General features: G+C 66.3%; 46 protein-coding genes and 1 tRNA gene. 22 read left to right on the forward strand and 25 right to left on the reverse strand.

All coding sequences use genetic code 11. The features are described from left to right. The coding region (locus tag AAF184_11255; GenBank protein ID MEO0422907.1) for an efflux RND transporter permease subunit at positions 1–438 on the forward strand (438 nt) is incomplete at its 5' end. A 67-nt stretch (positions 439–505) separates the two neighbouring features. Continuing rightward, positions 506–1,558: an ABC transporter substrate-binding protein gene (locus AAF184_11260; protein MEO0422908.1), complete on the forward strand. Its 1,053-nt coding sequence runs from the start codon at positions 506–508 to the stop codon at positions 1,556–1,558. A gap of 12 nt (positions 1,559–1,570) precedes the next feature. On the opposite strand, the gene AAF184_11265 is transcribed toward AAF184_11260, so the two are convergent. The 4 genes from AAF184_11265 to AAF184_11280 all read right to left on the reverse strand — a co-directional run bounded on the left by AAF184_11265 (position 1,571) and on the right by AAF184_11280 (position 7,098). Continuing rightward, on the reverse strand, positions 1,571–2,668 hold the full coding sequence (locus AAF184_11265) for a hypothetical protein (GenBank protein MEO0422909.1): 1,098 nt from the start codon (positions 2,666–2,668) through the stop codon (positions 1,571–1,573). A 10-nt stretch (positions 2,669–2,678) separates the two neighbouring features. Further along, positions 2,679–3,650 (reverse strand): helix-turn-helix domain-containing protein, encoded by a 972-nt coding sequence (locus AAF184_11270; GenBank protein ID MEO0422910.1) that lies wholly within the window; start codon positions 3,648–3,650, stop codon positions 2,679–2,681. Positions 3,651–3,786: 136 nt separating this feature from the next. Next, on the reverse strand, positions 3,787–6,141 hold the full coding sequence (locus tag AAF184_11275; protein MEO0422911.1) for a hypothetical protein: 2,355 nt from the start codon (positions 6,139–6,141) through the stop codon (positions 3,787–3,789). 108 nt (positions 6,142–6,249) lie between these two features. After that, the gene (locus AAF184_11280; protein MEO0422912.1) at positions 6,250–7,098 is read right to left on the reverse strand and encodes a hypothetical protein; all 849 of its coding nucleotides are present in this window, start codon (positions 7,096–7,098) and stop codon (positions 6,250–6,252) included. A 170-nt stretch (positions 7,099–7,268) separates the two neighbouring features. On the opposite strand from AAF184_11280, the gene AAF184_11285 reads away from it, so the two are divergent. Next, a complete protein-coding gene (locus tag AAF184_11285) occupies positions 7,269–8,702 on the forward strand; it encodes a tetratricopeptide repeat protein (GenBank protein MEO0422913.1) in 1,434 nt (477 codons plus the stop codon). A 3-nt stretch (positions 8,703–8,705) separates the two neighbouring features. Here AAF184_11285 and AAF184_11290 read toward each other — a convergent pair whose 3' ends face one another. Together AAF184_11290 and AAF184_11295 are read right to left on the reverse strand one after the other, a co-directional pair. Then, positions 8,706–10,133, reverse strand: a complete 1,428-nt coding sequence (locus tag AAF184_11290) for a sigma-54 dependent transcriptional regulator (protein ID MEO0422914.1) — start codon at positions 10,131–10,133, stop codon at positions 8,706–8,708. Next, positions 10,130–11,692 carry an ATP-binding protein gene (locus tag AAF184_11295; GenBank protein ID MEO0422915.1) on the reverse strand — a complete coding sequence of 521 codons (1,563 nt, stop codon included), beginning with the start codon at positions 11,690–11,692 and terminating at the stop codon, positions 10,130–10,132. The genes AAF184_11290 and AAF184_11295 overlap by 4 nt, the downstream gene beginning before the upstream one ends. Positions 11,693–11,881: 189 nt before the next feature. Here AAF184_11295 and AAF184_11300 point away from each other — a divergent pair, with 189 nt between their 5' ends. Further along, the gene (locus tag AAF184_11300) at positions 11,882–13,105 is read left to right on the forward strand and encodes an NAD-dependent epimerase/dehydratase family protein (protein ID MEO0422916.1); all 1,224 of its coding nucleotides are present in this window, start codon (positions 11,882–11,884) and stop codon (positions 13,103–13,105) included. Between the two features lie 68 nt (positions 13,106–13,173). Here the strand turns inward: AAF184_11300 and AAF184_11305 are convergent, their stop codons facing one another. Continuing rightward, positions 13,174–13,413 (reverse strand): EF-hand domain-containing protein, encoded by a 240-nt coding sequence (locus AAF184_11305; GenBank protein MEO0422917.1) that lies wholly within the window; start codon positions 13,411–13,413, stop codon positions 13,174–13,176. Positions 13,414–13,633: 220 nt separating this feature from the next. Here AAF184_11305 and AAF184_11310 point away from each other — a divergent pair, with 220 nt between their 5' ends. From AAF184_11310 to AAF184_11335, 6 genes are all read left to right on the forward strand, one after another. Continuing rightward, complete coding sequence (locus tag AAF184_11310) at positions 13,634–14,089, forward strand: GntR family transcriptional regulator (GenBank protein ID MEO0422918.1); 456 nt, start codon at positions 13,634–13,636, stop codon at positions 14,087–14,089. Beyond that, a complete protein-coding gene (locus AAF184_11315; protein MEO0422919.1) occupies positions 14,086–14,955 on the forward strand; it encodes an ABC transporter ATP-binding protein in 870 nt (289 codons plus the stop codon). The genes AAF184_11310 and AAF184_11315 overlap by 4 nt, the downstream gene beginning before the upstream one ends. Further along, a complete protein-coding gene (locus tag AAF184_11320) occupies positions 14,952–15,899 on the forward strand; it encodes a hypothetical protein (protein ID MEO0422920.1) in 948 nt (315 codons plus the stop codon). The genes AAF184_11315 and AAF184_11320 overlap by 4 nt, the downstream gene beginning before the upstream one ends. Before the next feature lie 109 nt (positions 15,900–16,008). After that, positions 16,009–16,365 carry a phage holin family protein gene (locus tag AAF184_11325; protein MEO0422921.1) on the forward strand — a complete coding sequence of 119 codons (357 nt, stop codon included), beginning with the start codon at positions 16,009–16,011 and terminating at the stop codon, positions 16,363–16,365. A gap of 45 nt (positions 16,366–16,410) precedes the next feature. Then, a complete protein-coding gene (locus AAF184_11330) occupies positions 16,411–18,252 on the forward strand; it encodes an ABC transporter ATP-binding protein (protein ID MEO0422922.1) in 1,842 nt (613 codons plus the stop codon). A gap of 94 nt (positions 18,253–18,346) precedes the next feature. After that, the gene (locus tag AAF184_11335) at positions 18,347–19,711 is read left to right on the forward strand and encodes a redoxin family protein (protein ID MEO0422923.1); all 1,365 of its coding nucleotides are present in this window, start codon (positions 18,347–18,349) and stop codon (positions 19,709–19,711) included. Here the strand turns inward: AAF184_11335 and AAF184_11340 are convergent. Continuing rightward, positions 19,665–20,126, reverse strand: a complete 462-nt coding sequence (locus AAF184_11340; protein MEO0422924.1) for an NUDIX domain-containing protein — start codon at positions 20,124–20,126, stop codon at positions 19,665–19,667. The genes AAF184_11335 and AAF184_11340 overlap by 47 nt on opposite strands. A 217-nt stretch (positions 20,127–20,343) precedes the next feature. On the opposite strand from AAF184_11340, the gene AAF184_11345 reads away from it, so the two are divergent. The 3 genes from AAF184_11345 (at position 20,344) to AAF184_11355 (ending at position 23,321) form a co-directional block, all read left to right on the forward strand. Further along, positions 20,344–22,074, forward strand: coding sequence for an AMP-binding protein (locus AAF184_11345; protein ID MEO0422925.1), 1,731 nt, complete (start codon positions 20,344–20,346; stop codon positions 22,072–22,074). 68 nt (positions 22,075–22,142) lie between these two features. Further along, positions 22,143–22,865, forward strand: coding sequence for a hypothetical protein (locus AAF184_11350; GenBank protein ID MEO0422926.1), 723 nt, complete (start codon positions 22,143–22,145; stop codon positions 22,863–22,865). Between the two features lie 24 nt (positions 22,866–22,889). Beyond that, positions 22,890–23,321, forward strand: a complete 432-nt coding sequence (locus AAF184_11355) for a DUF1294 domain-containing protein (protein MEO0422927.1) — start codon at positions 22,890–22,892, stop codon at positions 23,319–23,321. Here the strand turns inward: AAF184_11355 and mutM are convergent. After that, on the reverse strand, positions 23,318–24,136 hold the full coding sequence (gene mutM / locus AAF184_11360; protein ID MEO0422928.1) for a bifunctional DNA-formamidopyrimidine glycosylase/DNA-(apurinic or apyrimidinic site) lyase: 819 nt from the start codon (positions 24,134–24,136) through the stop codon (positions 23,318–23,320). The two genes, AAF184_11355 and mutM, sit on opposite strands and share 4 nt — an antisense overlap. 298 nt (positions 24,137–24,434) lie before the next feature. Between mutM and AAF184_11365 the strand changes: the two genes are divergently transcribed. Continuing rightward, the gene (locus tag AAF184_11365; GenBank protein MEO0422929.1) at positions 24,435–25,619 is read left to right on the forward strand and encodes a fatty acid desaturase; all 1,185 of its coding nucleotides are present in this window, start codon (positions 24,435–24,437) and stop codon (positions 25,617–25,619) included. Positions 25,620–25,750: 131 nt separating this feature from the next. On the opposite strand, the gene rpmG is transcribed toward AAF184_11365, so the two are convergent. From rpmG to AAF184_11390, 5 genes are all read right to left on the reverse strand, one after another. Continuing rightward, positions 25,751–25,918: a 50S ribosomal protein L33 gene (gene rpmG / locus AAF184_11370; protein ID MEO0422930.1), complete on the reverse strand. Its 168-nt coding sequence runs from the start codon at positions 25,916–25,918 to the stop codon at positions 25,751–25,753. A 14-nt stretch (positions 25,919–25,932) separates the two neighbouring features. Further along, positions 25,933–26,169 (reverse strand): 50S ribosomal protein L28, encoded by a 237-nt coding sequence (rpmB, locus tag AAF184_11375; protein ID MEO0422931.1) that lies wholly within the window; start codon positions 26,167–26,169, stop codon positions 25,933–25,935. A 146-nt stretch (positions 26,170–26,315) separates the two neighbouring features. Then, positions 26,316–27,239, reverse strand: coding sequence for a DUF4097 family beta strand repeat-containing protein (locus AAF184_11380; protein ID MEO0422932.1), 924 nt, complete (start codon positions 27,237–27,239; stop codon positions 26,316–26,318). After that, positions 27,236–27,832, reverse strand: coding sequence for a hypothetical protein (locus AAF184_11385; GenBank protein MEO0422933.1), 597 nt, complete (start codon positions 27,830–27,832; stop codon positions 27,236–27,238). Before AAF184_11385 ends, AAF184_11380 begins: the two co-directional genes overlap by 4 nt. 14 nt (positions 27,833–27,846) lie before the next feature. Further along, positions 27,847–28,443 (reverse strand): sigma-70 family RNA polymerase sigma factor, encoded by a 597-nt coding sequence (locus tag AAF184_11390; GenBank protein MEO0422934.1) that lies wholly within the window; start codon positions 28,441–28,443, stop codon positions 27,847–27,849. Between the two features lie 295 nt (positions 28,444–28,738). On the opposite strand from AAF184_11390, the gene AAF184_11395 reads away from it, so the two are divergent. Next, positions 28,739–29,263, forward strand: a complete 525-nt coding sequence (locus AAF184_11395; protein MEO0422935.1) for a hypothetical protein — start codon at positions 28,739–28,741, stop codon at positions 29,261–29,263. A gap of 38 nt (positions 29,264–29,301) precedes the next feature. Here the strand turns inward: AAF184_11395 and radC are convergent, their stop codons facing one another. After that, entirely contained in the window at positions 29,302–29,970 is a 669-nt protein-coding gene (gene radC, locus AAF184_11400) for a DNA repair protein RadC (protein MEO0422936.1), read from the reverse strand. A 131-nt stretch (positions 29,971–30,101) separates the two neighbouring features. Between radC and coaBC the strand changes: the two genes are divergently transcribed. Together coaBC and dut are read left to right on the forward strand one after the other, a co-directional pair. Next, complete coding sequence (coaBC, locus tag AAF184_11405; protein MEO0422937.1) at positions 30,102–31,337, forward strand: bifunctional phosphopantothenoylcysteine decarboxylase/phosphopantothenate--cysteine ligase CoaBC; 1,236 nt, start codon at positions 30,102–30,104, stop codon at positions 31,335–31,337. A 4-nt stretch (positions 31,338–31,341) separates the two neighbouring features. Continuing rightward, a complete protein-coding gene (gene dut, locus AAF184_11410; protein MEO0422938.1) occupies positions 31,342–31,806 on the forward strand; it encodes a dUTP diphosphatase in 465 nt (154 codons plus the stop codon). Between the two features lie 21 nt (positions 31,807–31,827). On the opposite strand, the gene AAF184_11415 is transcribed toward dut, so the two are convergent. Together AAF184_11415 and pyrE are read right to left on the reverse strand one after the other, a co-directional pair. After that, positions 31,828–32,484: a DUF4124 domain-containing protein gene (locus AAF184_11415; GenBank protein MEO0422939.1), complete on the reverse strand. Its 657-nt coding sequence runs from the start codon at positions 32,482–32,484 to the stop codon at positions 31,828–31,830. A gap of 144 nt (positions 32,485–32,628) precedes the next feature. After that, the gene (pyrE, locus tag AAF184_11420) at positions 32,629–33,282 is read right to left on the reverse strand and encodes an orotate phosphoribosyltransferase (GenBank protein MEO0422940.1); all 654 of its coding nucleotides are present in this window, start codon (positions 33,280–33,282) and stop codon (positions 32,629–32,631) included. Positions 33,283–33,370: 88 nt separating this feature from the next. On the opposite strand from pyrE, the gene AAF184_11425 reads away from it, so the two are divergent. Beyond that, positions 33,371–34,165, forward strand: a complete 795-nt coding sequence (locus AAF184_11425) for an exodeoxyribonuclease III (protein MEO0422941.1) — start codon at positions 33,371–33,373, stop codon at positions 34,163–34,165. On the opposite strand, the gene AAF184_11430 is transcribed toward AAF184_11425, so the two are convergent. Beyond that, the gene (locus AAF184_11430; protein ID MEO0422942.1) at positions 34,153–35,706 is read right to left on the reverse strand and encodes an MFS transporter; all 1,554 of its coding nucleotides are present in this window, start codon (positions 35,704–35,706) and stop codon (positions 34,153–34,155) included. The genes AAF184_11425 and AAF184_11430 overlap by 13 nt on opposite strands. 38 nt (positions 35,707–35,744) lie before the next feature. Here AAF184_11430 and AAF184_11435 point away from each other — a divergent pair, with 38 nt between their 5' ends. Further along, entirely contained in the window at positions 35,745–36,113 is a 369-nt protein-coding gene (locus tag AAF184_11435) for a Rieske 2Fe-2S domain-containing protein (protein ID MEO0422943.1), read from the forward strand. Positions 36,114–36,129: 16 nt separating this feature from the next. Here AAF184_11435 and AAF184_11440 read toward each other — a convergent pair whose 3' ends face one another. After that, a complete protein-coding gene (locus AAF184_11440) occupies positions 36,130–36,429 on the reverse strand; it encodes a DUF6763 family protein (GenBank protein MEO0422944.1) in 300 nt (99 codons plus the stop codon). Between the two features lie 124 nt (positions 36,430–36,553). Here AAF184_11440 and AAF184_11445 point away from each other — a divergent pair, with 124 nt between their 5' ends. Beyond that, a complete protein-coding gene (locus AAF184_11445) occupies positions 36,554–37,312 on the forward strand; it encodes a MarC family protein (protein ID MEO0422945.1) in 759 nt (252 codons plus the stop codon). Here AAF184_11445 and trmB read toward each other — a convergent pair. The 6 genes from trmB to AAF184_11475 all read right to left on the reverse strand — a co-directional run bounded on the left by trmB (position 37,309) and on the right by AAF184_11475 (position 42,515). Beyond that, positions 37,309–37,965 (reverse strand): tRNA (guanosine(46)-N7)-methyltransferase TrmB, encoded by a 657-nt coding sequence (gene trmB, locus AAF184_11450; protein MEO0422946.1) that lies wholly within the window; start codon positions 37,963–37,965, stop codon positions 37,309–37,311. The genes AAF184_11445 and trmB overlap by 4 nt on opposite strands. A 69-nt stretch (positions 37,966–38,034) precedes the next feature. Then, the gene (locus AAF184_11455; GenBank protein ID MEO0422947.1) at positions 38,035–38,850 is read right to left on the reverse strand and encodes a thiazole synthase; all 816 of its coding nucleotides are present in this window, start codon (positions 38,848–38,850) and stop codon (positions 38,035–38,037) included. 17 nt (positions 38,851–38,867) lie between these two features. Continuing rightward, complete coding sequence (gene thiS, locus AAF184_11460; protein ID MEO0422948.1) at positions 38,868–39,095, reverse strand: sulfur carrier protein ThiS; 228 nt, start codon at positions 39,093–39,095, stop codon at positions 38,868–38,870. 42 nt (positions 39,096–39,137) lie between these two features. After that, on the reverse strand, positions 39,138–39,323 hold the full coding sequence (locus tag AAF184_11465) for an Arc family DNA binding domain-containing protein (GenBank protein ID MEO0422949.1): 186 nt from the start codon (positions 39,321–39,323) through the stop codon (positions 39,138–39,140). Between the two features lie 88 nt (positions 39,324–39,411). Further along, a complete protein-coding gene (locus AAF184_11470; protein ID MEO0422950.1) occupies positions 39,412–40,356 on the reverse strand; it encodes an SPFH domain-containing protein in 945 nt (314 codons plus the stop codon). 305 nt (positions 40,357–40,661) lie between these two features. After that, on the reverse strand, positions 40,662–42,515 hold the full coding sequence (locus AAF184_11475) for a DUF885 family protein (protein ID MEO0422951.1): 1,854 nt from the start codon (positions 42,513–42,515) through the stop codon (positions 40,662–40,664). Positions 42,516–42,631: 116 nt separating this feature from the next. On the opposite strand from AAF184_11475, the gene AAF184_11480 reads away from it, so the two are divergent. After that, positions 42,632–42,705, forward strand: a tRNA-Gly gene (locus AAF184_11480). A 50-nt stretch (positions 42,706–42,755) separates the two neighbouring features. Further along, positions 42,756–42,946 (forward strand): ATP-binding cassette domain-containing protein (locus tag AAF184_11485; protein ID MEO0422952.1); only part of this gene is annotated, 191 nt, incomplete at its 3' end.

Genomic DNA, 42,946 nt, shown 5'->3' on the forward strand with positions numbered 1-42,946 from the left:
ACGGCCCTGGTCCTCGCCAATGTGCCCTTCTCCCTGGTGGGTGGCGTGGCGGCGGTGCTGCTCGATGGGAGCGTGCTCACCGTAGGCTCGATGGTGGGTTTTGTGACGCTCTTCGGCATTACCGTGCGCAATTCGATCATGCTCCTCTCCCACTACCGCCACCTCGTGACCGAGGAGGGCGCCGAGTGGTCCCTGGAGACCGCGGTGCGGGGCGCGCAGGAACGATTGCCGTCGATCCTGGTCACTGCTCTGGTGACGGGCCTCGCGATGCTGCCCATCGCCATTGGCAGTGATAACCCCGGGCGCGAGATAATGGGGCCCATGGCGGTGGTGATCATCGGCGGCTTGGTGTCGTCCACCTTGCTGAACCTGATCGTGCTGCCGGCCCTGGCCTTCCGCTACGGTGGCCTGGCGCGCTGGACAGCCGCTCGGGCGTGAGCCGCTGAGACGTAAGCGCCGGGCGGATACGTTCTTCTTCTTAACCTCGATCCGACGAGGAGGATCTATGGCGACCACGGCGTTTGCCCGCCTGATCACCGCGCTCTTCGCGTGGATCGCCGCCATCGGCCTCAGCGGCGCGGCGGCATGGGCGCAAGAGCCGGAAGCCGCACCGAGCGACGAGTTGCCCGTCGTGCGCGTGGGGCTGCTGCGCTTCGGCACGGTGAACTGGGAACTCGACACCTTGCGCCACCACGGCTTCGGGGAAGCCCGCGGCGTGCGCGTCGACACGGTGCCCCTGGCTTCCAAGAGCGCCCTGACCCTCGCTCTGCAGGCGGGTGAGATCGACCTGATGGTCGGGGATTGGCTGTGGGTGGTAGGTGAGCGCCAGCGCGGTGGAGAGTACTCCTTCGTCCCCTACTCCACGGCGGTCGGTAGCCTCATCGTGCGCGAAGGTGCCGGCATCGAACGCCTGCGCGATCTGCGCGGACAGCGCGTGGGCATCTCGGGCGGTCCCAACGACAAGAACTGGATTCTCCTGCGCGCCTACGCGCGGCGCGCCCTGCGCGAGGACCTGCGGGGGGTCACCGATCAGATGTTCGCGCCACCGCCGCTGCTCAACGACCTACTCGAGCGCGGCCAGATCGACCTGGCGATCACCAACTGGAACTACGCGGTGCGACTGCAGTCGCGCGGGTTCCGCGCGTTGGTGCGCGTGCAGGACGTGTTGCCGGAGCTCGGGATCGCCGAGCCGATCCCCCTCCTTGGGTGGGTGTTCCGCGAGGAGTGGGCGAGCGCGCACGCGGAAGACCTGAAGGCCTTCATCGAGGCAAGCTACGCGGCCAAGCGCTTGCTGGCCTCGTCCGACGAGGAATGGACGCGCCTACAGCCCAAGTTAGGCTTGGGTATCGTCGAAGCTCAGCTCGACGAGCTGCGCGAGGGGTACCGCGCAGGGATCCCCCGGCGCTTCGGCGAAGCGGAGCGGGCCGCCGTCGGGCGGGCGCTCGCGGTGCTCGTTGATGAGGCTGGCGCCCGCGCGCTCGGGCTCGAGTCTGACACGCTGCCGGAGGGCACCTTCTGGCAGGGCTTCGCCCTCGGCGAGGATACGGGTTCGCCGTAGCCGGTAAGGCCGCTAGGCGTCCGGCTCCAGGTAAGGGGCCGCCGCGTCGCTCATCGCGCGAAAGTCGTGCCCGACACCGTCTACCACCGTGAGGCGCCAACGCAAGGGCACCTGCTCGCGTTCGGCCAGGGCCTGCGCCATGCGAAAGAAGAACTGGCCTCGACTCAGGCGGTGTCGGCCTTGCTGATCGACCAGGGGCGAATGGAGTAGGGTGCCGCCGGCACCGTCGTGGTTGTCCTCGGCGCCGAGCAAGACGATGAGCTCTTTACTGAAGGAATCGAATAGTGTTGCCGGGGTCAGGCCGGTGCCGTCGAGGCCCACGGGAAGTGCCTGGTCGAAGCTCGGGAGCGTGTAGAACCCGGCATTGGCCGCGATCACGCGGCGAGCCTGCGATTGAGGTCGGCAGAGCACGAAGCGATGGGCGATCTGTGCGCCGGCGGAGTGTCCGAACACGTCGTAGTGGGTGGCGCTTGCCCCCGTGGCCTGCTTCAAGTGCTCGAAGATGCGGTCGAAGTCGGCGAACAGCCAGCGCGCCGGGTCGGGATTGCCGGCAAAGGCGATGTCCCCATCGTCGGCGATGTCGAGTACCTCGCCGCGACCCTCTCGCCGCGGTTGTACATCGGGAAACGAGAGGTCCTTGATCAGGCCACCCATGTGGTACTCGGCGAAACCGTAGGTCTCGGCGGGGTACTCCAGGGCGGCGACCAGCTTGCCGCTGCTGCGCGCCATCGCGAGCCACACGTTGCGGTACTCGGCCGCATCCCGCCCACTGCCCGGCACCACCAGCAGTACTGGCGCATCCGCAGTGAAGCCGGGCGGTAGGTAGTAGTGGACCGTGATCGCGGCGCTCTCCTGGCCAGCGCCGCCCGGCAGGCGAAAGTGTCCCGCGCCCTGAGGTAATGCGGTCGGGGCCATGCCGAGGCGCTGCTCATGAATGGGCCTGAGCGTCATGTCGCATTCCGGGCATTGACCGGGGGCACTGAACTCGATCCCATCTGCCGCGCAGCCGCAGGGCGGGCACTCGAAGGACTCCTGCGCCACGCGGCGCGTGCCGCACGCGGCCACGCCCGCCAGGGCGAGGCTGGCGGCGAGTAGCTCTCGACGATTCATTCGGGGCTCCTTAGCCTGACGCGGACGTTCGCTTGAAGCGCGCGGCATGTTGGTGGGGGGTGCAGCCGAAGTGGCTGCGGAAGGCCTTGCGCAGGCCGTCTTCGCTGGCGAAGGCGGTCGCTCGCAGCACCTCGCTCATGGCGACGCCCTGTTCGAGCAACATGCGCGCGCGATCCAGGCGCAGGCGTTTCACGAACTGCGCCGGCGGGGTGCCGAAGGTGTCCTGGAAGCGTCGGGTGAACTGGCGCTCGCTGAGTCCAGCGCGTTCGGCGAGGCGACTCACCGGCAGCTCGATGTGCAGGTGCGTGGCCGCCCATGCGCACACCTCTCCGAGGCGATCGGTGGCGGCGAGCTGCATGCGCAGGGGATCGGAGTATTGGGCCTGGCTGCCCGGTCGGCGCAGGTACACCACCAGCTCCCGGGCGCTCGCGGCAGCGGCGTCGCGGCCGACGTCGGATTCGATCAGCTCCAGGGTGAGGTCGATTCCGGCCGTGACGCCGCCCGAGGAGCACATGCGGCCGTCGATCAGGAACAGGGAGTTCGCATCCACCTCGATGGCGGGGTAGCGCTTTTGCAGCGCCTGCGCGTGGGCCCAGTGGGTTGCCACGCGCCGCCCGTCGAGCAAACCGGCCTCAGCCAAGGCGTAGGCGCCCGTGCACACGGAGGCGATGCGCTCGAACCGGTGCTCGTGACGTCCCAGCCAGCGGGCGAGGGCGAGCAAGGTGCGAGGCTCGCGTATCCCCACGCCGCCCGGCACGAGCAGCGTGTGCGCCTGCGGTGCTTCGGGCAGGTCACGGTCCGCCCAGAGCTTGAGGCCGGACTCGCAGACCAGGGGGTTCTCCCCGATGCCCCAGCTGGTAAGGGCGTAGGAGGGTGAGCCGTCGGCGCGGAAGGCGGCGGCGAAGGCTTCCCAGGGGCCGGCCACGTCGACGGCGTTGACCCCTGGGTAGAGCAAGGTGGCGATGGTGATGGGTGCTGACATGAGGCCAGCATAGGGCGGATGCGGATGGCGGAAACGACGTTTTTCAGTCTATTTAGGACATTTACGTCTGAGGCGAGCCCGACGGCTGCCGCAGGCTGACTCGAGCATCCACGCCCAAGTCAGCTCTCGGATATCTTCAAGGTTCTTTCTTGCGCAGCGAAGTTGGTGGGCTCTTTCGTATGATGGACGGCCTGCGGCGTTTCTCGAGCGGCGGACGTTCGCTGCGCCACGGGGCGCTGAGCTGCAGCGCGTGCGCCGGAATCTCTACGGTCACGTTGGCGCCCGCGATGCCGCTGGGCAGGTGTTCGTGCCCTGCTTTCACGGTGAAACCGAATGGACGCGCTAGCGTGAGCTCGGCAGTGCCATCTGCAGTGAGATTAGTTACCACAGTCGTTAGGTTCGTCGTCTCGCGGAACGGAAGCGTATAAACGCCAAGCTTTCCGAAATCGAGTGCGAGTTCGCCCTGCATTGCCACCTGCGGTGCCGCCCACACGCTATCGGCGCTGCTCGATGCCTCGAAATCCACGTCGGTCATCAGGGCGGCTTCGAACGTCTTGAACGTCGCCACGGCGCGGACACCCGGGCGTAGGCGATCACCGGCCAACGTCACCTCAAACGGTGGTGGGTCGACGAGCCAGAGCATTTCCAGCACAGCCCGAGGCATGGTCATCTGCCAGCGCCTACCCAGGCACTGCGCCATGGCCTCCGTGAGCTCCTCGAGCGCCTGGCCGGGTGCGGCCTCCGCCGGTGCGTCGATCGTGCGGTGTTGAAGCCCGGCGCTGGTGCGAATGAGCGTACGCAGGGGATAAGGTGCAGCGAAGAACTCATCGAGCGCTGCCTGACCTGGCGTTCGCGGAAACTGAATCTGCACGGTGCCATTCGGGGTCGGGGTGCCGGTCGCGGGCGTCCCGTCGGGCCAGTCCAGGCCGTACATCCGCGCGACCGCGATGGGTAGATCGCTGGGCGGATCGCCGAGGATGGCCGGGGGGCTACACATCTCCCCCTGTCCTTCGATGGTGAAACTGCCGCCATAACCGGTGTGCAGGTTGCTGCAGCTGCCCTGGACGCCGAACAGAAGGGCACCGTCACCAACCTCGAGCGGTTTTCGCGGCACGCCGGGATTCACCGGTGTGTTGGCGAACGCCGGCTTAGGCTCAATCGTGATCTTGCCAGACAGCGTCATGCTCTCGCCGCCCAGGGACCCGGCGCGAGCCCCTTCCAGCGAGATCCTACCGTGAGATGGGCCGTCGAAATCGACGGCGCGCGACAGATCAAAACGTTCTGGGCACAGGAGATCACCCGAAGGCTTTGCAACGCAGAATGACTGGCAGTCTGGATCAAGCGCATCGCAGCTGTCGCCCACGCCCTGACTGAGCGCGTCGGCGAGCGCTCCAAGCACGGCCTCGCTCACCGCGGCAAAGGCAGGTCCGTTCCCAAGACCGGCCTGTACCGAGCAGATTTCAAGATCAGCCTGCGAGGCCTGCGCTGCGATGGAAACGTCATGCAGCAACCAATCGTCTGTGGCCTGATCGTCACGAAAGACGTCAACGATGTTGATCACATCGACGTCGATATCGTTCGGGCAGACAGTTGCGCCTGCGGGTACCTGACCGCTCAGGTGAATATCGAGATACTCATCCGGCGGGTAGATGCGCAATTCTGCGACCGGACCGGCCGTCAGGCGAAATCCTGGTATCGCATCGCATCCGGGGTCATCGTTGTCGTTCTGCTCACACCACACGCCGTCGCCGTCGAAATCCCGCTCGCAGCCGGCCCGCCTGGGGTTCGCTACACAGCCAAGTTCGCGGGCCATTTCTTCCCGGACATGCCGTTCTATGACGTCCTTCCCGAACCGAATCGACCAATCCTCACTAGAGAGCAAATTGCCTCGGTTCGGCAGCGTCAGGCCCGGGCCGCCGTTTTCAGCGTAAGGGCCATCGATCTCGAGCCGGATGAACAGCCCGAAACCGACCACGCCTATTGCCCATCGACTGAATCTCGCCCCTTCCGGCAGGAACCGTTCGATCAGTTCCATCGGAAGGTCGTAGCACGGGATGTCGCCGAGTGCGCTGACAAGCGCAGGTGGGAGCTGGTCAGGCGCGATGCTCTTAAAGCTGCCGTATTCGACAGCATCCAGCGAGGCGCACAGGCTAGGCCTGGTATCGCCCTCGATCCGCCAGTTGTACTTCAACTCCACCGGCCAGGTGTCATAGAACGATGGGGCGGGGCTGAGGATATCGCTCGCGTCGCAATCGCGTGTCAGGCAGTCCGGTGGGCGCATGAAGAACTCCGCAGGGACCGACGTGCCGTTCCAGTCGGTGATGCCGGGTCGCCGCGGAATGTCGATGCGATCCAACACGACCGGTGGGCTGTCCGGTTCGAATACGAACTCTTCAAGCGAGCAGATTTCCTGAACGTAGAAGTAGTCCCACAACAACTTCTCCAGAACTTCTGAATCGATGTGAATATCCACAATGCCGGTCTGGGCCATCGTGGACGTGGGCGTCCAGCAACCTACGAGGATTGAGAGAGCGCCAAGGACTATCGGGCGCCAGCACAGTGCATTTGCCATAGTGAACTCCATTGCCAGGTTCCTCCCTCAGGTTCCCGCGGCGGCTAACCGCTCCGCCGTCCGTGCGTCCTCGCTGCGGTGCGCGCGGTGCGGGCACCACCAGCCGATCGCCCCGGCAGCAAGGCCCAGGCCTAAGCCCATCGCTACTACCTGGCCGACCGGCAGCGCCGCGAACGCGTCCGCCAGGCGATCCCAGAGCGCCGTGGGCCCGAACCAGGCGTAGCCGACGTACATCAGCACCGAGCACCCGATGGCCAGGAGAAAGGGATCCGCCGGCTTACGTCGCTTGATATCGATAACCAGCAGCACGAGCAGCGCGAGGGTGGTCAGGCCCATCGCCGCATCGAGCGCCATGCCAAACTTGGCGAGTTCTTCAGGGGCTCTTATGGCGAAACCAGGCACGAAGTTGGCCAGCAGTCGCGCCAGCGATGGGCCGACAAGGGGGGTCAACGTCGCCAGCATGTAGCGCGCGTGGCGTTCCGGGTCGCGCCGGTGGCGTAGGGCCAGCCCGTAAAACAGGGCGAAGGCTAAGGTGGCTACCCAGTCGGCGACGGCGAGGTCGTGGCCGAACAGAAGATTGAACGGCGAGTTCTCTCGCAGCAGAGTGACCTGCGTGACCAGCAGTCCGCCAGCCACCATGAGGGGGGCGAGCAGCACACTGGCTCGACCGAGCCAGGCGTGGAGGCGCCAATGACGATGATGGATGGACGCGCTTTGGCAAATCAGCAGCACGATCCAGGCGGTGGCCGTGATGCCGTGTAGATGGTGCGCCGCAGGCGCGTCGTCGAGCACCAGAAAGTAGGTCGGTGCGAAGGCGGCCAGGGTAATCACGAGGAAGGCGAGCACGAAGTAATGGGCATGGCGAAAGGGCAGCACGTTGGCACCTCGATGAGCGATGTTCGAGGCAAATGCTTTGGTTTTACGGTGGCGCTCAGCAATGCCGGCGGGCGGTCATGGGCGCATCTGGCCGCGCTTGGCCGTGCCTGGCCGCATCGGATCGCGGAGGCTGGGGTGCCTGAGGCGGTTGGCGTTCGCGAGGTTGCGCGATGACCGATGGCGATTCAGGTATCGCCTCGCCCCGTCTCGTGGGGTGGAAGCGCATCGCGTCCCACCTACGCTGCAGCGAGCGGACGGCGCGTCGCTGGGAGGCGCAGGAGGGGCTGCCGGTTTACCGTCACGTGCACGAGACCAAGAGCACCGTCTTTGCCTTGCCCGGCGAGCTGGACGCATGGCTCGCGGAGCGCGCGGCGGATGGCCCGGCGCTGGGCGCGACCGAGGCCGCTGCCGAGGAACCAGCGCCGCTGGCGATGCCATCACGGCCGGGCGCGAACCGGCTGACGGTGCTGGTGGCGAGCATCCTCGTGGTGGCCCTGGGCGTGATCATCGCGCTGCGTTACGTACCTGAGCGCCAGCCGCTGCCCGCGCCGGGCGTCACCCTCTCCACCGACCCGGTGGCCAACGGGCTCTACCATCGCGGTCGGGCCATGTGGGAGCAACGCGGCGCTGAGGCCAGCGAACGGGCGATCAAGATGCTGGGCGCCGCCGTGGAGCGCGATGAGGAGTTCGCCGCTGCCTGGTCGGCGCTGGCCATGGCCTGGGCGACCTACGCCACCTATGTGGTCGAAGCGGACAACGGCCGCGCCTTGGACGAGGCTATCGTCGCCGCCAGCCGCGCTCTCGAGCTGGACCCCTCACTCGCCGAAGCCCGTTCCATGATGGCCTTCTTCGCCCAGCGCAAGGGCGATTGGGCCGAGTCCCAGCGGATCTACGAGCAGGCCCTGGCGCTCGATCCGGACAACGGCAATCTGATCCTGTGGTACGCGAGTCACTTTCGCGAACTCGGCATGTTCGAGCGCGCGAACGAGCTCACCGCTCAGGCGCGCGCGCTCATGCCGACCTCGCCGGCGGTGCTCACGGAGATCGCCATGAACCACCTTCAGGCCCACGAGACGCAGCGCGGCGCCGAGCTGCTCGACGTCATCCGCGAAGACCTCGGCATCGAGACGCCGATCCTCTGGTTCGGCACGGGCATGGTGGAGAGACGGCGCGGCGACCCCCAGTCCCTGAGCGCCTGGGCACAGCGATCCCCGTTCCCGGGGACGGCGCCATTGCTCATGGAGTTCGTCGCTGTCGAGTTGGATGATGGTGACGCTGTCGACGCGCTCGCGACGAACATCGAGGCTGCGTACCAGAACGGTCGATTGCCGGGTTTCGGGGCGGTCCACCTGCTTATCGAGATCGATCGGCCGGAGCGAGCGCTCTCGGTGGCCGAGTGGGAGGCAGAGGACGGCGAGTTCATCAACTCCGCCGTCTTCTACGATCTGCAAAAGCCCGCCCTGCGCCTATCGGATCGATTCACCGCCGTGGCTGATCGCCTCGGCATGGTTGCCTATTGGAAAGAGGTCGGTGCGCCGGACTTCTGCCGCAGTCAGCCGGACACGCCGGTGTGCCTGGTCATCGCCGGCGACGCTCGCCCCTAGGGGCTAGGTGCCACTCAGGCCGTGCTGCTTGAGGCGGTAGCGAAGGGTCTCCCGCGTCACGCCGAGTTCCCGGGCGGCCTGGGAGACATTGCCGTCGGTGCGGGCGAGAGCTTCTTCGATCAGAAGTCGCTCAGCTTGCGCTAGCGTGAGCCCGCGAAGGGCGTCCATGCCCGTGGGCGGCTTGCCGCCGTTGCCACTTTGCAGTCCCGCGTCCGCAGCCACCAGCGCAGGGGTAAGTAGTTCGCCGCCACCCATCAGCACGGCGCGCTCCATCACATGGCTGAGCTCGCGAACATTGCCCGGCCAGTGGTAAGTCTTCAGCGTGCTCGCCGCCTCGGGGCTGATCGCGGGGGTTGGGAGGCCGAAGCGTCTAGCGGTCGTCGCGACGAAGTGTTCCGCTAGCTTGAGCACGTCGTCGGGGCGCTCGCGCAGGGACGGCGACTCGAGGGTCAGCACCTTCAGGCGATAGTAGAGATCGGCGCGGAAGCGTCCGGCCTCGATCTCCTGCTCCAGTTCGCGGTTGGTGGCGGCGATGAACCAGGCGTCGACGTTCACCTCGCTCGAACTGCCCACCCGCCGCACGCGCCGCCGTTCCAACACCGCGAGGAGCTTCGATTGGGTCTCCATCGGCAGCTCGCCGATCTCGTCCAGGAAGACGGTGCCTCGCTCGGCGGCTTCGATCAGGCCGGTGCGCTCTTCGGTGGCGCCGGTGAACGCGCCCTTGCGGTGGCCGAAGAGTTCGCTCTCGACGAGGTCCGCGGGAAGCGCCGTGCAGTCCACGTGCACGAAGGGTTGCTGCGCCCGTTCACTGCGCTCGTGCAGGGCGCGGGCGAGCAGGCCCTTGCCGGTGCCGGTCTCGCCGAGCACGAGCACGTTCGGTGGCATAGGGGCGGCGCCGAGGCGGGCGATGCGCGTCACCTGCTCGCGCAGGGCGGCGGCGGCCGGCGTGTCGCCGAGGTAGTCGGCGGCCACCTCGCCACCGGCCTGGCCTCGCTCGCGCGAGCGCGATGCGGCCAACTGTCGGCGCACTTCGCGTTGGGACAGGACGCGTTGGATGTTGAGGGTGAGTTCGTCGAGGTCCACGGGCTTGCGCAGGTAGTCGTCTGCGCCGGCCTTCATCGCGGCCACGGCGTCTTCCAAACCGCCGAAGGCGGTCATGACGATCACCGCGGGATTGCCGGCCCCGAGGGGGTCCTGCGCATCGCTGAGCTGCTCCAGCAGGTCCATGCCCGAGCCGTCCGGCAGGCGCATGTCGAGGAGCACGAGATCGATGGCGTCCTCCTTGGCGGTGGTCTGCAGGGTGTCTCGGGCCGATCCGATGTCCCCGGCGACCACCACCTTGTAGCCCGTTCGCTCCAGGTGGCGGCGCACGGCGGAGGCGAGGAGGGTCTCGTCCTCGACCAGTAGCAGGTGGGGTGAGCCCTGACTCAAGGCGAGGGTTCCTCCACGTTAGTGATTTCCCTCGGTAGCTCGACCAGCGCCCGCGTGCCACCCTCTTCGCGTTGGCTGAAGGCGAGGCGTCCGCCGTGGCCGCGGATCACCTTGTAGGCGAAGGGGATGCCGAGCCCCGTGCCGCGACGCTTGGTGGTGGGGCCGGGGCGCAGCTGCTCCGGCTCGGTCTGGGGGGTGAACCCCGGCCCGCTGTCGAGTACCGCCAGCTGGGCGTCATCGCCTGCCAGGCGCGTATCGATCCTTACGGTGGCGCCACGGGGTGATGCTTCGATGGCGTTGTTGATCAAGCCGTGCAGCGCCTGTTCCATGAGATCGACATCGACCGTCAGCGACCCCTGCGCGTCCGCGTGGCTTACCTCGAGGGCGACCCCCTTCTCCGCGGCGCGCGCTTCGCAGGGCGCCATGGCGCCGTGGGTGAGTTGGGGCAGGGTACAGGCGACGGGGTGTGGACGCAGGGGATGCAGGTAGCTCAGGAGTGAGTTCACCCAGCGCCCGAGGCGATCGACGGTGGCGATCACCTCATCGCGCACCTCATGCCACTCCTCGGTGTCGCTCACATCCACCACCTGCACGGCGGCGCGAATGCTCGCGAGGGGGTTGCGAATGTTGTGTGCAACAACGGGCACGAGGGCGCCAAGGGCCGCCTGGCGTTCCTGGGTGACGAGGGCGTCGCGGCTCGCGATGAGCTCCTGCGCCATGTCGTTGAGGGTGAGGCTCAGCTCACGCAGCTCGCGCACGGCGTCGTCGGCATCGATCTGGGTGTCGAGTTCGCCCTCGCGCATGGTGGCGGCGCCCTGGCGGATCGCTTCCATGGGGCCAACGAAGTGTCGGCGGAAGCGTCGCCGTGTCCACAGCAGTAGTCCTAAGCCGATGGCGATAGGAATCGAGATCAGCATCGGGGCCAGACGATTGAAACGGGCCAGGCGCTGCTCGAGCTGTTGGCGCTCCTCGATGATGGCCGCGTTGAGGGCGAGAAACGCGGTTTCAAAGTCACCGAGGATCCAGCGTTGGTAGGCGGGGTCCAGTTCTTCCGTGCGCGCCTGCTCGGTGACGTCGGAGGCGTCGGCGAACACCCGGTTCATGGCCGTCTGCATGCGAGCGTACGCCTCGCGCATGTCCGTGATGGCCTCGCGTTCGGGCGCTTCGGTGGCGTTCTGTTCCAGGCCGTTGAAGGAGAAGTCGATGCCGTAGAGCAGGCGCCAATACTTGTCGAGGGCGTCGGGGTCTTGCTGCAGCTGGGCGCGGGTGACCTCCTTCACGCCCCGATACACATCACCGCGCAGGGACTGTGCCCCGGAGAGCAAGGTGTTGATGCGTACGGCTTCGGAGGAGGCTCCGTGCCAGAAGCTGGCCCACAGGCCACCGATGCCAGCGGTGATCACCAGCAGGGCGAGGAACCCGCCCTCGAGCGTGTTGACCAGGGCGCGCAGGGAGCGAGCGCTCGGCTCACCCGGGCGCGGGGCCGGCGATCTCGAGGACGCGGGAGCGTGTGCGGCCGGGCTTGCCTTCGCGGGCTCACCGGCGGAGCTGGATACCATCTCGGCGCCTGCCTAGGTGCATGACCTTGTCTGCGTTGGACTATACTGCCGCCTTTCTAATATTCGCGACTCTTGACCCCACCCACACCGGCGTCATCCCTTGAGGGGGCCGGGGCAGGGCAGGGGCGTACAGGTCACGTCGCCGGGGGCATGGGCGGCGTTGAACACCAAGACTAATGGGGCGTTCGCATGAGAGTAATCGTTCTGGGTGGGGATGGCTTTTGCGGCTGGCCGACGGCCTTGTATCTGTCCGACCAGGGGCACGAGGTCTGCATCGTCGACAACCTCTCCCGACGCAACATCGACAACGAGCTCGAGGTGCAGTCGCTGACGCCGATCCAACCGATCGGCAAGCGCATCGACACCTGGCGCGAGCTCACGGGTCGCGAGATCCAGTTCGCCAACATCGACATCGCGCACAACTTCCAGCGTCTGCGGAACCTGATCGAAGAGTTCCGGCCGGAGGCGATCGTGCATTTCGCCGAGCAGCGCGCGGCGCCCTACTCCATGAAGGGCGAGGTGCAGAAGCGCTACACGGTGAGCAACAACCTGAACGCCACCCACAACGTGCTGTGCGCCATCGTCGAGGCGCAGCAGGACATCCACCTGGTGCACCTCGGCACCATGGGTGTGTACGGCTACAGCACCACCGGCATGGTGATCCCCGAGGGGTACCTCGAGGTGCAGGTGCAGGCGGAGAACGGCGAGCTGGTCTCCCAGGAGATCCTGTACCCGCCGCAGCCGGGCAGCATCTACCACCTGACCAAGACCCAGGATCAGCTGTTCTTCTGGTACTACGCGCGCAACGACGGCGTGCGCATCACGGACCTGCACCAGGGCATCGTGTGGGGCACGCAGACGGAGCAGACCAGCCGCGACGAGCGCCTGATCAACCGCTTCGACTACGACGGCGATTACGGCACCGTGCTGAACCGCTTCCTGATGCAGGCGGCGATCGGCTACCCGCTCACCGTGCACGGCACGGGCGGGCAGACCCGCGCCTTCATCCACATTCGCGACACCGTGCGCTGCATCGAGATCGCGCTCGAGAATCCGCCGGCGAAGGGCGACCGCGTGCAGATCTTCAACCAGATGACCGAGACCCACCGGGTGCGGGATCTGGCGGAGAAGATCTCCTCGCTTACCGGGGTGAAGGTGGATTACCTGCCGAACCCGCGCAAGGAGAAGCCCGAGAACGACCTGCGGGTGGCGAACGACTGCTTTCTGGATCGGGGCCTGAAGCCCACCACCCTGGATGAGGGGCTGATGGACGAGGTGCGGGACATCGCCCTGAAGTACGCGGACCGTTGCGACCGCTCCAAGATCCCCTGCACGTCCACCTGGGTGCGCCAGGACGACGAGGGCGCAGAGGCTGGCGATAAGGCCGCGCCAGCCCAGGCGGCGGCCCGCTAGCTCAGTAGACCGGGCGGGGCTGGAGGTCTTCCAGCGCCGCCGCTCGGCGGGCGCGAGTCAGCGCCCGCTCAGTACTCCCACCACACCTGCTTCCACCAGGTGATGAACTCCTCGTAGTCGATACAGCCGTCGCTGTTGGTATCGATCATGGAGAAGGCCTCGGCTGCCTGCTGCACGGACGACTCCGGGCTAAGCACCTGTAGTAACTTGGAAAACTCCGAGAAATCGACGGTGCCATCACCGTCCGTGTCGGTGAATTCGAAGTTGTCGCGGATGGTTTTCAGCTCGTCTTCCGGAATCGGTCGCATGGTGTGCCGGGCTCCTGCTCGGTCGTGGGGCTCAGGTCGAAAGGCCCCGCAGTTTACCCGTGTTTTCACGATCTCGGTCGCGCTTTGGCCACTTGACCCTTGCGTCTGCGAGCTTAGGTGTTATAGTTGGGTACAACACTAGTTCACTAAGCCGGTTGGGCGGGGTTGGCCCGCGACCGGTACGGGAGGCCGCCCGAGGCCGCAACGTAAGAGACTGACGATGGAACCGAAATGGAACGATACGCAGCCGATCTATCGGCAGCTACGTGACCGGGTCGTCGCGATGATCCTGGAGGATGTCGTGGGCGACGGTGACGCGCTGCCGTCGGTGCGCCATGTGGCGGCCGAGTACCAGCTCAACCCCCTGACCGTGATGAAGGGCTACCAAGCGCTGGTGGATGAGGATCTGGTGGAGAAGAAGAGAGGACGTGGCATGTACGTGAAGTCCGGGGCCAAAGCGCTGCTCCTGAGTGATGAGCGCAACCGGTTCATCCAGGAGACCTGGCCGAGCGTGGCGATGACGATTCGCCGCCTGGGGCTGTCGTTAGAGGAATTGCTTGCGGCCCCCGTGCCCGAGGAGCAGGACGAAGGCGCCCTGAGCCCCGGCGGTGCCGCCAACGACGCGGGCGACGCCAAGCCGGCCAAAGACAAGGACGACGGAGACGACAAGCCATGACCACCCCCCTGATCACCGCCCGCGGCCTGCGCAAGCGCTTCGGTCGTCAGGAAGTGCTGCACGGGCTGGACTTCGACATCGAGGAAGGGCAGATCGTGGGCCTCATCGGCCCCAACGGCGCCGGCAAGACCACCGTGTTGAAGGCGATCCTGGGCCTGCAGCCCTGCGACGGCGAGCTCAGCGTGCTCGGCCTCAACCCCTACACTCAGCGCTCGCAGCTCATGCAGGAAGTCTGCTTCATCGCGGACGTGGCGACCCTCCCGGGCTGGCTGCGCGTGCAGGATCTGCTGGCGATGATGCCTGGCCTGCACCCGCGCTTCGATGCCTCGCGCGCCCTCGACTTCCTCGAGCGCACGGAGGTACGACCGAAGGCGCGCATCAAGGAGCTGTCCAAGGGCATGACGGTGCAGTTACACCTGGCCATCGTGATGGCGATCGAAGCCCGTCTGCTGGTGCTCGACGAGCCGACCCTCGGCCTCGACCTGCTCTATCGCAAGGCTTTCTACGAGACCTTGCTGACGGACTACTTCGATGAGAAGCGCACGATCCTCGTCACCACTCACCAGGTGGAGGAGATCGAACGCATCCTGACGCACCTGATGTTCATCCGCAGCGGTGAGCTGGTGCTGAACTCCTCCATGGAAGACATGGCCGACCGCTACCTCGAGGTGCTGGTGCACCCCGATCAGGTGGCCCAGGCGCAGGCCTTGCAGCCCGTGTACGAGCGCAGCATGTTCGGCAAGAAGGTATTCCTCTTCGAAGGTCAGCCCCGCGACACGCTGAGTAGCCTCGGCGAGGTGCACAGCCCGAGCGTGGCGGATCTCTTCGTGGCCAAGATGGCACCCAGTTCGAAGGTGGCAGCATGAACACCACCCTGACCCTGGTCCGGCGCGAGTTGCTCGAGCACCGATCGATCTTCTTCGCTCCCGGCATTCTCACCCTGATCATTCTGGCTGCCTCGCTGTTCGCGGTGGCGAAGGGCCTGAGCGTGGGCAGCGAGGTGAACTACGCCCTCGATGAGCTGCGCTCGGCGGACCCGGAGCGCGTACGCGTCATGCTGCGCAGCCTGCTGTCGGTCAGCCTGATTCCCTTCGCGGTGCCGTTCAATCTGCTCATGAGTGCGGTGGCGAGCTTCTACCTCCTCGACAGCCTGTACGGCGAGCGTAAGGACCGCAGCGTCCTGTTCTGGCGGTCGCTGCCGGTGTCGGACACGCAGTCCGTGGTGGCCAAGCTGCTGACCGGGTTGGTCGCCGTGGGCCTGGTGGAGATGGTGGCGGTGATCATCGCCTTCGCCCTTAACGGCATCATCCTGTCGGTGGGCCTGCTGGCGCTCGGGGAGAACCCGATCACCCTGCTGTGGCTGCACGCACCGTGGATCTCGGGGCCCCTGTTCCTGCTCTACGTGGTAATGGCTCAGGCGATCTGGTTCGCGCCCTTCGCGGCTTGGCTGCTGCTGGTCTCCTCGGCGGCGCGTAACGCACCGTTCCTGTGGGCCCTCGGCATCCCGGCGGCGCTCATGTACCTCGAGTGGTTGTTGTTCCGCACGCAGAACTTGATCGACTGGATCGGTGGCCACGTGCGCGACTTCGGCTACTACGCCCTCAACACGGATGACGATGAGGTTCGCTTCTCCAGCGACGACTTCGAGGACATCTTCGATGACTTCGGCGACATCGAGGCCCCCCTGTCGCTGCTGGAGATTCCCGATCCGATCGCGCTGCTGACGGCGCCTGGCCTGTGGATCGGGCTCGTGATCGCCGCGGTCTTCACCGTGGGTGCCGTCCGCCTGCGTCGTTACCACGACGTTTGAGCCACCCGACGCCCGGCGCCACCCCCTAGGCGCCGGGCGTTTTGCGCGCTCGACCTCAGCCCTGCGATAATCGCCTCATCAGACCGCAGGTATAGAAGGAGGGCGTTCCATGCGCGGCATGCTGATACAGCTGCTCATCACGGCCTTCGCCCTGTGGGTCGCGGACGAGCTGCTGGACAAGGTCATCATCGATGATCTGCCGACGCTGGTGATCAGCGCTGCGGTGCTCGGCTTGGTTAACGCCTTCATCAGGCCCGTGCTGACCTTCCTCACCTTTCCCTTTACGATCATCACCCTCGGTCTATTCCTGTTCGTGCTCAATGCCGCCATGCTCCTGCTCGCCAGTAGCCTGGTGCCGGGCTTCGAGATCCAGGGACTCACGACGGCATTTTTCGCGTGGGTCATCGTGAGCCTCGCGAGCGCGGGGGCGTCGATGCTCATCGGTGAGGACGGTGAGCGCGACTGAGGTTCCGTCGTTTCCCTTTGCCGCAGAGTGGTCGTTTCAAGCTAGGTGAGTAGTCACAGCATTCCCGTCGAGCCTGCCCGTGGCCTGCGCCAGTTTCTCGGTGTGTTCCGCTACAGTCGCCGGGCTGTGGAGCTCGTCTGGTCGACCAGCCGCCGCCTGACCATCGCCTTCGCCCTGCTCACCCTGATCGCTGGCGTGCTGCCGGCGGCGGTGGCGTGGGTGGGCAAGCTGATCGTCGATGCCGTGGTGGCGGCCATGGCCGTGCACGAGGCCACCGGCGCCACCGAGCTCGACGCCATTGTGCGTTACGTCGGCCTGGAGGCCCTGCTGGTCGCGCTCCTCGCCGCCACCCAGCGCGGCATCAACGTGTGCCGGTCACTCCTGCGCGCGATGCTCGGCCACCGCGTGAACACGATGATCCTGGAGAAGGCGCTGACCCTGCAGCTCAGCCACTTCGAGGACTCGGAGTTCTACGACAAGATGACCCGCGCCCGGCGCGAAGCCTCGACGCGGCCCCTAGGGCTGGTGAACAAAACCTTTGACGTCGTGCAGAACGGCATCTCGCTGGTCTCTTACGCCGCGATCCTGCTTCAGTTCTCACCCTGGGCGGTGCTGATCATCGCCGTGGCGGGCGTACCCGCCTTCCTCGCTGAGACCAAGTTCTCCGGCGATGCCTTCCGCCTGTTCCGCTGGCGCTCTCCCGACACCCGGCGCCAGATGTACCTGGAGACGGTGCTGGCCCGCGAGGACAGCGTGAAAGAGGTCAAGCTGTTCCAGCTCGGCCCGCAGTTGCTGGATCGCTACCGGGGCATCTTCGACAAGCTCTTCGATCGCGATCGAGCCCTGACCATCCGCCGCGATTTCTGGGGCTTCATCTTAGGGCTGCTGAGCACGGGCGCCTTCTACGGCGCCTACGCCTGGACGGCCCTGTCGGCGGTGCGCGGGGGCATCAGCCTCGGTGAGATGACCATGTACCTGCTGCTGTTCAAGCAGGGCCAGTCGTCGGTGTCCGCCGTGCTGTCCTCGATCGGCGGCATGTACGAGGACAACCTCTACCTCTCCATCCTCTACGAGTACCTGGAGCAACCGGTCACAGCGCTCGAAGGCACCGCCACGGTAGGCCCCGACCCTGGCGATGGCCTGCGCTTCGAGGACGTGAGCTTCACCTACCCCGGGTCGAAGACACCCGCCTTGGCACACGTGAGCTTCCACCTGCGCACGGGCGAGAGCCTGGCACTGGTGGGGGAGAACGGATCGGGCAAGACCACGCTGATCAAGCTGCTCACGCGTCTCTACGAGCCGTCCCACGGGGTGATCAAGCTCGATGGGTTGGATCTACGCGAGTGGGATCCCCACCGCCTGCGCGAGCGCATCGGGGTGATCTTCCAGGACTTCGTGCGCTACCAATTCCTGGTGGGCGAGAACATCGGCGTGGGTGACGTGAGCCGCTTCGACGACGAGGCGGGTTGGCGGGACGCGGCCTCGCGCGGCCAGGCCGACGTGTTCGTGAACAAGATGGAGGAGGGCTACGGGACCCAGCTCGGTCGCTGGTTCCCCGGGGGGCGTGAGCTCTCCATCGGCCAGTGGCAGAAGATCGCCTTGTCGCGCGCGTTCATGCGTCGCGACGCCGACATCCTGGTGCTCGACGAGCCTACCGCTGCGATCGATGCGGCGGCGGAGGCCTCCATCTTCGAGCACTTCCAGACCCTCTCCGAAGGGCGCATGGTGATCCTCATCTCGCACCGCTTCTCGACGGTGCGGATCGCTTCGCAGATTCTGGTGGTCGATGACGGGCGCATCGTCGAACACGGCACCCACGAGGACCTGCTCGCACGTGAAGGGCGCTACGCCAAGCTGTTCCTGCTCCAGGCCGAGGGCTATCGCTGAGGGCACGCGAATTTTCGCGCCGGCCGACGGTCGGTAGACTATCGACAGCCATTCCCATCCATCGATCGCCTGCGAAAGGCCGAGTACCCCCAGTATGAGTGCACCCCTTCCCCGCGTCCGGTTGTTCCGTCCCGTTCCTCCTGCTCGCCAGCTCTTGCTCGCGGTCGGCGCCCTGGCGATCGGGGCGTTGACCAGCTCCTGCACGGGGGGGAGCACGGGCGGTGCGACGGCCGAAGGCGACGCCGCCAGCGCCGATGCGGCGCCGATCGTGCCCGCCGTGCCGCCCGCGCTCGGGGCTTGGCGGGCCACGGTGCAACTGCCAGGTGGGGAGCTGCCGTTTACCCTGAGCCTGGCCGAGTCCGCCCAGGGCCTGACGGCGACGGTGGAGAACGGAGAGGAGCGGGTGCCGGTCGGGCGGGTCGCCCAGGAGGGCAACGAGTTGCTGTTCGAGTTTCCCGCTTTCAACAACCGCATCGCCGCCACCCTGCGCGAGGACGGCTCCCTGGCGGGCGACCTGACGCTGGTCAAGCGCGGCGGTGAGTTGCAGGTGATGCCCTTCGAGGCTTACCCCGGCGCCGTGCATCGCTTCCAGGTGGCGAACCCCTCGCGGGTGGATCTGGACGGCCGTTGGGCCGTGACCTTCACCGACGATGAGGGCAAGACCTCGCCCGCCGTCGGCGAATTCACCCAGACGGGCGGTGAGCTGCAGGGCACCTTCCTCACGCCCACGGGCGACTACCGCTACCTGGCGGGCAACGTGGACGGCGACGGCATGGCCCTCTCCACCTTCGATGGCGCCCACGCGTTCCTCTTCCGCGCCCGCATGCAGCAGGACGGCACGTTGGTGGGTGACTTCTGGTCCGGCACGCGCTGGCACGAGCGCTGGCGAGCCCGTCGCGACGACAGCGCCGCCCTACCCGACCCGCAGACCCTGACCTTCCTCAAGGCCGGCTACGACAGCTTCACTTTCGAGTTCCCCGATCAGGATGGGGAGCCCGTGTCCCTGGACGATCCGCGCTTCGACGGCAAAGTGGTGCTGGTCGCGCTGGCCGGCAGTTGGTGCCCGAACTGCCACGACGAGGCGGCGTACCTCGCCGAGTACTACCGCCAGAATCGCGACCTGGGCGTGGAGGTGGTGTGCCTGATGTACGAGCACTTCGAGGACTTCGAGACGGCGGCAACCCAGGTGAAGCGTTTCCGCGAGAAGTTCGACATCCAGTACACCACTTTGGTGGCGGGCAGCTCCGACAAGACCAAGGCGGCCGAGACCCTTCCCATGCTCAATCGCGTGCTCGCCTTCCCCACCACGATCTTCGTCGATCGTGCGGGCGAGGTGCGTCGCATCCACACGGGCTTCTCCGGGCCGGGCACGGGGCAGTACTTCGAGGACTGGGAACGGGAGTTCCTGGCCTTTATGTCGACTCTGCTGAGCGAGTCAGGGGCGACGGCGAGTCGCTGAGGAAGCGCTCGGTCCACTGCAGCACCGACAGCACCCGTGGGGTGAGGCGCTCTACGGCCGCATCCAGCGAAAACCAGCGAAACTCGTGGTGCTCCGGGCGCCCCAACTCGGGGTTGATGCCCAGCACCACATGCACTTCCTGAGTGATCGCCGCGTAGTAGCGGGAGACCTTGCCAGGTCCGTAGGGGCCCGTATCGATGAACTCGTGGCCCCACACGAATTCCAGGTCGGTGATGCCGGTTTCCTCTTCGACCTCGCGCATGGCGGCTTCCAGCGGGCTCTCCCCGGCCTCCACCCCGCCCTTGGGGAAGTCCCAGTGGCGGTAGGCGCGCAGCAGCAGCACCCGAGGTCCCTCGGGTGAGAGCCGCACCGGCACCACGCCGGCGGAAAACGCCTTGATCCTTCGTCCCGCCATGACCTCAGTATCTCAAGCTTGCACCGCGAGCACTGTGGGCCACCCGACAGCCGGGGTGCCCTGTGCATCGCTCAGGTGCCGATGAGAGCACGGTTTGAAGCTGTACGCTGCCTTAGGCGAGACTAGAGAGTGCTGATCAGTTCACAGGCGGTGTGCCGTGACGGCACAATCCGCGCCTGCACCACCGTCCCAAGCCCAATTCGGAAGGACCACCCCCATGTCGAGCGCTGAATCGCCCCAGGACGAGCGAATCTGGCTTCAGGAATATCCCCCTGGCGTGCCCCAGGACATCGAGCCGCAGCGTTACGCCTCCGTGAAGGCGGTGATCGAGGAGAGCTGCGAGCGCTACGCCGACAAGCCCGCCTTCAGCAACATGGAGCACGAGCTGACCTACCGAGAGCTGGATCGCCTGAGCGCCGCCTTCGGCGCCTGGCTCCAGCACGGCGCCGGCCTGCGCAAGGGCGATCGGGTGGCCGTCATGCTGCCCAACCTGCTGCAGTACCCGGTGGCGGCCTACGGCATCCTGCGCGCCGGCATGACCGTGGTGAACGTCAATCCGATGTACACGCCGCGCGAGCTCAGGCATCAGCTGTCCGACTCGGGCGCCTCGGCCATCGTGATCCTGAAGAACTTCGCCAACACGCTGGTCGACGTGCGCGATGACCTGCCCGACCTCAAGCATGTGATCACCACTCAGATCGGCGACATGTTGCCCTGGCCGAAGTCGGCGATGATCAACGCGGTCGTCAAATACGTGAAGAAGCTCGTGCCGCCGGTGCAGTTGACGGGCGCGGTGGCGCTCCCCGCTGCGCTCAAGCAGGGCGCGTCGATGACCCTGGACGACGTCGCGCTCACCCACGACGACCTGGCCTTCCTGCAATACACCGGGGGCACGACTGGCGTCGCCAAGGGCGCGATGCTGACCCACGGCAACATGGTGTCCAACCTCGAGCAGTCGGCGGCCTGGCTGTCGCCCGTGACGAGTGACGGATCGGACATCGTGATCACGGCGCTTCCGCTCTACCATATATTTTCATTAACTGCGAATTGCCTCGTCTTCACCAAGATCGGCGGCAAGAACGTGCTGATCACTGACCCCCGTGACATGGCGGGCTTCATCGGTGAGCTGCGCCGCCATCGCTTCACGGCGATCACCGGGGTGAACACGCTCTTCAACGGCCTGCTCCACGCCGAGGGGTTCTCAGGCCTCGACTTCGGCCCCTTGAAGATCACCCTTGGCGGTGGAATGGCCGTGCAACGGGCCGTAGCGGAGCGCTGGGCGGAGGTCACGGGCAAGCCGTTGATCGAAGCCTACGGCCTCACGGAGACCTCGCCCGCCGCCTGCATCAACCCACTGACGATCGAGGCCTACAACGGGTCGATCGGCGTGCCCATCTCCTCCACCCACGTCACCGTGCGCGACGACGACGGCAACGCCCTGCCCCGGGGCGATGTCGGGGAGATCTGCATCGGCGGACCGCAGGTGATGAAGGGCTACTGGCAGCGCCCGGAGGACACGGACAAGGTGATGACCGAGGCGGGCGATCTGCGCACCGGCGACATGGGCTACGTGGACGAGCGCGGCTACGTGTTCATCACCGATCGCAAGAAGGACATGATTCTGGTGTCGGGCTTCAACGTTTACCCGAACGAGATCGAAGACGTGGTGGTACGCCATCCCGCCGTGCTGGAGGCCGCTGCCATCGGCGTGCCTGATCCGAAGAGCTGCGAGGCCGTGAAGCTGTTCGTGGTGTGTGATCAGGGGCAGCAGCTCGACAAGGCAGCGATCATCGCCCACTGCCGCGAGCATCTGACCAACTACAAGGTGCCGCGCCACGTGGAATTCCGCGAGGACCTGCCGAAGAGCAACGTCGGCAAGATCCTGCGCCGCACCCTGCGCGATGAAGAGCTGGCAGCGAAGGCGCCGGCCGCGGAGCAGGCCTCTTGAGTGAGTCCCGAGGCGGCAAGGGTGTCCACTTAGCAAAGCTTGCAACGTTATTAGGAAGAAGCCACGAAGTGCGTGGCCGTCAGGTGGACATGCGTCCGCCGGACGAGGCGATGCTCTGGTTCGAGGGCTGGCAGGCAAAGCGCCTGGCCATGACCTACGCAGATCTCGAGGCGCAGGCCCGCTACAAGCCGGCCGTCGACTTCTTTCTCTCCGACATCTACGGCGCGCGGGATTTCAGCCAGCGCGATGACGACGTGCGTCGGGTCTACCCGCTCATGTCGCGGGTGCTGTCGGAGGAGGCGATCGCCTCGATCACCCTGGCCATGGACCTGCACGCGATGAGCCAGGAGCTGGATGAGAAGATGCTGATCCAGCTGCGCGATCATCTGAACGTGACTGTGGGCGAGGAACTGCGGGCCGAGGATTACGCCGAGGCCTATCGGCGCATCGGCGAGGTGGAACAGCGTCAACGGCAGATCGACCTGGTGGTGCAGCTCGGGCGCACCCTCGACCGCGTCGTGCCCAATCCCATGCTCTACACGGCCGTGAAACTGGCCCACGGGCCGGCCCACATGATGGGCTTCGGCGAGCTGCAGGACTTCGTGGAGCGCGGCTTCGTCGCCTTCCGCCACATGCACGGAGCCGATCGTTTCTTGGGGGCCGTGCGCGATCGAGAGCTCGCCATCCACCATCGCCTGATGGCCGGTGAGCCGCCGTCGCGTTGGTTCATGGCCGGCGATGCGCTCGAGCGCGATCTCGCCGAGGCCGATCCGGGCGAGGCGGCTGGATGATCGCACGCGGAACGCGTTAGGCGCGTGTCCAAGCTCCATGCGGCCGTGCAGGCCCACCACCTTCGGGCCGCGCTCTGCGTCGCGTTCTGGTTGGCCATCTTGCTGGGCGGTTCCGTCTGGCTGGTCCATCGCCTGGCCCCCACCTTCCCCGAGCTCACGCCCGCCCTGACCCTCGCCTGGGCGATCAGCACCTGGTTGCTGGCGATCAACTTGTGCACTTGGCAGTTCTGGCACCTGGACAAGCGCCTCGCGGGCGAAGCGGGGCGGGTACGTGTGCCCGAGTCGCTGTTGCTTCTGCTGAGCACGGCCGGGGGGTTGCCGGCGGCGCTGCTGGCGATGCGCCTGCTGCGCCACAAGTCAGCTAAGCGTTCCTTTCAGTGGCGCCTGCTGCCGATCGCATTGCTGTGGATCGGTGCGTTAGGCGCGGCGCTTTGGTGGCTGCTCGAGCGAAGCTAGCGCTGGCATTGCGGGCAGTAGTAGCTCGCCCGTTGGCCGATCACGCGCTGGCGAATCGCGCTGCCGCAGGTGCGGCAGGGTTCGCCCTCGCGGCCGTAGACGGCGAGTTTCAGTTGGAAGTAGCCGGGCGAGCCGTCGCTGCGCAGGAAGTCGCGTAGGGTGCTGCCGCCGCTGTCGATCGCTCGCTGCAGCACCTCGCGCACGGTCTGCGCCAAGCGGTGGTAACGAGCGCGTGAGACGCGCCCGGCGGGTCGGGTCGGCGAGATACCCGCCTCGTGCAATGACTCGCTGGCGTAGATGTTGCCCACGCCCACCACCACGTGGCCGTCCATGAGGAAGTTCTTCACGGCGCCGCGGCGCCCGCGCGAGCGAGCGAAGAGGTAGTCGCCGTCGAAGTCATCCCCGAGCGGCTCCGGGCCCAGCTCGGCGAGCAGCGGATGGGACTCGACCGGATGCGGCGCCCACAGCAGGGAGCCGAAGCGTCGCGGGTCGTTGAAGCGAAGGGTGGCGCGATCGAAGCGCAGGTCCACATGGTCGTGGAGCTTCAACGCCCGTTCGGTGGCTGCCTCGATCACCCGCACGCTGCCCGACATACCCAAGTGAAGCAGCAGGTTCCCGCGGGGCAGGCGGAAGATCAGGTACTTTGCTCGCCGCGTCAGTCCCTCCAGGGGCTGGTCTGCGCTGTCGGCGGCCAGGGTGGCTGGCACGGGCCAGCGCAGGCGAGGTTCGCGCACCACCACTTCGCGCAGGGTGCTGCCCTCCACGTGCGGGGCGATGCCGCGGCGGGTGGTTTCCACTTCGGGTAACTCGGGCACGGGTCTCCTTCAGCGCGGACCGGGTTGTCGGCCTGTGACCTCGGCCAGCGAGGATCTCGGGGTGGCACGTTAGCATTTCCCCATCCGTGGGCGGCGCGGCGCCAACCTAGCCGCCTTTACGGTGATTGCGGATATCGCGAATTCGAGTATCGGCCTACGGTGCATCGTCGGTTGCTGGGCCCGGGCCATCGCAAGATCGCCCTGCTGGATTTGTCAGCGGCTGCAGCGCTCCGCTACAGTGCCCCTCGCACCGGCGTATATTGCGGTGCAATATCCACGACACTCTCCCGAGGATTGGATGGACTATCTCGACGGCTTACTGAACCTCAAGTTCTGGGGCGTGACGATACTCACGCTAATTTTCCTGCAGATGACAATCGCGTCGGTCACCTTGTACCTGCACCGCGATCAGGCCCATAGAGGGGTCGATCTGCACCCGATCGTCCGCCATGTCATGCGCTTCTGGCTCTGGCTGTCCACGGGCATGGTCACCGCCGAGTGGGTGGGCGTGCACCGCAAGCACCACGCTCACTGCGAGACGGAAGACGATCCTCACAGCCCGCAGGTCCACGGTCTGAAGAAGGTGGTGTTCGAGGGGGTGGAGCTGTACCGCAACGCCGCCAAGGATGCGGAGGCCGTGGCCAAGTTCTCCCGCGGCACGCCCGATGACTGGATCGAGCGCAACCTCTACGCCCGCTGGCGCTTCGCCGGGCCCACCTGCATGGCGCTGATCGACCTGGCGCTGTTCGGCGTCGCCGGGATCACGGTGTTCGGCCTGCAGATGCTCATGATCCCCTTCTTCGCTGCGGGTGTGATCAACGGCGTCGGCCACCACACCGGCTACCGCAACTTCGAGTGTGAGGATGCGTCCACCAACATCACGCCATGGGGTTTGTGGATCGGCGGCGAGGAGCTGCACAACAACCACCACGCCTTCCCGAGCTCGGCGCGCTTCTCGGTGCGCAAGTGGGAGTTCGACATCGGTTGGCTGTGGATCCAGATGCTGTCCGCCGTGGGGCTGGCGAAGGTGCGTCGGGTCTTTCCCAAGCCGGTCATCGCGGCGATGGATGAGCCCGCCGTGGACCTCGAGACTATGCGCGCCATCATCACCAACCGCATGCACGTGCTGCGCGACTACGGCAAGCGCGTGACCCTGCCCGTCCTCGCGACGGAGGCGAAGCAAGCGGAGGACGCCCGCTGGCGTCAGCTTCTGCGTCGCGCTCGTAAGCTCATGATCCGCAGCCCTCAGCTGCTGGACGATCCCTCTCGGCGCGAGTTGGGCGATGTGCTGGCCAACAGCGAGCAGCTGCAAAAGGTGCACGAATTCCGCGAGCGTCTGCGTCAGATGTGGAGCGGTGTGCATTCCCACGAGCGCCTCGTGGACATGATGCGCGAGTGGTGCGCAGAGGCCGAGGCGAGTGGCATCCGTGCCCTCGAGGAGTTCTCAGCGCGCCTGCGTCGCTATCGCATGCAGACTGCCTGAACCGCTTACCGGGCTCCCCGGCGCCGGGGAGCTTCGCGACCGACCAAAAAGAAAGGCCGCTCCAGATGTTCTGGAGCGGCCTTTCTCGTTTGGGGCAACGCCTGACCGCCACTGAGGGCGGCCGGGAGGCCTTACTTGATCTTCGCTTCCTTGTACATCACGTACTGGCGGATGCGCGGGTCGAACTTGCGCACTTCCATCTTCTCCGGATGCAGGCGCTTGTTCTTGGTGGTGGTGTAGAAGTGCCCGGTGCCGGCGCTGGACACGAGGCGGATCTTGTCGCGGGCAGAGTTGGCCATGGCTCGCTACTCCGTCAGATCTTGTGGCCGGCAGCGCGCAGGTCCTTGAGGACCGCTTCGATGCCGCGCTTGTCGATGATGCGCATGCCATGGGTGGACACGCGCAGCTTCACGAAGCGCTTTTCGCTCTCCACCCAGAAACGGTGGTCGTGAAGGTTCGGCAGAAACCGACGGCGGGTCCTGTTGTTGGCGTGCGATACGTTGTTACCGGTCGCCGGACCCTTGCCCGTGACCATGCATACCCTAGACATGGCGTCTTTACCTTTGGAATTCGTGGTTCCCTGGCGCAGGGGCCGGGGATCGAGAACCGCGCATACTAGCGGGGGCGGCGCCGTTCGGCAATAGGCGCGGGTCTCGCGGGGCGCAACGGCCTGCGCCGGGCGCCCCTGGTGCGGTCCTAGTCGCAGTCTCGAATGTCGATGCTGCCGCTCATGGTGTTCACAGACACCCGCACGCTGCCATCGCCTTCGCGAAATCTCAGTCGGGAGCCGGGGCCCCAGCCCTCTTCCTTGGGGCGCTGGCGCGTGACCCGGTCCACGATATCGCCGGAGAACGACTCCAGGTCGAATTCGACATTTTCCCGCTTGCACAGGTGCAGGGTCACCTCGCCGGAGACGGATCCAGCCCGCAGGCGAGCCTGCTTGCGCAGATGCCCGCGCAGGGTGATCTCGCCGGAGACGCTTTCGAGCTTCGCCTCGTCCAGCACGTCACTGCGCACGCGGGCATCGCCCGAGATGGTGCTGACGCGCACCTCGCCGTTGACGTCGTCCACCTCCGCATCGCCGCTCACGGCGTTGACGTAGAAGCGGCCCTCGGCGCCGTTGCCGTCGAACTCGATGTCGCCGGAGACCGTCTCCAACTGCACGTCCTGGCTGGTGCCGTCGACTTCGATGTCGCCGCTCACGCTCTGCACGCGCTGGTCACCGCGGTGGCCGTCCACGGACACGTCGGCGCTGACGCTGGAGATCTCCAGGCGAATGTTCTCGGGCACGTCGATGGTGAGGTCCGCATCGCGGCTGTCGCTGCGGCCGTACCAGCGCTTGTCGGCCTCGACGCGGATCTCCCCATGGTCATCGTCGTGTTGGACGATGAGCGACTCGGGATCGCCCTCGAGCTCCGCCACCAGGCGTACCTCGCTGCGCGACCAGGCGCGCACGTCGATCTTGCCCTGCACGTTGATGATCTTGAGGCTACCGCCGTCGGCGAGGGCAAACTCACGTTCCACCGTGGTGTCGGCCATCGCGGGCGTGATGGCTGCGCTCACCAGCGAGGCGCACAACAACGCCTGCATCAGCGACCGGAAGCAATACGTCTGGCTCATATCTCGATGACCTGCTGAGCGGTTTGGGCGAGGCGCTGCACCGACTTCAGCAAGCTCAGTTCCTGCTGGCTGGTGGTGACGAGTAGCTGCTGTAAGGAGGCGTTGTCCGGGTCTTCGGCCAAGGCCAGCTCGATGGTGGTGAGCGCGGCGCGGATCTCGAGGAGAGTGCCCGCCACCACGCGACGCGACGCGGGATCGAGGCGTTCCAGGCTGGCCTCGAGGATCGCCATCAGTTCGCCCCGGGCCATCGTGTAGTCGACCGGTAGCACGTTGGCGGCGATTGGGGTGAACTCATCGGTCGGCGCGGGCAGCTGGGCGACCAGCGCGTCCCGCATGCCGGTTGGTGCGTAGTGGGCACGGGTGGCGACGAAGGTGGTCAGGCTGGCCGTGGCCACCAGAAGCACCGTGGCGGCGAGGCCCCAGAGGTGACCGTTGCCGGTGGCTCTGGCCGCGACCGTCTCGGACGCACGCGCCTCGGCGCCGAGCTCGTCGCGCGGCGTCAGGCGCTTCTCGATATGTGGCCAGAGGTCGTTCGGCGGTGTGATCTGCCGGGGCAGCTCGCGAATGGCCTGGTCGAGTTCTTGGTCGTTCATCTCTCGTCTCTCCTTCAACGCACGAGACGCTGCTTGAGCAGCTGGCGCGCGCGATGCAGCTGCGCCTTGCTGGTACCCGCGGCGACCCCCAGGGCGTCGCCGGCCTCCTCGTGCGTGAAACCATGCAGGGATACCAGCACAAATACCTTACGCGCCTGTTCCGGAAGCTCGGCTATCGCCTGCTCCAGATCGAGCTGGGCCGCGTCGTCCGGCGTGGGCGCGGCCACGCGATCCAAGGGGTCGATGATCTCGCCGTCTTCGTCGCTGTGCGCGCTGACCAGCTTGAGGTGGGCGTTACGACGCTTCCACTTGCGCTTGAGGCCGAGGGCCTGGTTGACGGCGATTCGATGCAGCCAGGTGCTAAAGCGGCTATCGCCGGCGAAGTTGCCGAGCGCGTTCCAGGCGTTCACGAACGCCTCCTGCACGCAGTCCTCCGCGGCCGCGGTGTCCGCGGTCAGGCGCAGGCACACGGCGTAGAGCCGCGCGTTGTGGCGCCGGTACAGGGTCTCGAAGGCCCGCGTATCGCCGGTGCGGGCCAGGCTCACCAGCTGCTCGTCGCTCCGCTCGTCCTCGGATTGATTCGCTCGAATGTCGATCACCGTTGCCGTCATGGGTCTCATCGCGTTCCGCGGCTGTTCGTCGTGGGGCCTTGGATGCTTCGCGCGACAGGAAAGGTTTGAGTCCGGACGCGTTGGAATCAAGCACCCGAGCCCTAGGCAGCGCTGTTCGACGGCCCAATATGGCCGATCAGCGGTTTTTTGGGGCAACTCGTGCGTAAAACAATTGTCGCATCCGGACACACCCGTGATGCACGAGGGGGGCGAATCGGTGCTCGATACCAAAAAATGCCGTGATCAGCGGCCGTGCAGCGCGCTCGCGAGCTGCGCAGCAGCGTTCGGACTGAGCTTGGCCCTGGGCGCGACCGCGAGCGCGCAGACCTCGACCGCCGGCACGGCAGCGCCGCCGTCCCCACCCTCCAAGCCCTGTGCGGGCGAGGCCTTTCGCGCCTTCGACTTCTGGCTCGGCGACTGGCAGGTGCGCACCGCGGACGGCAACGTGGCGGGCGTGAACCGGATCACCCGTCGCGAGGGCAACTGCGTGCTCCTGGAGCAGTGGACCGGCGCCTCGGGCAGCACTGGCATGAGCATGAACTTCTACAGCCCCGCCTCTGACCGCTGGCGCCAGGTGTGGCACAGCGCGTCCGGCGCCCTGATCGACATCAGCGGCGGTTGGACCGGAGAGTCGATGGTGCTGACGGGCACCATCGAGTACGTGGGCAACGCCACCACGCAACCCTTCCGCGGCACCTGGACGCCCCTGGAGGATGGCCGCGTGCGCCAGTTTTTCGAACAGTCGGGCGATGATGGCGAGACCTGGCAGGCTTGGTTCGAGGGCTTCTACGCCCGCCGGGAGTCCCCAGCCGAGCGTTAGCCGATCGCTATCGATAGCTATACGAGGTCGTAAGGTATCTACAGTAGTCCGCGCTCAGCCAGGGACGTGTAGCTCTCGTCTCCGACCACCAGATGGTCGACTAATCTCACCTCCACCAGCGCGAGGGCATCGCGCAGGCGTCGCGTGATCGCCTCGTCGGCGTGGCTCGGCTCCGCCACGCCACTGGGATGGTTATGGGCGACGATCATGGCTGCGGCGTTGTGCTCCAGGGCCTGGCGGACCACCTCGCGCGGGTGCACGCTGGCGCCATCGACGGTGCCCCGGAAGAGTTCCTCGAAGCAGATGAGGCGATTTCGGTTGTCGAGGTAGAAGCAGCAAAACACCTCGTGGGGCAGATCGCGCAGGCGTGCGCGCAGAAACTCGCTCGCCGCCTGCGGTGTATTGAAGGCCTCGGGGCGGTCGAGCGCCTCCTCCAGGTGCCGGCGCACGAGTTCCACCGCGGCCTGCAATTCCGCGTAGCGCGCACTGCCCACGCCGGGCACGGCACACAGGCGCTCTTGGCTGGCGTTCAGTAGCGCCCGCACGCTGCCGAAGTGGCCCAACAGGGCGCTGGCGATCTCGTAGGCGGATTGCTGGCGGTTGCCATGGCGCAGCACGATCGCCAACAGCTCGACGCTGGACATGGCGCGCGGCCCTAGCTGCAGCAAGCGCTCACGCGGGCGTTCTCGGGTCGGTGGATGGATCAACGGCGTCACGAGCGCGGGGAGGCGCCTCCGGGGCTTAAGGCTCAACCGAAGTTTGCGCGCGCGGTAGAGGTTTGCGCGTCGGCTTATCGCTATGATGTGCCCACTAATCCGATCGGTGAGGGGAGCGGACCTTGGCCGCAGCCGGCAAGCTCGAAGGTAAGCGCGTCCTGTTGGGCGTGAGTGGTGGTATCGCAGCGTACAAGAGTGCGGTGCTCGTGCGGCGTCTGCGCGAGCAGGGCGCCGAGGTGCAGGTGGTGATGACCGCCGGTGCCGCCCAGTTCATCACCCCCCTGACCCTGCAGGCGCTCTCCGGCCGTCCCGTGCGCGACGCCCTGTGGGACGACGCCGCGGAGGCGGCCATGGGGCATATCGAACTGGCGCGCTGGGCAGATCTGGTGCTGATCGCACCGGCCACGGCGCACCTCCTCGGCCGCCTGGCCAACGGGCTGGCCGACGACCTGCTCTGCACCCTTTGCCTGGCCACGGAAGCGCCCATCGTGATGGCGCCGGCGATGAACCGCGCCATGTGGCAGCACCCGGCCACCCAAGCTAACCGCGAGGTGCTGGCGCAGCGCGGTGTCACCCTGCTCGGGCCCGGTGAGGGATCCCAAGCCTGCGGCGAAGAGGGCGCTGGGCGGATGCTGGAGCCGGAGGAGATCGTGAGCGCGCTGGTCGGTGGCGACGCGCCCCTGGCCTCGGCCGTGTCCCAGGCGCTCGCGGGCCTACGCGTATTGATCACCGCCGGACCCACCCGCGAGCCGCTGGATCCCGTGCGCTTCCTGAGCAACCGCAGCTCGGGGAAGATGGGCTACGCCGTGGCCCAGGCCGCAGTAGAGGCGGGCGCGGATGTGGTACTTGTAAGTGGTCCAACGCACCTGGCAGCGCCGTCAGGTGTCGAGCGGGTGAATGTGGAGAGCGCGCGCAGCATGCATGAGGCGGTGATGGCGCGAACGGTGTCGGCTGACATATTCATCGGCACGGCGGCCGTGGCGGACTACGAGTGTCGCGAGCCAGCCGAGCACAAGATGAAGAAGGCCCAGCTGGGCGATCGGATGGTGCTGGAGCTGCATCCGGCGCCGGACATCCTGGCCGCCGTCGCCGCGCTGCCGGAGCCGCCGTTCAGCGTCGGCTTTGCTGCGGAGACCCGCGATCTCGAGCACAACGCGCGCCACAAGCTCGAGCGCAAGCGCCTGGACATGATCGCCGGCAACCTGGTGGGGGCCACGCGCGCCTTCGACTGTGCGGACAACGACATCACTGTGTTTTGGGCCGATGGCAGCCGCGCCCTCGGCCATCTACCGAAGCTCGCTCTGGCCCGTTCCCTGGTGGACGTGATCGGCGAGCGGTACCGAGCGACGAGAGGATAGCGCAATGCCTGAGGAGCTACGTTCGATCTCGCTGAAGGTGCTGGACCCCCGCCTGCGGGAGTTCGGCGTACCGGAATTGGCCACCCAGGGAGCGGCGGGTCTGGACGTGCGGGCGTGCATCGAGCAGCCGCTGAAACTGGAGCCCGGGGCGACGGAGCTCATCCCCACAGGCTTTGCCATCCACATCGGGGATCCCTCGCTTGCGGCGGTGCTTTTGCCCCGTTCGGGCATCGGTCACAAGCAAGGGCTGGTGCTAGGTAACCTGACCGGGTTGATCGACTCCGATTACCAAGGTCAGGTGTACGTATCCATGTGGAATCGTGGACGCTTCGCGCGCGAGATTACGCCGGGCATGCGGATCGCGCAGATGGTGTTCGTGCCGGTCGTGCAGGTGCGCTTCGAGGAAGTCGAGCGCTTCGAGGTAAGCGATCGCGGGGAAGGCGGTTTCGGCCACTCCGGGACGGAGTAGCGATCGGGGCGCGTGCCGTCCTCAGCGGCGCCCGCTGGCGCCGGTGCTCGTCTGGCGCAGGGCGTCCGGGGTGGCGAATTCGCGATAGATCTCGAGGTCTGACTCGAAGCGCCGCTCCTGCTCGATGAGCTTACGGCGCAGGTTCTCCGCATCTTCCTGGCGCTCGCTCAGGGCCTGGTTGGCCACCTGCAGATCGAGCAACAGATCTTCCGGCATCGGCGGCAGAGCGCTTTGCGGCGAGTACGGGAAGTTGAATTCCCTCGCCTTGGTCATGAGCGAGCGCAGTTCGTCGCGCAGCTCGCGCACCTTGTGGTCGTTGATCGACTGGCGGTAGTAAAGCGCTTCCATCCGAGACTCGTGGTAGGCCTCCAAATCGCCGATCGTGGCGTAGGAGCGGAAGAGGTTGTCGCGGTACTCCGCCTGGCGCTCCGCGAGGGCGGCGCGAGCGGCCTCGCGCTCGGCTTCCATCTTCTGGCGTGCGAGCTCTTCGGCGGTTGGCGCGCGCGGTGTCTTGCCGGTGACCACGCCCTGATCGTTCAGGGATTCAATCTCCTTGTCCTTGTACTCCGGCGGCACGCTATCGCCGATGTGCGTAACGCCGTTCTCGTCCACCCAGCGCTTGTACTCCTTCGCGACGGCACCGTTGGTAAGCACGCAGGCGAGGAGGCAAAGCCCCACCGAGCGAACCCACGATTTGTGCTGGCGACTGAACACGTTACATATCAACTCTGCGCTGCCTGGATGGAGGGACTCGGCGACCGGACCTGTCCCCGATCGACGACGTGGACGATCAGTTTACCGCCGCCGGCGGGCCCAGACACGTCATTGGACCCCGTACCTCGCCCGGTAGTCTTCTAGGGACTGCAGAATCTGTGATCTGTTCCCGTCGGCGCGCAACCATTGTGTCAAATCGTGAAGCGACGCCACGCTCGCGATCTGCAATCCCAGCTCGCGCTGCGCCTCATCGATGGCCGACAGCTCACCCTGGCCCCGCTCCTGGCGGTCCAGGGCGATGAGCACGGCGGCGGGGTCCGCGTCCTGCGCGCGAATGATCTGCACCGATTCCCTAAGCGCCGTGCCGGCGGTGATCACATCGTCCACCACCAGCACCCGACCGGCCAGGGGCGCGCCCACCAGATGCCCGCCCTCCCCGTGGTCCTTGGCCTCCTTGCGGTTGAAGGCGAAGGGCAGGTTGCGCTTGTGCTCGGTGGCGAGGGCGGCCGCCGTGGCCGTGACCAGGGGGATGCCCTTGTAGGCGGGGCCGAAGAGCATATCCACTTCGAGCTCGCGCTCCACGATCGTGTGCGCGTAGAAGCTTCCGAGCTTGGCGATCGCCTCCCCGGTGGAAAACAAACCGGCGTTGAAGAAGTAGGGGCTGACGCGGCCGGACTTCAGGGTGAACTCACCGAAGCGCAGGGCGCCCACCTCCTCGCAGAGGGAGAGGAATTGATCGCGGATGGAGCTGCTCGTGTTCATGGGCCTCGTCGACGGTGGCGTAGGACATGTGGCCCCGTATGATAAGCCGCCGAACCGCACCGGCGGCAGCTTCGAGGAATTCCCATCCATGCGTATCGTCACCGCCAACTTGAACGGCATCCGCTCCGCCGGCCGCAAAGGCTTCTTCAGTTGGATGACGCGCCAGCGCGCCGACGTGGTGTGCGTGCAGGAGACCAAGGCCCAGCGCGATCAGCTGGACGACGCGCTCTACCACCCGCGCAGCTTCCACAATGCTTTCGTGGACGCGCAGAAGAAGGGCTACAGCGGCGTCGCCCTCTACGCCCGCCGCGAGCCGGACGAGATCATCACCAGCCTGCGCGACGCGAGCCATGATCGCCACGCTGGCTGGGACGAATTCGACGCTGAGGGCCGCTACGTGGAGGCGCGCTTCGGCAAGCTGAGCGTGGTATCCCTGTACCTGCCCTCGGGCTCCTCCGGTGACGTGCGCCAGGACGCCAAGTGGCGCTTTCTGGACCTGTTCGGCCCGCACCTCGAGCGCTTGGCCAAGGGCGAGCGTCAGTACGTGATCTGCGGCGATTGGAACATCGCCCACAAGCGCATCGACATCAAGAACTGGCGCAGCAACCAGAAGAACTCCGGCTTCCTGCCGGAGGAACGTGCCTTCATGGACACGCTGATCGACGACTACGGCTACGTCGATGCCTTCCGCGAGGTCGACCAGCGTGAGGAGCAGTACACGTGGTGGTCGAACCGCGGCCAGGCCTACGCCAACAACGTCGGCTGGCGCATCGACTATCAAATCCTATCGCCTTCCCTCGCGGGCAGCGTCAGCAAGGCTCGCGTCTACCGCGAGAAGCGCTTCTCCGATCACGCGCCGCTGATCATCGACTACGCTTTCTGAGCCTCGTCCTCCTCGCCCTGGACGAACTCGGGTTGGGTCTCGGTCCACTTCAGCAGGCGATAGACCCACGGCAGCAGCAGGTACGCCGGGATGCCGGCCAGGAAGGTGAGCAGGAAGGTGTCCTGATAGCCGATCACTTCGCTCAGGTTGCCGCCGACCCAACCGGCCACGGACCTGCCGAAAATGAACATCGAGGAGAGCAGCGCGTACTCGGCTGCGGAGCGGCGCTTGTTCACGATGGACATGAGGAAGGCCAGGAACGCGCCGGTGCCCAGCCCCTGGGTGAAGGACTCCACGGCCGACGCCGAGTACATGATGGTCTGCGCGAACAGGTCCGGCGGCGTCTCCGGCGCCAGGGGTAGCGCTAGGGAAACACCCCAGTAGCCGAGGTTGGAGACCATCTGCGTGAGGCCGAGAGTCCACAGGGCGTGGAAGACCCCGATGCGGTCGGTGATCAGGCCGCCAATCAGGCCGCCGGCTATCGAAAGCGCTAGGCCGATGTTCACGGACACCAGGCCGATCTGCGCCGGCGAGAACCCCACATCCAGCCAGAACGGCTTGACGATGAAGCCCATGGTGGTGTCCGCGAGCTTGAAGGTCACGATGAAGATCAGCACCACCACCATGCCCGGGCGCCGGAGCATGCCGATGATGGCGCCGAACATCAGTCCCTGGTCGATGGGCTGGGCGCCGTCCTTATCGGCGGCCTGTGCCGCGCTGCGCTGACTCGCAAGCAGGGTGAGGGCGAACCAGATCAGCGCCGAGGCCCCCAGGGCGTACCACCAGAAGCCGGCGATGCCGTCGGCAAACTTGACCGTCTTGTTCACGATCCAGGCGGTGCCTAGGAGCATGGCGATCACCGATGCCATGGCCGGCGGCGTGCGCACGACGGTGAAGAGCTCCTCGCGCAACCCCAGCGTGGGCGGCCTCTCGAGCGGTTGCTCCGCGGGCGCCAGACGACAGGCGAAGGCGCAGAGGATCAGTAGGGCGCAGGTGCAGGCGTACACTCCGCTCCAGCCAATCAGGTTCTGCATCGCCAGCGCAAAGCCGGCAACGATCATGCCCGCTCGGTAGAACGCCACGCGCAAGCCGTTGGCGATGCCGAGTTCTTGCTTGTTGACCAGTTCGATCGTGTACGCGTCGATCGCGATGTCGTTGGTGGCGGACATGACCACGAACAAGCCGATCATCATCCACACCCAGGGGCCGAAGCCGAGGGAGAAGACGAGGGGACTGAGCAGGGCCGCCATCGCGAGGTCGACGACGAACATCCACCGGCGAAAGCCCCGCAGGTGACCGACGATGGGAGCCCACAGGTACTTCAGCGTCCAGCCCAGGCCGAGCAGACTCAGGAACCCGATATCACCGAGGTTCACGCCCTGGGCACGGAAGTACACCGGCAGGATTTCGTAGAAGACGCCGAGGGGAAAGCCCTGCGAGAAATAGAGCACGCCGATCCAGAAGGCCTTCTGCCGCCATAGCTGCGGGCGCTCCAGGGGGCTCGTGCTCGAGGCACTCGCGGTGTTGGCGTTATCTGGCATGCTGCATGGACTGGCTACTACGGTGCGGGAGTGAATTGGTGAGTGATGATAGTGCGTGGGTAGACGTCGCGCCCTTGGAAGAGTTCGAGGACCCAGGCACGCGAGGGTTCACCCACGAGGATTGGGACCACTGGGGCTTCGTGGTGCGCGTGGGCGATGCGCTAGCGGCCTATCGCAACGTGTGTCCCCATGCGGGTCATCCCATGAACTGGGCGCCCGACGCGTTCCTGACGCCAGACGAAGAGCACCTCATCTGCGCCTCGCACGGCGCCATCTTCGATCGCTTGAGTGGGGAATGCATCGCGGGGCCCTGTCCGGGCCAGCGCTTGCAGGCGGTGGCCGTCCGCGTGGACGACGGGCGTGTGCAGGTGGCGCCAGCGCAGGCGGCTGGCGCAGGGCAGGACTGACCGCGGTCTTCGCGGATCAGCGATCGCCGGCGTCGAAGTAATCGAGGGGATCGAACCAGACGGCGTGCGGACTATCGTCGTAGTCCACGCCGTAGTCTTCTTTCTGTAGATCCATCGAGCCGGTGTAGTCCTCCGGCGGCTGTATCTCCATCGGCTCCTGGTCATCCCAGGTGTCGACGTCGATCTCCTCGACGGTGCCATCGAAATGCTGGGTCTCGATGGTGCCCGAAGGCTCATCCAACGCGACCACTTCGAATACGCGGCCATCCGTGTGCCGGTACCAGCCTCCCACGCTCGGAACGACTAGGTTTGCCATCACGCACCCCGTTTTTGTTGCAGTGCCTCGCAGACGTCACAACTCGCCTCCATAATACGCCCCTCCTCGCCCGAGGGAAGTGGAGTTCCGGCACCTGTCGCCGGCTGTTGGATAGCTGATCGCCATGTTCGAGTCGTTCGTTAAAACCTTCGTCGTGTTCTTCGTGGTCGTAGAACCGATCTCGCTGGTGCCCGTGTTCGCGGCGCTCACCCGCGGCGGCGGCGCGGTATTCCGCCGGCGCATGGCCGTGAAGTCCGTGGCGCTCGCGGCGGTGATCTTCGCCCTGTTTCTGCTCAGCGGCGATCTGCTTCTGCGCACCCTCGGCATCAGTCTGGACGCGTTCAAGATCGCGGGCGGCTTGCTGCTGTTTCTGCTCTCAGTCGACATGGTGTTCGCGCGCCAGTCGGGTCTGCGTTCGGCCACCGTGCGCGAGCAGGAGGAAGCCCGCTATCGCGAGGACATCTCCGTCTTCCCCCTGGCCTTTCCCCTAATCGCAGGGCCGGGCGCCCTGGCCACCTTGGTGCTCCTCGGGGCGAGCACGGACGGGGATCCGGTGGCGATGGCCGCGCTGGGCTTGGTGGTGCTGACGGTGCTTGCGATCACGCTCGCGCTCCTGCTCGGCGCGCGCTATGTGGAACGGCTGATCGGGGTCACCGGCGCCAACGTGATCAGTCGCCTGGCTGGCGTGGTGTTGGTGGCGTTGGCGGTGCAGTTCGTGATCGACGGCGTGCGCGACACGGTGGTCAGCACGCGCCAGGCGGTACAAGCTCTGGAGGCTCAGGCAACGGCGGTGGCACCGCCAGTCGACGACGCGACGACCGCCCCCGTGCCTGAGACGGAAACGCCCCAGGCGCCCGCCGAACCCTCTTCGCCAGAAACCTAAACGACTCGATAGGCGAGATCCAGCACCTCGTGGCCCAGGCGTTCGCCGCGGCGCTCGAAGTGCGTTTGCGGGCGCGTGGTGGCGGCGGCTAGCTGTGCCTCGTCCACGACACGCTCCAGGCCGGCGTGGGCGTCCGCCACCTCGATCATGGCCTCGCCGTAGGGCGCCCAGTCCGTCGCCATGTGGAGGATGCCGTCAGGCCGCAGGGCGCGGCTCACCAGATCGAGGAAGGCCGGTTGCACGATGCGTCGCTTGTGGTGGCGCTTCTTCGGCCAGGGGTCTGGGAAGAGCAGCATCACCCGGTCGATCGCGTCGGGGGCCAGGCGATGCTCGAACACCTCGACGGCGTCTTGCTGCGCGATGCGTACGTTGCTCAGCCCGCGCTCCTCGATGCCGTTCAGGGCGCGGCCAACGCCGGGTGGGTACACCTCGATGCCAAGGAAGTTTTGCTCCGGGAAGCGCTCGGCGTGCCAGAGCAAGCTGGCGCCGTTGCCGAAGCCTATGTCCACGCAGCAGGGGGCGTCACGACCGAAGGTAGCGCTCAGGTCGATCGGCGTGTTGTCGATCGGGATGCCCAGCTCCGGGTACAGGCGCTCGAGGCCTTCGCGCTGGGCGCGGGTGAGCCGTCCGTCGCGCCTGACGAAGCTGCGCACACGAGCTCTCGGCCTTTCGTCCTCGGCAGCAACGCTGGTCGGCGCGTCGTCTTCCCGCTCTGCCATCGCCTAGAAGAAGATGCCTTCGATGGGCGATGAGGCGGTGGCGTAGCGCTTCTTCGGAATCCGCCCGGCGCGGTAGGCCAGGCGGCCCGCTTCCACGCCGAGGCGCATCGCGTGGGCCATCATCACCGCATCGCGGGCGCCGGCGATCGCCGTGTTCATGAGCACGCCGTCGCAGCCGAGCTCCATCGCGAAGGCCGCATCGGAGGCGGTGCCCACGCCCGCGTCCACCAGCACGGGCACCTTCGCTTCCTCGACGATCGTGAGGATGTTGTAGGGGTTCTGGATGCCGAGGCCGGAGCCGATCGGCGCAGCCAGCGGCATCACCGCGACGCAGCCGAGTTCCTCGAAGCGTTTCGCCATGATGGGGTCGTCGTTGGTGTACACCATGACGTCGAAGCCGTCCTTCACCAGCGTGGCCGCCGCCTCCAAGGTGGCGGGGACGTCCGGGAACAGGGTCTTCTCATCCCCGAGGACTTCGAGCTTCACCAAGGAGTGGCCATCGAGCAACTCGCGTGCCAGGTGGCAGGTGCGGACGGCGTCCTTCGCCGTGTAGCACCCCGCCGTGTTAGGCAGCAGGGTGAATTCCTCGGGCGGCAGGGCCTCGAGCAAGCTGGGCTCGTCCGCGTGCTGGCCGATGTTGGTGCGGCGAATGGCCACGGTGACGATCTCGGCGCCCGCCGCCTGGGTGGCGGCGCGGGTTTCGTCGAGGTCGGCGTACTTGCCAGTGCCGGTGAGCAATCTTGATCGGTACTGCTTACCGGCGATGGTCAACGGATCGGCGTTGGCAGCCGTGGCCGTCGGGGAAGGGGTGTCGTTCATGGGCTCTCCGCCGCAGGTCAGCCGCCGCCCACCGCGTGCACGATTTCTATCTGGTCGCCATCGCGAAGGCGCGCCTGGTCGTGCTGTGAGCGGGGCACGATCTCGCCGTTGCACTCGAGGGCGAAGCGCCGCCCCGCCAGGCGCAGGGCCTGCACGAGATCGGCGACCGTGGCGTCCCCCGCCAGGCGCACGGGGTCGCCGTTGGCGAGCACGGTGATCGCGTGGGTGTCGGCATGGGTGGTCATGGCGCCGCAGTGTACACGACGGCGCCCCCACCCCAGGCCGCGCTAGTCCTCGGGCTCGCGGCCCTTCGCCGGTGGGTCCGGCTCCGGCAGGCGTCCCGCCTCCTTGAGGGCGCGGCGGACGATGAACTCGAGCTGCGCGTTCATGCTGCGCAGGTCGTCATCGGCCCAGCGACGCAGGGCCGCGAGGGTGCGCGGGTCCGTGCGAAACAGAAAGGAGCTTCTTGCCACGGCTTGCGCTTAACTCGTCCGGCGCGGAGCGCCCCCGCCCTCGGCGGGGCAGGGGCAGACCGCGGTGTGTTCAGGTGCCATCGTAGGCTCAGCTGTAGAGCGTGCCGGCGTTCACCACCGGTTGCGTATGGCGGTCGCTACACAGCACCACAAGCAGGTTGGAGACCATCGAGGCGCGCTTCTCATCGTCGAGGTCCACGATTTCCTCCTTCACCAGGCGATCCAGCGCCATCTCCACCATCCCCACTGCGCCGTCGACGATACGCGAACGCGCCGCCACCACGGCTTGCGCCTGCTGGCGCTGGAGCATGGCCGCGGCGATCTCCGGCGCGTAGGCGAGGTGGCTGATCCGCGCCTCGACCACCTCCACGCCCGCCGTTTCGAGCCGGTCCTGGATGTCCTGGCGCAGTTCGGCGCAGATCTCCTGCGTGCTGCCGCGCAGGGACGTGTCATGGTCCTCGCTATCGTAGGGGTGGCGGCTGGCGAGGTTGCGCAGGGCTGCCTCGCTCTGCACGGCGACGAAGTCCTCGTAGTCGTCCACCTCGAACAGGGCCTCGGCCGTGTCCACCACCTTCCAGACCACCACGGCGGAGATCTCGATGGGGTTGCCGTCGCGATCGTTCACCTTGGACGGGCGGCCCGAGGTACGGGCCTTCTGCTGCACCACCTTGCCCTCGGCGTTCTTCTTCTCGGGCGTGGTGATGGAGCCGGTCTCGAAGTTGCGCACGCGGCGGCTGATGCGCTTCTTGGAGAAGAAGGGGTTTACCCAGTAGAAGCCCGATTTGGTGATCGAGCCCTTGTAGTGGCCGAACAGGAGTAGGACCCGGGCGTCGTTCGGGGCGATGGCGACGAAGCCGAAGACGATGGCCACCGCGGTGGCCATGAGCACTAGCGCCACCGGCACGCCGACAGACTTCAGGGCCGGGTTCGGAGCCGAGTGGATGAGCAGGGCGAGCCCGCCAAGGAACAGGGCGGGGCAGGTGATGAGGGCCAGCCATCCGGTGGCGGCGTTGTAGGTTTTTTCGGTCGACATGAGCGCTTCTCCAGCGGCTGAGCGATATCTAAGTGATATCACTTTGATAGCGACCGGAGCAAGCGAGAGGTGTCTTCTAGCTAGATGGTAATTTCTAGTGTTAGTTTACTAGTAAATAAAAGTTTCTAAAAATAAAATTAAACCAGGAAGTTAGGGCTTCTTGTCTTTGGTCAATCCACTCGGCCGACCCAGGGCTCGAAGTGTTGCGCCGAACGCTGGATCGAGCCAGGAGTCGTGATGCGATGAGCTTCCAGATTTGCGCGAAAGCCCCAACGCTCGAATGATTCTGGCGCGTGGGGCGACGATCACCGCGCCGCCAACTTCTCTGCCACAAACCGCTCGATCATCCCCTCCAGCACCGGCAGGGGCACACCCCCCTCGCTCAACACCCGGTCGTGGAATTCGCGCACGTCGAAGTCAGCCCCCAGCGCCTCCCGCGCCCGCTCGCGCAGTTCGATGATCTTCAGCTCCCCGATCTTGTAGGCCAGGGCCTGGCCCGGCCAGGCGATGTAGCGGTCGATCTCCGTGCGCACCTCCAGCAAGGACAGGGCGGTGTTGCTGCTCAGGTAGTCGAGCGCGTGCTGCCGACTCCAGCCCTTGGCATGCATGCCCGTGTCCACCACCAGGCGGCAGGCGCTCCACATCTCGTAGGTGAGGCGGCCGAAGTCCTCGTAGGGCGTCTCGTACATGCCCATCTCGACGCCGAGCTTCTCGGAGTAAAGGCCCCAGCCCTCACCGAAGGCATGGGGATAGATGTGGCGTCGGAAGTTGGGGCGACCCTCGAGTTCCTTCGCGAGCGCGGCTTGCAGGTGATGGCCGGGGACGGCCTCATGCAGGGTGAGGGCGGGCAGGGTGTAGAGGGTGCGCTTGTCCAGGGCGTAGGTGTTCACCCAGTACTCGCCGGAGCGGGATCCGCTGAGGGGAGCGCCGGAGTAGCGCCCGCTGGTGTAGTTTGGGGCAATCGCCAGGGGGACGGGGGCGACCGTGTAGGGTTGGCGCGGGAGTTTGCCGAAGAACTTAGGTAGTTGACCATCCGCCTTCTTGGCCAGATAGGAGGCATGCATCAGCAGCTCGCGCGGCGTCTGCACGTAGAACTGGGGATCGCTGCGCAGGAAAGCGAGGAATTCAGCGAAGCTGCCCTCGAAGCCCACCTCCTCGATGATGGCCTCCATCTCGGCGCGGATCCGCGCGACTTCCGCCAGGCCCTTCTGGTGAACCTGCTCGGGCGTGAGGTCCAGATTCGTGTAGAAGCGGACTTCGCCGGCGTAGTAGGCCTCGCCCTCGGGCAGCTCGCTCGCCCCGAGGTTGGTGCGGGCATTGGGGATGTACTCCTCGACGAAGAAGCGATGGAACTCGCGCAGGGCCGGCATGACCTCCACTTCCATGCTGTAGCGGCCTACTTCAGGCAGGGCAGCGGCCAGTTCGTCGTCGACCCCCGGCGGCAGATTGAGGAAGGGTTGGAAGAGGGGGCTGTCCTCGATCTCGGTGGTGGCGACGGCTTCCACCACCCCGGCCACGTCCTCGAGGATGATCGCCGGCAGGGTGAAGCCGTCGGCGAGGCCCTGCCGCATGTTCTCCATGTTCTCCTCGAGATAGTTGGGGAACGCGGAGAGCCGGCGCAGCCAGGCCTGGTAGTCCTCGGTGGTGCGGAACGGCTGGGAGCGGACGGCCCAGTTCAGGGTCATGTAGAAGCCCGAGTCGCTGTTCAGCGGAATGCGATAGGCGCGGAAGCGCGCCCGGTCCGCCCGGTGGCGCAGCATGAAGGCGAAGACGTCGTAGTTCACCTTGTCCGCTTCGGAGAGGGCCTCGCGCTCGATCTTCTCAAGGCGTGCCTGGAACTGGCTCGCGGCGGCGGCCCGGCGCAGGTGATCGCGCGGCGCGGCACCCGGCAAGAGGTGGTCGTAGCGGTGGTCGCCCACGGAGGTGGCGAGGAGCGGGTTCTCGCGTAGGCGGAACTCCCATTCGTCCTCGAACAGGGCGTACAGCGCGACCGTGGGATCCTCGGCCGGCTCGTCGGCTGCCTCGTTGGGGGCTGGCGCGGGAGGTTCGGCGATCGGTGGCATCACCGGTGGCGTCTGCGGGTGGGCCTGGGCGAGGGCTGAGGTGGCGCTGGCAGCGCACAGCAGCAGGCAGGCGATCAGGGCGAAGACACGGCTCATGGCGGCTCCTCACAGGGCTCGGTGTACGGGGTCGGGGCGTGGAGTCTAACCGGGTCGAATGGGGTCGGGCCACGGTGCGCGCCGCTGCGGTGAGACTGCTACACTCGCCGCTCGAGGCGGGTGTAGTTCAATGGTAGAACCTCAGCTTCCCAAGCTGATGACGTGGGTTCGATTCCCATCACCCGCTCCACTCCCTCCCCTGTTGCTTCGGGTACGGCACCGTTGATTCGCGTCGAGTCCGTGACGGTTCGGGCCGACGATGGCCGTGCGATCCTCGAAGATCTCACCGTCGAGTGGGATCAGGCGAGGGTCGGCGTGATCGGCGCCAACGGCTCGGGCAAGAGCACCTTCGTTCGATTGCTCAACGGCCTGGTGCGCCCCGACGTCGGCGCTGTGCACGTGGACGGACTGCTCGTCGACCGTAACCTGGC

This window comes from Pseudomonadota bacterium, assembly GCA_039815145.1.
GTDB lineage: Bacteria > Pseudomonadota > Gammaproteobacteria > Steroidobacterales > JBCBZW01 > JBCBZW01.

What these genes read in the sequence shown, in the direction of transcription:
- AAF184_11335 (MEO0422923.1), top strand. Translation starts at nt 18,347, where the DNA reads ATGAGTGCACCCCTTCCCCGCGTCCGGTTGTTCCGTCCCGTTCCTCCT.
- AAF184_11310 (MEO0422918.1), top strand. Translation starts at nt 13,634, where the DNA reads ATGGAACCGAAATGGAACGATACGCAGCCGATCTATCGGCAGCTACGT.
- AAF184_11445 (MEO0422945.1), top strand. Translation starts at nt 36,554, where the DNA reads ATGTTCGAGTCGTTCGTTAAAACCTTCGTCGTGTTCTTCGTGGTCGTA.
- AAF184_11425 (MEO0422941.1), top strand. Translation starts at nt 33,371, where the DNA reads ATGCGTATCGTCACCGCCAACTTGAACGGCATCCGCTCCGCCGGCCGC.
- AAF184_11380 (MEO0422932.1), bottom strand. Translation starts at nt 27,239, where the DNA reads ATGAGCCAGACGTATTGCTTCCGGTCGCTGATGCAGGCGTTGTTGTGC.
- dut (MEO0422938.1), top strand. Translation starts at nt 31,342, where the DNA reads ATGCCTGAGGAGCTACGTTCGATCTCGCTGAAGGTGCTGGACCCCCGC.
- AAF184_11305 (MEO0422917.1), bottom strand. Translation starts at nt 13,413, where the DNA reads ATGCGACCGATTCCGGAAGACGAGCTGAAAACCATCCGCGACAACTTC.
- AAF184_11315 (MEO0422919.1), top strand. Translation starts at nt 14,086, where the DNA reads ATGACCACCCCCCTGATCACCGCCCGCGGCCTGCGCAAGCGCTTCGGT.
- AAF184_11300 (MEO0422916.1), top strand. Translation starts at nt 11,882, where the DNA reads ATGAGAGTAATCGTTCTGGGTGGGGATGGCTTTTGCGGCTGGCCGACG.
- AAF184_11320 (MEO0422920.1), top strand. Translation starts at nt 14,952, where the DNA reads ATGAACACCACCCTGACCCTGGTCCGGCGCGAGTTGCTCGAGCACCGA.
- AAF184_11385 (MEO0422933.1), bottom strand. Translation starts at nt 27,832, where the DNA reads ATGAACGACCAAGAACTCGACCAGGCCATTCGCGAGCTGCCCCGGCAG.
- AAF184_11275 (MEO0422911.1), bottom strand. Translation starts at nt 6,141, where the DNA reads ATGGCCCAGACCGGCATTGTGGATATTCACATCGATTCAGAAGTTCTG.
- pyrE (MEO0422940.1), bottom strand. Translation starts at nt 33,282, where the DNA reads ATGAACACGAGCAGCTCCATCCGCGATCAATTCCTCTCCCTCTGCGAG.
- AAF184_11470 (MEO0422950.1), bottom strand. Translation starts at nt 40,356, where the DNA reads ATGTCGACCGAAAAAACCTACAACGCCGCCACCGGATGGCTGGCCCTC.
- AAF184_11285 (MEO0422913.1), top strand. Translation starts at nt 7,269, where the DNA reads ATGACCGATGGCGATTCAGGTATCGCCTCGCCCCGTCTCGTGGGGTGG.
- AAF184_11325 (MEO0422921.1), top strand. Translation starts at nt 16,009, where the DNA reads ATGCGCGGCATGCTGATACAGCTGCTCATCACGGCCTTCGCCCTGTGG.
- AAF184_11265 (MEO0422909.1), bottom strand. Translation starts at nt 2,668, where the DNA reads ATGAATCGTCGAGAGCTACTCGCCGCCAGCCTCGCCCTGGCGGGCGTG.
- rpmB (MEO0422931.1), bottom strand. Translation starts at nt 26,169, where the DNA reads ATGTCTAGGGTATGCATGGTCACGGGCAAGGGTCCGGCGACCGGTAAC.
- AAF184_11430 (MEO0422942.1), bottom strand. Translation starts at nt 35,706, where the DNA reads ATGCCAGATAACGCCAACACCGCGAGTGCCTCGAGCACGAGCCCCCTG.
- AAF184_11440 (MEO0422944.1), bottom strand. Translation starts at nt 36,429, where the DNA reads ATGGCAAACCTAGTCGTTCCGAGCGTGGGAGGCTGGTACCGGCACACG.
- thiS (MEO0422948.1), bottom strand. Translation starts at nt 39,095, where the DNA reads ATGACCACCCATGCCGACACCCACGCGATCACCGTGCTCGCCAACGGC.
- AAF184_11365 (MEO0422929.1), top strand. Translation starts at nt 24,435, where the DNA reads ATGGACTATCTCGACGGCTTACTGAACCTCAAGTTCTGGGGCGTGACG.
- AAF184_11270 (MEO0422910.1), bottom strand. Translation starts at nt 3,650, where the DNA reads ATGTCAGCACCCATCACCATCGCCACCTTGCTCTACCCAGGGGTCAAC.
- AAF184_11295 (MEO0422915.1), bottom strand. Translation starts at nt 11,692, where the DNA reads ATGGTATCCAGCTCCGCCGGTGAGCCCGCGAAGGCAAGCCCGGCCGCA.
- AAF184_11475 (MEO0422951.1), bottom strand. Translation starts at nt 42,515, where the DNA reads ATGAGCCGTGTCTTCGCCCTGATCGCCTGCCTGCTGCTGTGCGCTGCC.
- AAF184_11390 (MEO0422934.1), bottom strand. Translation starts at nt 28,443, where the DNA reads ATGACGGCAACGGTGATCGACATTCGAGCGAATCAATCCGAGGACGAG.
- AAF184_11345 (MEO0422925.1), top strand. Translation starts at nt 20,344, where the DNA reads ATGTCGAGCGCTGAATCGCCCCAGGACGAGCGAATCTGGCTTCAGGAA.
- AAF184_11340 (MEO0422924.1), bottom strand. Translation starts at nt 20,126, where the DNA reads ATGGCGGGACGAAGGATCAAGGCGTTTTCCGCCGGCGTGGTGCCGGTG.
- rpmG (MEO0422930.1), bottom strand. Translation starts at nt 25,918, where the DNA reads ATGGCCAACTCTGCCCGCGACAAGATCCGCCTCGTGTCCAGCGCCGGC.
- AAF184_11455 (MEO0422947.1), bottom strand. Translation starts at nt 38,850, where the DNA reads ATGAACGACACCCCTTCCCCGACGGCCACGGCTGCCAACGCCGATCCG.
- AAF184_11260 (MEO0422908.1), top strand. Translation starts at nt 506, where the DNA reads ATGGCGACCACGGCGTTTGCCCGCCTGATCACCGCGCTCTTCGCGTGG.